The organism is Paraburkholderia silvatlantica, from assembly GCF_003096715.1.
Classification (GTDB): domain Bacteria; phylum Pseudomonadota; class Gammaproteobacteria; order Burkholderiales; family Burkholderiaceae; genus Paraburkholderia; species Paraburkholderia silvatlantica.
Genome location: NZ_QEOL01000018.1, coordinates 1 through 56,599, shown reverse-complemented (window position 1 = coordinate 56,599; position 56,599 = coordinate 1). Strand labels below are relative to the sequence as shown.

Here is a 56,599-nt window from a genome sequence, read left to right as displayed (position 1 = left end):
CATCGTGCCGTCGATCGAGATGGTGATCTACGCGGCGATCGGCGGGCGCATGTCGCTCGTGGGCGCGGTGTACGGCGCGATTCTCGTCAATCTCGGCAAGAGCTGGTTCTCGGAGAGCTTTCCGAATCTCTGGCTCTACCTGATGGCGGCGATGTTCATCGGCGTGGTGATGGCGTTTCCGAACGGGCTCGCGGGCCTCTACGAAGAGCATGTGCGGCCGCGCGTGCGGCGCTGGCTCGGCGCGGCGAACAAGGGGGCATGAGGCATGAGCAACACCGACTTTCTGCTGGCGATCGAAGATCTCACCGTGTCATTCGACGGCTTCAAGGCGATCGATTCGCTCAATCTCTATCTCGAACGCGGCGAACTGCGCGTCGTGATCGGACCGAACGGCGCGGGCAAGACGACGCTGCTCGATCTCATTTGCGGCAAGACGAAGGAAACGGCGGGCAGCATCAAGTTCCGCAACGAGGAAATCACGAAGCTCGCGGAATTCCGGCGCGTGCGCAAGGGCATCGGCCGCAAGTTCCAGACACCCTCGATCTACGAAAACCTGAGTGTCGCGCAGAACCTCGAAGTGTCGTTTCCGCGCGGACGCAGCGTGTTTGGCGCGCTCGCGTATCGCGAGGACGACGAAGTGGCCGACCGCGTGCGCGCCGTCGCCGACGAAATCGGCCTTGCTGCATCGCTCGATCTGGAAGCCGGTTTGCTTTCGCACGGCCAGAAGCAATGGCTCGAAATCGGCATGCTGCTCATGCAGGATCCCGAACTATTGATGCTCGACGAGCCGATTGCGGGAATGAGCGTGCGCGAGCGCGAACTGACCGCCGAGCTGCTCGACCGCATCTGCCGCAATCGCTCGATGATCGTGATCGAGCATGACATGGCGTTCGTCGAGCGTATCGCCCACAAGGTCACGGTGATGCACCAGGGCAAGATTCTCGCGGAAGGCCCGATGGCACAGGTGCAGGCCGATCCGCGCGTGATCGACGTTTATCTCGGCCACTGAGCCGGCCACTGAACGATAGAACGACTGAACGGAGGACACATCATGCTGGAAGTCGACGATCTCGTCGTGAGCTATGGCCAGAGCGAAGTGCTGCACGGCATCGGCTTTTCGGTGGCCAACGGCGAAAGCGTGGCGGTGATGGGCCGCAACGGCATGGGCAAGACCACGCTCTTCAAGGCGCTCATCGGCATGCTGCCTGCCAATCGCGGCACGGTGCGCGTGGGCGGCGCCGACGTTTCGAAGGACGAGAGCTACCGGCGCGTCGCGAAGGGCATCGGCTACGTGCCGCAAGGGCGGCAGATTTTCGCTTCGCTGAGCGTCGAAGAAAACATTCAGACGGGACTCGAAAACGCGCAGAGCCAACGCATACCCGACGACATTTACGCGCTGTTTCCCGTGCTGTTCGACATGCGGCGTCGCAAGGGCGGCAATCTCTCGGGCGGCCAGCAGCAGCAACTCGCCATCGCGCGCGCGCTCGCGACCGACCCGAAAGTGCTGTTGCTCGACGAACCGACCGAGGGCATCCAGCCGTCCGTGATCAAGGACATCGCAAAGGCGCTCAACCAGATTCGTCAGACACGCAATATTGCCATTGTCGTGTCGGAGCAGGTGCTGAGCTTCGCGCTCGACGTCGCGGACCGGCTCTTCGTGATCGAGGGCGGGCGCTTCGTGCATCAAAGCACGCGCGACGCCGGCGACACCGACCGCATTCGCGAATACCTCTCCGTGTGAACGCCGAGCCTCATTACCTGACAACCTTCGAACCAAGGAGCGAATGCAATGCCCGAAACTCTCATCAAGGTCGACCTGAACCAGTCCGCCTACGAAAACGAGCAGGTCCACAACCGCTGGCATCCGGACATTCCCATAGCCTGCTGGGTCGATCCCGGCGACGACTTCGTGCTCGAAACCTACGACTGGACCGGTGGCTTCATCAAGAACGACGACAGCGCCGACGACGTGCGCGACATCGACCTCTCGATCGTGCATTTTCTCTCGGGCCCCGTGGGCGTGCGCGGCGCGGAGCCGGGCGACCTGCTCGTGGTCGATCTGCTCGATATCGGCGCGAAGCCGGACAGCCAGTGGGGCTTCAACGGCTTCTTCGCGAAGTCGAACGGCGGCGGGTTTCTCACCGATCATTTCCCCGACGCGCAAAAGTCGATCTGGGACTTCCATGGCGTGTATACGAGTTCGCGCCATATTCCGGGCGTGAATTTCGCGGGGCTGATTCATCCGGGCCTGATCGGCTGCCTGCCTGATCCGAAGCTGCTCGAAACGTGGAACGCGCGCGAAACCGGTTTGATCGCGAGCGCGCCCGAGCGCGTGCCGCCGCTGGCGAATCCGCCGTTCGCGGCCACGGCGCACATGGGCAAGCTCGAAGGCGACGCGCGCGACAAGGCCGCCGCCGAAGGCGCGCGCACCGTGCCGCCGCGCGAGCACGGCGGCAATTGCGACATCAAGGACCTGTCGCGCGGGTCGAAGGTGTTTTTCCCCGTCTACGTGGATGGAGCGGGTCTCTCCGTCGGCGACCTGCACTTCAGCCAGGGCGACGGCGAGATCACGTTTTGCGGCGCCATCGAAATGGCTGGCTGGGTGCATATGCGCGTGAATCTCATCAAGGGCGGCATGGCGAAATACGGCATTCGCAATCCTGTGTTCCAGCCGAGCCCGATCACGCCGACGTACAACGACTATCTGATCTTCGAAGGCATTTCCGTCGACGAGCAGGGCGGCCAGCATTATCTCGACGTGACCGTTGCGTACCGCCAGGCGTGCCTGAACGCCATCGAGTATTTGAAGAAGTTCGGCTATTCGGGCGCGCAGGCGTATTCGCTGCTCGGTTGCGCGCCGGTGCAAGGGCATATCAGCGGTGTCGTCGATATTCCGAACGCATGCGCGACGTTGTGGCTGCCCACGCAGATTTTCGACTTCGACATTCGGCCGAATGCCGATGGCCCGATCCAGCACATCAAGGGCGGCGTCGATCTGCCGTGCTCGCCCGATCTCGCAAAAGCGTAATCGATCGTCACACGAGGAACCTGTCATGCCGATTTACGACTTCGAATGCGCGAGCTGCGGCCCGTTCGCCGTCATGCGCCGCATTGCCGACCGCGAAAAGCCGTGCCGCTGCCCCGATTGCGGCGGAGAAGGATCGCGCGTGATCAGCGCGCCGTCGCTCGCGTTGATGGCGGGCACGCGTCGTCATGCGCACGCGGCGAACGAGCGCGCAGCACATGCGCCGCGTCAGTCCGGCGACGGGCCGCCGCTGCGCCATCGCGCCGGTTGTAGCTGCTGCTCGGGCGGCGGCTCGAAGCTCGTGGGCGCGCCGTCCGGCGGCCTCAAGCGGCCGGCGGGGCGGCCGTGGATGATCAGTCATTGATCTGACTATTCAGGAGAACACACACTATGAGACATGGTGATATTTCGAGCAGCCGCGACTGTGTGGGGGTCGCGGTCGTCAACTACAAGATGCCGCGTCTGCACACGAAGGCCGAGGTGCTCGCAAACGCGCGGAAAATTGCCGAGATGGTGGTCGGCATGAAGCAGGGATTGCCGGGCATGGATCTCGTGGTCTTCCCCGAGTATTCGACGCACGGGATCATGTACGACCGGCAGGAAATGTTCGATACGGCGTCCACGGTGCCCGGCGAGGAAACCGACATCTTCGCCGCCGCGTGCCGCAAGGCTAACGTGTGGGGCGTCTTTTCGCTGACCGGCGAGCGCCACGAGGCGCATCCGCACAAGGTGCCGTACAACACGCTCGTGCTGATCGACAATCGCGGCGAGATCGTGCAGAAGTATCGCAAGATCATGCCGTGGACGCCGATCGAAGGCTGGTATCCCGGCGATCGCACCTACGTGACGGACGGGCCGAAGGGCCTCAAGATCAGCCTCATTATCTGCGACGACGGCAACTATCCGGAGATCTGGCGCGACTGCGCCATGGGCGGCGCGGAACTGATCGTGCGCTGCCAGGGCTACATGTACCCGGCCAAGGAGCAGCAGGTGATGGTCGCGAAAGCCATGGCGTGGATGAACAACACGTATGTGGCCGTGGCGAATGCCACGGGCTGGGACGGCGTGTATTCGTATTTCGGCCATTCGGCGATCGTCGGCTTCGATGGGCGTACGCTCGGCGAATGTGGCGAGGAGGAGATGGGCGTGCAGTACGCCGAACTTTCCCTGAGCATGATTCGCGATGCCCGACGCAACATGCAGTCGCAGAATCATCTATACAAGCTGCTGCATCGCGGCTACACGGGTACGATCCATTCCGGCGACGGCGCAAACGGGGTCGCTGCGTGTCCGTTCGGGTTCTACCGAAACTGGGTAACGAATCCCGAAGGCACGCGGCAAGCGGTGGAAGCGCTTACGCGGACAACGCCGGGCACCGCCGAGTGTCCGATAGAAGGCATTCCCAACGGTGAGCACGACGAACGTCACTGAATGAAGCGTCTCAACTCCACCGTCGACGGGCGCCCGAAAATTTCCTCGGGCGGTCCGCTTTCCCATACGCGGCCTTCGTGCATGAACACCACGGTGTCGCTGACCGCGCGAGCGAAGCGCATTTCGTGGGTGACCATGATGAGCGTCATATCCTCGCGCGCCAGGCTTTCCACAACGCCCAACACCTCGCCGACCAGTTCGGGGTCGAGTGCGGACGTGATTTCGTCGCACAGCAGCACGCTCGGTTTCATGGCGAGCGCCCGCGCAATGGCGACGCGCTGCTGCTGTCCGCCCGAGAGTTGATCGGGATAGGCATCGAATTTACCGCCCAGACCAACGCGTTCGAGCATCTGCTGTGCGGTGGCGCGCGCCTCCTTACGCGACGTCTTCTTGACGACCGTTTGCGCAAGCATCACGTTTTCACTGGCGGTGAGATGCGGAAACAGGTTGTATTGCTGAAAGACCATCCCGACCTTCAGCCGCAGCGCGCGCAGGTCCGCGTGCCGTGCATCGACGTGTGCGCCGTCGATTTCGATCGATCCTGCGTCGATGCTTTCGAGTCCGTTCAGCGCCCGCAGCAACGTGCTCTTGCCGGACCCGCTGCGCCCGATGATGCTGACGACCTGGCCGCGTTCGACGGCGAGGTCGATTCCCTTCAGTACATGGTGGGCGCCGAACTGTTTTTCGACGCCTTCGGTCTTAACGAGCGGCATGCCATTTCCTTTGCAGCACCCGCGCGTATCGCGTAAGCGGATAGCACAGGGCGAAGTAGATTAGCGCGACGAGCCCATAGACGAGAAACGGGCGAAACGTCGCGTTCGAGATTTGCGTGCCCGCCTTCGTGAGTTCGGCGAAGCCGATGATCGAGACGAGCGCCGTGTCCTTGATGGCCTGCACGCCGAAACCCACGGTCGGACCGATGGCGATGCGCGCGGCCTGCGGCAGGATCACGTGGCGCAACTGCTCGAAATAGTTCATGGCGAGACTGGCCGACGCTTCCCACTGGCCCTTCGGCACCGCCTCCACACAACCGCGCCAGATCTCGGCGAGATAGGCGCTAGTGAAGAAGGTGAGGCCGAGCGTGGCCGCCATCCACGCCGAGACATCGATGCCCAGCAGCGGCAACCCGAAGTAGACGATAAACAGCTGCAGCAGCAGCGGTGTGCCCTGGAACACCTCGATGTAAATACGCACGAGCGAGCGCAGCACGCGCGACTTCGACACGCGCGCCACGAGCAGCAGCAAACCCACCACTGCGCCGGTAATGAACGAAACCAGTGAGAGCAGCACAGTCCAGCGCGCGGCCAGGAGCAAACCCTCGACGATCTGCGCGAACGTGAATTCGATCATCGCGCGCCTCGCAGGTTGCGCGTGAAGAGTCGCCGGCCGGCTGCGGTGAGGGCGGCGCGCAGGATGAGCGCCATTGCAAGATAGATCCCGGCGATGAGGAAATACGTTTCGAAAGCGCGGAAGTTGCGCGACTGCACATAGCTTGCGGCATACGTGAGATCCGCAACGGAGATCTGCGAGACGACGGCCGAGCCAAGCATCGTGATGACGATCTGGCTCGCCAACGCGGGAAACACCTTCGCGAACGCTTGCGGAAGCAGCACGTGCACGAAGGTTTCGCGGCGCGACATCGCGAGTGCTGCAGCGGCCTCGTGATGTCCGCGCGGTACCGCTTCAATGCCCGCACGCAGGATCTCGACGGAATACGCGCCGAGGTTCAGCGTCATGGCGAGCACGGCCGCCGTGTATTCCCCGATGTGCACGCCAAGTGCCGGCAGCCCGAAGAACACGAAGAAAAGCTGCACGAGAAACGGCGTATTGCGAATGGCCTCCACATAGGCGTGCACGGCTGCGCGCAGCGCCGCGCGGCGGCTCAGGTGCGCGGCGGCGCCCGCGACGCCGAGGCTGATGCCGAACAGCGTCGAGGCCGCCGTGAGCGCGAGCGTGACGGACGCACCGCTCGCGAACATGCCGGCATAGGCGGCGAGGTCGCCGAACTGAAGCTGATAGCTCATGAAGGAAAGGGTTGTGCAGAGGTGAATGCGCCAGCCGCGCACGGCGGCGGCGGGCGTGTCAAAGATTGGCGGGTAATGGCTGACCAAACCACTTCTTCGACATCGCCTGGAGCGAGCCGTCCTTCTTCGCCTGTTCGATGGCCGTGTTGACCTTCGCGAGCAGTTGCGGCTCGTTCTTGTTGAGGCCCACGAAGCACGGCGAGTCCTTGATGACGAACTTCATCTGCGGTTCGCGCGGCGGATGCTTCGCGAGGATGGCCGCGGCGACGATGTTGCCCGCCGCAATCAACTGCACCTGGCCGGAGAGAAAGGCCTGGATGGTGGCGTTGTTGTCGTCGAAGCGGCGAATGGTGGCGTTGGGCGCCATGCTGGTGAGCGCCACTTCTTCGAGCGCGCCGCGCGTCGCGCCGACGGTCTTGCCGGCGAGGTCCGCCGGTCCGCCGACCTTGATATCGGCCGGCCCGAAAACGCCCTGGAAGTAGGGGGCATAGGCCTGCGAAAAATCGATGACCTTCTCGCGCTCCGGCGTTTTGCCGAGCGAGGAGATCACGAGGTCGACCTTGTCGGTCTGCAGGTAGGGAATCCGGTTTCCGCTGTTGACTGGCACGAGCTGCAGCTTGACCTTCATCGATTTCGCGAGCAGTGCCGCCATGTCGATGTCGTAGCCTTGCGGCTGCATATCGGGGCCGACGGCGCCAAACGGCGGATAGTCCTCGGGCACGGCCACGCGCAGCGTGCCGCGCTTGGTGATGGCGTCGAGTGCATCGGCGTTGGCGGCCTGTGCAGCGAAGACGGTCAGTGCGGGCACGGCCAGCAGCGCGGCGAGCCAGCGGCGCCGTTGAAGTGAATTGGGCTTGTGTTCCATGCTGGGATTTCCGAAGAGATTTGCCGCCCGCAATGGATATCGCGCGGGCGTGCCGTGGTCCATGCAAGGATCGCGCCAGTGCCGGTGCGCCAGGCCTGTGAGCCCGCAGCGCATGAAACGACTGAGCCGGCGGTCGCCTGATACCGGATGGATTTCACCAGAACGGTGCGTGCGTATCGCAAGCTCAGCCCGGCGGGGTACCGCCGAGATCGAGAATATTGACAAAGTCTTCAGTCACACGAGGCAGCGTCCGACCGTGCTTCTTGACGAGCGCAATCGGGCGCACGAACGCCGGATCATCGATCGGCCGTGTGACGAGACCACGCTCCGCGTGCACTTCGCGCGCGGATTCCGGAAGAACGGAGATCCCGAGGCCGCCGCGCACCATCGCAACGGCGGTCATCATGTACATCGGCTCGCACGCGATATCGGGCGTGCAACGCGAGTTCGACAGCGCGGCGTCCACCACCGCGCGCACACTGGTTCCCGGCGCGGTCAGCACGAGCGGCATCGACGCGAAGTCGCCGACCGTCACCGTGCGCTTGCGGGCAAGCGGGTGGGACTTCGGACAGACGATCACGAGCCGGTCCTCGCCCGTCTGCAGGACGTCGAGTGTCGCATCGACGCTGTGGCCGCCCGTCAGGCCAATATCCACCTCTTCATTGCGCACGAGTGCGTTGACGGCGCTCGCCACGACGTCGCGAACCTGAAACCGCGCCTGCGGCACGCGCTTGCGAAACGCCTGGATCAGTTCGGGCAGCGCGCTGGCGGCGAAGGTCGGCAGACAGGCAAGCCGCACCGTGCCGCTCGAACCTTCGCCGAGCGCGCGCGCATCTCTGAGGGCCTGCTCCATGTCGCTTAGCGATCGCGTCAAGATAGGCAGCAATTCGCGGCCCGTTTGGGTCAGCGCAACGCTGCGGCTGTTGCGATCGAATAAACGCGCGCCCACCGTTTCCTCGAGGCGCCGAATCTGCACGGTCAGCGCGGGCTGCGATAAATGCAGGCGGGCCGCCGCGCGCGTGAAGTTGCCCGCGTGCGCCACGGTCACGAAAGCACGAATGTCGCGGAGATTGAGATCCATAACGAACTGTGATAGCTGCGATCAATTCATTTCAATTGCGTTATTACAGCGCCGAACTTACGCTGCTCCGTACTAAAAGACAAGACAGGAGACACAACATGCTGCCTTTGCTGGGGCTCGTGACGATCGTGGTGTTGCTGGCCGCGATTCTTTCAAAACGCATGTCGCCGCTCGTCGCGCTCATCATCGTGCCGATCGTCGCATCGCTGATCGGCGGATTCGGCTTGCAGACGAGCCAGTTTGTCATCGACGGATTGAAGAGCCTCGCGCCCGTCGTCGGCATGTTCGTGTTCGCGATTCTGTATTTCGGCACGATCACGGACGCGGGCACGCTCGATCCGATCATCGACCGCATCCTGCGCACGGTCGGCACCAAACCGACGCGTATCGTGGTGGGTACGACGCTGCTCGCGCTGCTCATTCACCTCGACGGCTCGGGCGCCGTGTGCTTTCTCGTCACCATCCCCGCCATGTTGCCGCTGTACGAGCGCCTGAACATGGACAAGCGCGTGCTCGCGGCGGCCGTTTCGATGGCGGCCGGCATCAACTTCCTGCCGTGGACGGGGCCGATGATCCGCGCGTCGGCGTCGCTGCATCTGCCGGTTTCGGCGCTTTTCAATCCGCTGATTCCGGTCCAGGCGATCGGTCTCGTGTTCGTGTTCAGCATGGCGTGGTGGCTCGGCTGGCGCGAGGAAAAGCGCCTCGGCTATGCTTCCGCCAGCGGCTCGGTTCCCCTGCCCAAACGCGAACTCACGCCTGAGGAACAGGCGCTGCGCCGTCCGCAAAACTTCTGGTTCAACATCGTGCTGACGGTCGTCGTGCTCGGCACGATGGTCGTGATGGGCGAGAAGATTCCGCCCGCGATCATGTTCATGGTGGGCTTGTGCATCGCGCTGATGGTGAACTACCCGAACGTCGACATGCAGCGCAAGCGCATCGACGCCCACGCGCGCGCCGCGCTGATGATGGCAGGCATTCTGCTCGCGGCGGGCGTGTTCACCGGCATCATGCAGGGCAGCGGCATGCTCAAGGCGATGGCGCAGGCGGCGGTCGGCGTCGTGCCGCCTGCGTTTGCAGGGCGGATTCCGGTCGCGCTCGGCGTACTGTCGATGCCGCTCTCGATGCTCTTCGACCCCGATTCGTTTTATTTCGGTGTGCTGCCGGTGATCGCCGAAGTGGCGTCGCAGCTCGGCGTGCCGGCGGTGCACATCGGGCAGGCCGCGCTGCTCGGCCAGATGACCACCGGTTTCCCCGTGAGCCCGCTCACGCCCGCGACATTTCTCGTCGTCGGCCTGTGCGGCATCGATCTCGCGGATCATCAGAAGTTCACGTTTCCGCTGTTGTTCGGCGCGTCGATCGTCATGACGATCGCGTGCGTCGTGCTGGGCGTGTTTGCGCTGTAATCAGGAGTTATCGACGTCATGAACCGGACCGGATCACCAAAACGCGTACGCATAGGCGCGGGCGCGGGCTACTCGGGCGACCGCATCGAGCCCGCTGTCGAACTCGCGGAACTTGGCGCGCTGGACTACCTCGTATTCGAATGCCTCGCGGAACGCACGGTCGCGATCGCACAGCAGACGCGCCGTCACGATCCCGAACTCGGCTACGATCCGCTGCTCGAAGCGCGCATGCGCGCCGTATTGCCGGTCGCCGTGAGGAACCGCGTGCGTATCATTTCGAACATGGGTGCAGCCAATCCGCGCGCGGCGGCGATCAGGACAGCGCGGCTTGCGCAGGAGCTTGGCCTGAGCGGACTGAAGATTGCCGCCGTCACCGGCGACGACGTGCTCGATGTCGTCCTGCAATCCCAACTGCGCTTCGAAGAGTCCGGCGACGATGTCGGCGACTACACGGACCGCATCGTCTCGGCCAATGCGTATCTCGGCGCGACGCCTATCGTCGAAGCGCTCGCGGCGGGCGCCGATATCGTGCTGACGGGGCGCGTCGCGGACCCGTCGTTGTTCACGGCGCCGCTCATTCACGCGTTCGGCTGGCGCATGGACGACTGGAACACGCTCGGGCAAGCGACAGTCGTCGGGCATTTGCTCGAATGTGCGGGCCAGGTGACCGGCGGCTACTTCGCCGACCCCGGCATCAAGGACGTACCGCATCTCGCGCGGCTGGGTTTTCCGATTGGCGAAGTGAGTGCCGATGGCAGCGTCGTCGTGACGAAGGTGCCGCATGCGGGCGGGCGAGTCACCGAAGCGACATGCAAGGAGCAACTGCTCTACGAGATTCACGATCCGCAGCGCTACCTTCAGCCCGATGTCGTCGCGGACTTTTCCCAGGTCCGTGTCGTAGAGGAAGCACCCGACCGCGTGCGCATAACGGGCGGACGCGGTGTTGCTCGCACCGGCACGCTGAAGGTGTCGGTCGCCTATCTCGACGGCTATATCGGAGAGGGGCAGATTTCCTATGGCGGGCCTGGCGCGGTCGAGCGTGCGCGGCTTGCGCTCGACATCGTGCGCGAGCGCCTCGCGATCACGGGTGTCGACACGAGCGAGCTGCGCTTCGACCTGATCGGTGTGAATGCGCTCTATGGCGACGCCCTTGCGGCCCATCACGGCGAGCCGTACGAAGTGCGCGTTCGCGTGGCGGGGCGCGCGGCGAACGCACGGGAGGCGGCACGCATCGGCAACGAGGTCGAAACGCTCTACACCAACGGACCTGCGGGCGGCGGGGGCGTCACCAAAACGACTCGCGAGGTGCTTGCCGTGCAGTCTGTGTTGCTGCCACGCGAACAGGTGAATCCAGTTTTTCAATTTGTCGAGGCAAACGATGAAACTGCGTGAACTGGCTCATGGCCGCACTGGCGACAAAGGCAATACGCTGAATATTTCGGTGATCTGCTTTGACGCGAGGCACTACGCCCATCTGCGCAACGTCCTGACGCCGGAGCGCATCAAGGCTCATCTCGCCGACGTGGTCAAAGGCGAGGTCGTACGCTACGAACTGCCGCTGCTGGGCGCGTTCAATTTCGTGCTCGGCAACGCGCTCGGTGGAGGCGTCACGCGGTCGCTGGCGCTGGACGCGCACGGCAAGTCGATGAGCATGGCGCTTCTCGATCTCGAAGTGGATGACCTTGCCGAATGACCGCAGTGCGGCGCGCGTCCTGAAAGGCGTGACGCTTCGCCGCGTGAAACACGGTTGAGCTTTAAGGGTTCTCCCCAATGCAGACCCATGTCCAAAAATTTGTATGATGACCACATGACATGGCAAATCTGATGATATGTTCGAGAAAATTCCCAACCGGGCGTTGAGCGACACCGTCGCGCAGCAACTGCTCGCGCAGATCGACAAGGGCACGTTCGCACGCGGCGGCAAGCTCCCGACCGAAGCCGTACTGGCTCAGGAGTTCGGCGTCAGCCGCACGGTGATCCGCGAGGCCATTTCGCGCCTGAAGAACGAAGGCGTGGTCGAGCCGCGCCAGGGCAGCGGCGTGTACGTCAGCGCGCACGGCGCGATCCGGCCGCTGCGCATCGACTACGCGGAAGCGATGGAAGGCGGCTCGGTGCTGCAGATTCTCGCAGTGCGCCGGGCGATCGAAGCCGAAGTCGCGGCGGAAGCCGCCATGCGCCGCACCGATGCCGACATGATGGCCATCGACGCCGCGCTCGGAAAGATCGACGAAGCCGTCGCCGAAGACCGCGACGGCGTCGCCGAAGACGTCGCGTTTCATCGCGCGATTGCCACTGTGACCGGCAATCCGTACTTCCTGAAGACGCTGACGTTTCTCAATCAATACCTGGAAGCGGGCACCGTGGTCACGCGCCGCAACGAGGCGCTGCGCGAAGACTTCTCACGTCAGGTGCGCGACGAACACGCGGCGATCGCCGCGGCGATCCGCGCCGGCGACCCCATGGCGGCGCGCAACGCCGCGCAAACCCACATGTACAACGCGGCGCGCCGTTTGGCCGAAGCCGGTATCCGCTGAATTTGCAGACGCATTCGCTCGCGTCATGCACGGCGCTGTCTGAAGCACTGTTCGTAGAGGAAAGGGTATGTCGCGAAATGTCGGAGTGATCGGTCTGGGCGCGATGGGCATGGGTGTCGCGCGTTCGCTGCTGCGCGGCGGTTTCAACGTCCACGCGTGCGACGTGCGCCGCGAAGTGCTCGACTCGTTCGTCGCCGTCGGCGGCACGGCCTGCGCGAATCCCGCCGAGCTTGGCGCGCAGTGCGATGTGGTCGTCACGCTCGTCGTCAATGCAGCGCAGACGGAAACGGTGCTGTTCGGCGAGCAGGGCGCGCTCAGGTCGATGAAGCCGGGCGGCGTGGTGATTGCGTGCGCAACGGTTGCGCCCGACTTTGCGATCGGCCTCGGCCGCCGCGTCGAAGCGTGCGGCCTGCACATGCTCGATGCACCCGTGTCGGGCGGCGCGGCGCGCGCCGCATCGGGCGACATGACCATGATGACGTCCGGGCCCGCCGCCGCGTATGCCGCATGTGAAGACGTGCTCGCCGCGATGGCGGGCAAGGTGCACCGGCTCGGAGAGCAGCATGGCGCGGGCTCGAAGGTGAAGATCATCAACCAGTTGCTCGCGGGCGTGCACATCGCCGCCGCCGCCGAGGCGATGGCGCTCGGTCTTCGCGAAGGCGTCGATCCCGATGCCCTCTACGAGGTGATTACGCACAGCGCCGGCAACTCGTGGATGTTCGAGAACCGCGTGCCGCATATTCTCGACGGCGACTATACGCCGCTGTCGGCCGTCGACATCTTCGTCAAGGACCTCGGCCTCGTGCTCGATACCGCGCGGCGCTCGAAGTTTCCGCTGCCGCTGTCGGCGGCTGCGCATCAGATGTTCATGATGGCCTCGACGGCGGGTCACGGCGGCGAGGACGATTCCGCCGTCATCAAGATTTTCCCGGGCATCGATGTGCCTGCGAAACGCTAAGCGGGAAGGGCGCAACGACATGACGAACACGACCGCCATCGCGGGCAAGCCGCTGCTCGGCTGCATTGCCGACGATTTCACGGGCGCGACCGATCTCGCGAACATGCTGGTGCGCGGCGGCATGCGCACCGTCCAGACGATCGGCGTGCCGCGCGCCGACGCTCGAATCGAAGCCGACGCGCTCGTGGTTGCGCTGAAGTCGCGCACGATCGACGCCGCCGGCGCCGTGGCGCAGTCGCTGGCTGCGCTCGAATGGCTGCGCGCGCAAGGCTGCCACCAGTTCTTCTTCAAATACTGCTCGACTTTCGATTCGACCGATCAAGGCAACATCGGGCCCGTTGCCGACGCGCTGCTGGACGCGCTATCGCCCACCGGAGGCGGTGCGCCGTTCACGATCGCATGTCCCGCGTTTCCCGAGAACGGCCGCACGGTTTATCGCGGGCATCTGTTCGTCGGCGACGTGCTGCTGAACGAGTCGGGCATGGAGCATCATCCGCTCACGCCGATGACGGACGCAAACCTCGTGCGCGTGCTGCAACGGCAAACGCACTCGAAAGTCGGCCTCGTGCGCTACGACACCGTGGCGCAAAGCGCGCAAGCCGTGCGCGCCTCGATCGATGCGCTGCGTGCCGACGGCGTGCGCATGGCGATTGCCGATGCTGTCTCGGATGCCGATCTCTACACGCTTGGGCAAGCGTGCGCGGACCTGCCGCTGATCACGGGCGGCTCGGGCGTCGCGCTCGGTCTGCCCGCGAATTTCCGCCGCGCCGGTCGGCTCGCCGATGCCGCCGATGCAGGCGAGTTGCCGCGTGTCGACGGCGCGTCGGCGGTGCTGGCGGGCAGTGCGTCGAAGGCGACGAATGCGCAGGTTGCCGCATGGCGCGAAACGCGTCCGGCGTACCGCATCGATCCGCTTGCGGCGGCGCGCGGCGAGCCGGTCGTCGAACAGGCGCTGAACTTCGCGCGCGAGCACATGCAGACAGCGCAGCCGCAGCCCGTGCTGATCTACGCAACGGCCTCGCCCGACGAGGTGAAGGCGACGCAACGCGAACTCGGCATCGCACAAGCCGGCGAGCTGGTCGAACGCACGCTCGCAGCGATTGCGCGCGGTCTGCGCGATCTCGGCGTGCGCAAGTTCGTGGTCGCCGGCGGCGAGACCTCGGGCGCCGTGGTGCAGGCGCTTGGCGTCGACATGCTGCGCATCGGCAGGCAGATCGATCCGGGCGTGCCCGCAACCGCCACGATCGGTGCCGAGCCGCTTGCGCTCGCGCTCAAGTCCGGCAACTTCGGCGCAGTCGACTTCTTCACGAAGGCGCTGTATCAGCTCAACGGAGACGCGCAATGACGGCGGCCATTCACACGAGCGGCGAAGCAAAAGTCCGCGAAGAAATCTGCGCGACGGGTGCGAGCCTGTACGCGCGCGGTTACACCGTCGGCAGCGCGGGCAACATCAGCGCGCGGCTCGACGACGGCTGGCTCATCACGCCGACGGATGCCTGCCTCGGCCGCCTCGATCCCGCGGAGATCGCGAAGGTCGATCTCGAGGGCAACGCGGTTTCGGGCGGCAAGCCGTCGAAAACGCTGGCGCTGCATCGCGGCGTGTACGAGCGCAACCGCGAAGCGCGCGGCATCGTGCATACGCATTCGACCCACCTCGTCGCGCTGACGCTCGCGGGCGTCTGGAGCGACGCCGACGTGCTGCCGCCCATCACGCCGTACTACGTCATGAAGGTCGGCCACATTCCGCTGGTTCGCTACCGGCGTCCCGGCGATCCGCAAGTCGCGCAACAGATTGCCTCGCTCGCCGGCAGCGTGCGCGGTGTGCTGCTGGAGCGCCTCGGGCCGGTCGTATGGGAGCGTTCCGTTTCGCAGGCTGCGTACGTGATCGAAGAACTGGAAGAGACGGCGCGCTTGTGGCTGATGACGAATCCGCGTCCCGCGCCGCTCGACGACACCGCGCTCGAGGAACTGCGCAAGGCGTTCGGCGCACGCTGGTAGCCCGTTCGAGCCTGTCGAGTTTTCCGCGCACCCGCGCGGCCCCTGGCGTATCACCCGCCTCAGGCAAAAAGCCGGAGGCCCGTCCGGCACGAAGCGGGCGGCCTGCAACCGGCGCCACCCCGAAGGAGACAACGCATGACAAGCTATCAGGCGGCATCCGTTCGCCCTGCATCCACCGCCGCCGCTGCCGGGCAACCCGGCACGGCCGAGATCGAGCGCACCTACGGCAAGGTGTTCTGGCGCATCGTGCCGTTTCTGATGCTGTGTTATGTGGTCGCGTATCTGGACCGCGTCAACGTGGGCTTTGCGAAGCTGCAAATGTCGCAGGACCTCGCGTTCAGCGAGACCGTGTTCGGCCTCGGTGCGGGCGTGTTCTTCGTCGGCTACTTTCTCTTCGAACTGCCCAGCAACATCCTGATGCACCGGCTCGGGGCGCGCATCTGGATTGCACGCATCATGATCACGTGGGGCCTGCTCTCCGCCGTGTTCGTGTTCGTTCGGACTCCCCTGCAGTTCTATGCGCTGCGTTTCCTGCTCGGTCTCGCCGAAGCAGGGTTCTATCCGGGCGTCATCCTGTATCTCACGTACTGGTTCCCATCGCATCGCCGCGCGAAGATCATCGCAGTGTTCATGTCGGCAATTCCGGTTTCCGGCATTTTCGGCAATCCGTTGTCGGGCTGGATCATGCAGACTTTCGATTCCCGTCACGGCTTCGCCGGCTGGCAATGGATGTTCGTGATCGAAGCGGTGCCCGCCATCGCCATCGGCATCGCGACGATCCTGTACCTCGACAACGGCATCGCCGGCGCGAAATGGTTGACGCCGCGCGAAAAGAAACTGCTCGCCGACGAGATCGCGGCGCAGCCGCAGGAAGCCGCGAAGTCGCATTCGCTGGGCGCCGTGTTCCGCGATCCGCGCACGTGGTGGATGTCGCTGATCTATTTCGCGTTCGTCACCGGCCAATACGGACTCACGTTCTGGATGCCGACGCTCGTGAAATCGACCGGCGTGACGGGTGCGTTCGAAATCGGCCTGCTGAGCGCGATCCCGTTTCTCGTCGCCATCGTCGTGATGAACGTGATGGGCCACAGCGCGGACAAGCGCCGCGAGCGCCGCTGGCATCTGATCGGACCGGCGCTGGCGGGCGCGGTCGGCTTCACGGTCGCGGCTTCGTTCGCGAACAACACGGCGGTGTCGATTGCGTTCCTGTCGATCGCCGCTGCGGGCGTGCTGACCTGTGCGCCGCTTTTCTGGTCGCTGCCCACGGCGTTCATGTCCGGCGCGACGGCGGCCGTGGGCATCGCGATCATCAATTCGATCGGCAATCTGGCGGGCTTCGCCAGCCCGTACATGATCGGTTATCTTAAGGATCTCACGCACAGCACGCAGTCCGGCATGTACGTGCTTGCCGCGATGCTCGCGATCGGCGCGCTCGCCGTCTGGCTGACGCCCGCGCGGCTCGTGAACCGCTAAACGTATTCAAGGAGTCGCTTCGATGCCACGCTTCGCCGCCAATCTTTCGATGATGTATAACGAATACGCGTTTCTCGACCGTTTCGCCGCCGCCGCGCGCGACGGTTTCGAGGCCGTGGAGTTTCTGTTCCCCTATGAATTTTCGGCGGCCGACATCAAGCGGCGTCTTGACGAGAACGGGCTCACTCAGGCGCTGTTCAATGCGCCGCCTGGCGACTGGGCGGCGGGCGAGCGCGGCATCGCGTCGTTGCCGGGCCGCGAGGACGAGTTTCGGCGCAGTATCCAGACAGCACTCGATTACGCGCGGGTACTCGGCAACGACAAGTTGCACGTGATGGCCGGATTGATCAAACCGGAGCAATCGCGCGCCGCGCATCGCGAGGTGTATCTGAAGAACCTCGCCTATGCGGCGCAGGCCGCCCAGGCTCACGGCATCACCGTCGTCATCGAGCCGATCAACACGCGCGATATGCCCGGTTTCTTTCTGAACCGGCAAGACGACGCGCAGGCCATCTGCGCGGAAGTCGGCGCGCCGAACCTGAAGGTGCAGTTCGATCTGTACCACTGCCAGATCGTCGAAGGCGATCTCGCCGTCAAGCTCAAGCGCGACATGCAGGGCATCGGGCATATCCAGATTGCGGGCGTGCCCGAGCGGCACGAGCCGGACATCGGCGAAGTGAACTACCCGTATCTTTTCTCGCTGATCGACGCACTCGGCTACGACGGCTGGATCGGTTGCGAATACCGGCCGCGCGCAGGCACTTCCGATGGGCTTGGATGGATCAGGCCGTACGTAAAGGCGCGTAGCTGAGCGCACTCGACACACACTGAGGAACAACAGCGACATGAAAGTACTGATCACAGGCGGTGCGGGATTTCTCGGCCAGCGTCTCGCGCGCGAACTGCTCGCACGCGGCGCACTGTTGGGCGCGCATGGAATGCGCGAGCCGATCACCGAACTGGTGTTGCTCGACGTCGTCGCGGCGCCGGGACCGGCTGACGATCGCGTGCGTGTCGAAGTCGGCGACATTGCCGAGCGCAGCGTGCTCGAACGTCTGATCGACGACAGGACGTCGGCGATTTTCCATCTCGCGGCGATTGTCAGCGGCCAGGCGGAAGCGGACTTCGATCTCGGCATGCGCATCAATCTCGACGCGTCGCGGCTGCTGCTCGACGTGTGCCGTGAGCGCGGGCATCGGCCACGCGTCGTGTTCACGAGTTCGGTTGCGGTCTATGGCGGCGATCTGCCCGATGTCGTGCTCGATGAAACCGCATTGAATCCGCAGTCCTCGTATGGTGCGCAAAAGGCCGTAGCCGAATTGCTGCTCAACGACTTCTCGCGACGCGGTTTCGTCGATGGGCGCGTCCTGCGCCTGCCGACCATCAGCGTGCGGCCGGGCAAGCCGAATGCGGCGGCGTCCTCGTTTGCGAGTGGCATCATTCGCGAGCCGCTGAACGGTGAGCCGGCCGTGTGCCCAGTGAGCGGTTCGACGCGGCTGTGGCTGCTGTCGCCGCGCAAGGCGATCGAATGTCTCGTCGCCGGATGTGAGATCGATGGCGCGGCGCTCGGCAACCGGCGCACGGTCAATCTGCCGGGCGTGTCGGTGACGGTCGACGAAATGATCGCCGCGCTGCGCGAAGTGGCGGGCGATGCCGTCGCGGCACGGATCGAATGGAAGGCGGACGAGCGTGTGGAGAAGATCGTCGGCAGCTGGCCCGCGCAGTGGGACGTTGCGCGCGCGGCCCAGCTTGGCCTGCAAGGCGACGCGTCGTTCAAGGATATCGTGCGCGCATTCGTCGACGATGAACTCGGCGGGAAGATTCCACAGCATTGATTGCCTGCACGCGAACGGGTTCGCCCACGTCGGCCGATTGCGCAAGAAACAACGGAGAGAACAGGCTGCGCCTCGTCATTTTTCTGTAATGATTGAGTAACGGCCCTGTTGGATCGCACTGCCTAGACTGCTATCACGCCCGGCTGGTATAAGGGCGCAAACGAGCACAGAATCAGTGGAACGCGCATGCGAGTGCAGGGATCGACGCCATGAAAATCCTCGTCATCGAAGACGAAGCCAAGACCGGTGAGTACATCCAGAACGGCTTGACGGAAGCCGGCTATGTGGTGGACGTGGCCACGAACGGCATCGACGGGCTGCATCTCGCGCAGGAGATGGGTTACGACCTGATCCTGCTCGACGTGATGATGCCGGAGATGGATGGCTGGACCGTCATGAAGAAGCTCGGTGCGCGCATCAAAACCCCGGTGTTATTTCTCAGCGCGCGCGGCACGCTCGAGGACCGGCTGAAGGGCCTCGATCTCGGCGCCGACGATTACCTCGTCAAGCCTTTTTCGTTTGCCGAGTTGCTGGCGCGCATTCGCATCATATTGCGGCGCGGCCAGCCTCAAAAGCAGGAGGAGCAGGTCTTCGAAGTCGGGGATCTGCGCGTCGATGTGCCGAAGCGGCGAGTTGACCGGGGCGGCGTGCGTCTTACGCTCACCAACAAGGAATTCAACCTGCTGGCGTTCTTTCTGGAGCATCAAGGTCAGGTGTTGTCGCGCGCCTTGATCGCATCGCGCGTCTGGGACATGAACTTCGACAGCGATAGCAACGTGGTCGATGTTGCGGTGCGCCGGCTGCGGCAGAAGATCGACGACCCGTTCCCGGTTCGCCTGATTCATACGATTCACGGTGTGGGATATCGTTTCGAGTACGAAGCATGAAGCGGCTTTCCCTCACCACGCGCCTTGCGTTGTTATACGCGCTCATCGTATTTACCGCGATGGCGTTGCTCGGCACCTTGCTGTATCGCGGCCTGGAGCGGCAACTGATGGTGCGCGACGACGCGGCGCTGGTGACGCGGGTGGACCAGCTTCGCACGCTGATGAACGATGTCGACGTGCGCGAGCTGATACGCGACAAGCCTCATCTTTTCGCGAACATGCTCGGCAATACGGAATCGTTGCTGATCGTGGGCTTTCCGGGTGAAGCGCCGCTCATTACGGTGAATCCCGGCCACAAGGCGGTGCCGGACATGAAGCCTGTGCCGGTGGACGCGCCGCTCACGCTCGGCGCCGTCCAGCATACGGTGGCGGCCGACGGAACGCCGTTCATCTACGTCGCCGCTGCGGCGCACGACGTCGCCGGAAAGCGGGATCTGCAGATCATCTCCGGCCGCTTGCTGACCGAGCGCACGCAATTGCTGCGGACATACCGCAACCGGATATTGTTGTTCGCCTCCGCTGGCGCAACCATCGTTGCGCTGCTCGCTTTCGTCCTCGCGCGCCGCAACATGCAGCCGTTGCGCGTTCTCGCGGCGCAAACCGGGGCGATCGGAATCAGCACGCTTTCGACACGCATCGAGCAGCGCGCCGCGCCGCCCGAGCTGGACGCACTGATCGCGGCGTTCAACGGCATGCTCGATCGGCTCGAGCGCGGCTTCACCCAGTTGAAACAGGTATCGGCGGACATGGCGCATGACCTGCGCACGCCCATCGGCAATCTGCTGGGGCAGACCGAAGTCGGCTTGAGCCAGACGCGCGACGCCGCGTATTACCAGCGGCTTCTCGGCTCGAATTACGAGGAGCTGCAACGCCTGTCGAAGATGATCGACAACATGCTTTTTCTCGCGCGCACCGAACAGGCCGATAACGCCATCGAGCGCAAGGACTTGCCGCTTGCCGTGGAGTTCGGGCGCATGCAGGAGTACTTCGAAGGTCTCGCGGAGGACCGCAACGTGAGCCTCGAGTGGCGCGGCGAAGGCCACGTATGCGCGGATCCGGATCTGTTGCGCCGTGCGCTGGGCAATCTGCTTGCGAATGCCTTGCGGTACGCGGAACCGGGTACCGCAATCTCGACCGTAGCGCAGCAAGGACCGGACGCCACGACGCTCCATGTCGAGAATCGCGGGCCGACGATCGAGCCGCATCATCTCGAACGGATCTTCGACCGCTTCTATCGGGCCGATCCGTCACGGCACCGGTCGTCGGAGTCCAGCGGGCTAGGGCTTTCGATCGTGCGCAGCATCATGTTGCTGCACGGAGGCACGTGGCACGCATCCAGCAGCAACGGCGTGACGCGCTTTACGCTCGTGTTCCCGCGGCAGCGTGAGCGGCGCAGCCATTAGGCGCCCAGCAACGGCGGCGCGACAAACCGCGCTATGATGGGCTGCCTTGAATTGGGAATGCGGGACGCAACCCGTCGGTGCGCGCATGGGTTGTTCGTACGAGTGGAATTCAGCGGTTATTCCAGTCATGAAGCGTAGAAGACGCGATGAAACAACGTACATGGCGCAGACTCGCTGCCGTTTGTTCATTCCTGGCTTTCATGCCGCTTGCGGGTTGCGTGGCCCGCGGCGCGCCGTCCTGGTCGCTCTTCGGGGCGTACTTCCCGTACTGGCTCGTGAGCGCCGTGATCGGCATCGCAGGGGCGATCGTCGCACATCGCGTGTTCGTCGGGACCGGCTGGGTTCGCCAGGTGCCTTACCAGCTTTCGGTCTGTACCGCGATCGGGATCGTCGTCGGCGTGCTCGTCTGGCTATGGGGAACGGGGCAGCTCTGATATGAAAATGGCCGGGCAGAATCCTCGACATGCATGGAAGGGCCGCGCGATCGCCGCCGCGATCGTCCTGCTCAGCGCCGCGGCGCTTTGGTACGCGTTCGACCGGTCGTCGCGCTATCCGTCCACCGACGACGCGTCCATCGACGCGGACGTCGTCCACGTCGCTTCTCCCGTGGGCGGCCGCATCGTACGCGTTCCCGTGGAGGAGAACCAGCACGTCTCCAGAGGCGACGTGCTGTTCGAAATCGATCCGGTGCCGTACCGGCTCGCGCTCGCACAGGCGCAGGCCGAGGTCGAGCTGGCGCGCGCCGCACTCGCCACGCGCCGACGCACGCTGATCGGCGAGACGTCGAACGCGACGATCGCTGCCGACCAGACCCGTCGCGCGACGCACAACTACGACCTCGCGACGCGCAGCGTCGATCGGCTGCGGCCGCTCGCAGCGCAAGGCTTTGTGTCCGCGCAGCAGCTCGATCAGGCGGTCGTGGCGCAGCGCGACGCGGGCGTCTCGCTCGCGCAGGCGAAGGTGCAGCAGCGCTCATCTGCGCAGACGATAGGCGACGACGCCGACGCCATCGCGGCACTGCAAGCGCGCGAGGCCGCGCTGGCCATCGCCCAGCACGCGCTCGACGATACGGTCGTGCGTGCGCCGTTCGACGGCTACGTGACGGGCCTGACGATCCTCGCGGGCGAGACGGTCGCGCCGAACCAGTCCATCTTTACACTGGTTCACTCAGGCGAATGGTTTGCCGTGGCGAACTTCCGCGAGACGGCGCTCAGCGCCATCGAGGTGGGCGACTGCGCCACCGTATACTCGATGATCGACCGCAGACAGCCGATGAGCGGCAAGGTGATCGGCATCGGCGCCGGGATCATGGACGCGGACCGCGTGAACCTGCCGCGCAGCCTGCCTTACGTGCAGCAGTCGGTGAACTGGGTGCGCGTGGCGCAACGCTTCCCGGTTCGCGTGCGCATCGAGGCGCCGGTCAACAGACTGGTGCGCATCGGCGCCAGCGCGATCGTCGAGGTCCGGCATGGCCAGTCTTGCCGGTGATATCAGGCGGCCCGGTCCCCGGGAAATCGCAAAGCTGCTCGCGCCGTTTCCGGGGCGCGCCGCGATCGTCACACGCATTGCGCTGATCTGCGCGCTTACGGTGCTCGCGACGGCCGGCTACGCTACGCCGGGAGCCGCGACTTCCGTGTATATCGTGTTCTTCCTGAACCGGCCCGACCGCACGGCGAGCGTGGTCATGTCGATCGCCTTGATGCTGCTCGTGACCGTGATCATCGCGATCGTGATGATTTTCGCGATCTTCACGATCGACCAGCCGCCGCTGCGGGTGGCGAGCATGGCGCTCCTGTCGTTCGGACTGCTATTCGCCACGTCGGCAAGCAAGCTTCGGCCGATCGGCGCGATCCTGGCAATGATCGTCGGCTTCGGGCTCGACGAACTTGGCCTCGCGCCGCTTGGCGAAGCGGCAACGCGCGGCCTGCTGTACGCATGGCTGATGATCGCGATTCCGATTGGCGTGGCGGTCGTCGTGAACCTGGTGATGGCGCCGTCGCCGCGCCGGCTCGCCACCGCGCAGCTTGCGCGGCGCCTGAGGCTCGCTGCGCGCCGCCTCACGGGCACGGCGACCGGCGAGGAGCGCGCCGCGTTCGAAGCGTGCATGCGGGAGGGCGACCATCAGATCCTCACGTGGCTCAAGCTTGCGAAGCTCGAAGGCACGTTGACGCCAACCGACGGCGCGGCGCTGCGCCAGGCGGCGGCGTCCACCACGGCGATTCTGGTCGCGACGGATTTCGCCGCGAGCGAGCAGGACGCGCGCCTGCCCGACGCGTGCGCGGCACGGATTGCCGACACGATGGCGCAGATGGCGGAGATGCTGGAAGAGGGCGGCTATCCCGTGGATGTGACGCTCGAGGCGCCGGACATACCCGAGGAAGCCCCGCTTGCGGAGCTCGTGCTCGCCGCCCTGCGCGCCGCGCTGGAGGGCTTTGCGGTGCCGCCTGCGCAGGCCGCCGCCGTGCCGCTTCCTGCGCCTGAAAAAACCGCCGGGCCTGCCGAACGCAGCGGCTTTTTCGACGCCGACGCCTTTTCGAATCCCGATCACGTCCGATACGCGCTGAAGACCACGGCGGCGGCGATGTTCTGCTACGTGCTGTATCAGCAGCTCGACTGGCAGGGCATACATACGTGCTTCATCACCTGTTATATGGTGTCGCTCAGCACCACGGCCGAAACCGTCGAGAAGTTGACCCTGCGGATCGCGGGCTGCCTCGTCGGCGCTTTGCTCGGCACGGCGGCGATCGTGTTTGTGACGCCTCGCTTGACCTCGGTGGGTGAACTGATGGCGCTGGTGTTCGCGGGCGCCTGGCTGGCCGCGTGGGTGGCGATGGCGTCCGCGCGGATCGCCTACGCGGGCATGCAGATCGCGTTCGCCTTTTTCCTCTGCGTGATCCAGGGCCCAGCGCCTGCGTTCGACCTCACGCTCGCACGCGACCGCGTGATCGGCATTCTGATCGGCAACGTCGTGGTCTATCTGGTCTTCACACGCGTCTGGCCCGTGAGCATCGCCAGCCGGATCGACGCGACGTTCAAGGCGCTCGTTGCACAGTGGAGCCGGATTGCGCGAGCAGCGGACGCCCGCACGCGCGGCGCGCTCGCGGCAGGCGCGCTCGCCCAATACGGCGGACTGCGCCAGGATATCGGCCTGATTCACTACGAGCCATCGTGGGTGCGTCCCGAGCCGGAATGGGTTGCGAGCCGCCGGCGCGCGCTTGCGGAACTCGAGGCGCTGGAGGCGCCGCTAGTCCTCGCGGCAGGGCGCGCGGGCGCGGCGCGGCTGGGTGAAATCGCCCAGCGCCTCGCCGCCGGCGACGACGCGCACATGCAAGCCGCACCGCTTGCCGCAGACACGCAGACGCGAGGCGCCGAGGCCGCGGAGGACCGCACGGCCGACCCAGCACTCGATGCGCTCCAGAGCGTCATCGCCAGGCGGCTCGGACACATCGCCGAGATCACGCGCCCAGCTTCGGCCACGGAGACGACGACCCATGCGCGCCCCTGAACCGACGCCCCGGTTCATCGTTTTGGCCGCCGCGCTGGCTGCCGCATTGGCAATAATCTCGGGATTCGAGGGATGTGCAACGTCGTCGATCGATCTCGCGCCTGCCGCGCCGGACCGTCCCTGGCAGCCGCCGACGGATGCCGGCGGCAACATCGTGCCCGGCCCGCCGCCCAGCGCCAGCGAGGCGACGCGGGCGGGCTTCACGTTGCCGCGCAGCGCCGCACTCGCTTCGATCGAACCCGCGGCGGCGCTCGATGCGAACCACGCGTACACGCTGCCCGAGCTGATCGATCTCGCGGAGTCGACGAACCCGCTCACGCGAATCGCCTGGAACGACGCGCGCAATGCGGCGCTCGCAGCAGGCATCGCGAAGACCGCCTACTTGCCGCAACTCACCGCCACCGCCATGGGCGGATACGAAGCGGCGAGCGGCGCGGCATCGACGCCGCTGCTCGGCAACACATCGACCAGCTCGAACATTCACGGCACGGTTTCGGTGCTATCGCTGCAATGGCTGCTATTCGATTTCGGCGGCCGCCGCGCGCGCCTCGACGCTGCCAGAGAGCTTTCCGTGGCGGCGAACATCGCGTTCACGTCTGTTCATCAGCACGTGATCCACGACGTGAGCGTTGCGTACTACACGTACGAAGCCGCAAGCGCGAGGGAGCATACAGCGCAACAGGCGCTCGACAACGCGGACGGCATTCTCGGCGCCGCACGCGCACGACGAAAGCAGGGCGTGGGCACAGTCGTCGAGGTCGCACAGGCCACGCAGAACCGCGCCCAGGCCAATCTCCTGAAAGTGCAGGCGGACGGCGCGTTGAGCGACAGCTATCTGGGCCTCGTCTCTGCGCTCGGCATTTCGCCGTTATCGAAACCGGTGATCGCCCCGTTGCCGGCGCGTACGCTCACGCCGGCGCTGCACCAGAGCGTCGATGAAATCGTGACCGATGCGCTTGCGCGGCGGCCGGACGTGCAGGGTGCCTATGCGCTGGAACAGGCCAACCAGGCGAAGATCCGCGCGGCCGAATCCGCCTTCATGCCGAAGATATTTCTCTCTGCGACGGCCGCGTACGGCACCGGCACGACGTCGATCACGGCAATTCCCCCAGTCGGCGATCAGGCGGCGACAGTGAACCTGAACGGCAGCCGCCGCAGCGGCAGCATATTCCTCGGCGTGACGATTCCCCTGTACGACGGCGGCTTGCGTTCCGCTGTGCTGATGCAGGCGCGCAATGATGCGGACAGTGCATCCGCGCAATTGACCCATACGAGGCAACAAGCCATCCGGCAGATCGTTGCCGCGCAGAACGGGCTTTCCACGAGCCTCGCCTCGAACGACGCCGCAAAGGCGCTGGTCGAGGCCGCGCAGACGACTTACGACGCGGCGTTCGCCGCTTACCGGCACGGCGTCGGCACCATCACCGACGCACTCCTCACGCAGAATCAGCTGCTCGCCGCTCAGAACGCGTATGCCGACAGCTACAGCGCCGCGCTGTCCGCCGCAGCGACGCTCGCCCTGGCAACGGGTGAGATCGGCTCGGCGTCCATGGAAGGCGAGCCGTCTCAAAAGGATCACTAAACACACTACACCGGCGATTCAGCTGCCAAAATACGGCGTGCAAAAGCTGGCCGGACCAACACAGGCGGGCGGTGCGGGCGTATGCATACGCGAACCCGCGGCCGAGGTGCCCGCCATCGATACGCCACCCATGTCCCGTTGTGCCGAATCTTGCGCGTCTTGTGCCGCTGCGACCTTCGCTTCCGCAGCCTGAATATCAGCGGGATAGTTTATGTCGTTGCCACGGGCCGGGCTGTATCCGGCCTGCTCGACACGCACGAGATCCGCACGCACTTCGGCGCGGGTCACGGGTTGACTGGACTGCGCGAAGCTATATGCCGGGACGGCAACGGCAGAAGCCGCGACGAGAATGCTGAGAAGAAGCCTGGACATGATCGATACTCCTATATATCAGTAATGCGGATGAGTCGGGAGGGAAAGTCGCAGCATCGACTGTGCATGGACGCGAAGACAGGTTCAGGAACGGGCGACTTGAAACATGGCTAAGCGAGGCAAGGCGTTACTGCGTGGTTGCAGTGTAGGTAGGCGCTCCGGTCGCCAAGGTTACCCAGTCATTACAAGAAAATAACGAATCTTCCGTCCCTTTGATTTGATGCCCCGGCGCGGGCACGTCATTTATTCGTAATGACTGGGTAACCCTCTCGTTCGAGGCAGCTTTTTAGACTGGCCGTGTTGTCAATCGACAGCGTCATTCCAAGGAGCTTCCATGTCTTTCCCTTCTTTCCGTTTTGCCGTTGCGCATGCAGCAGCGGCGCTTTGCCTGGTTGCCGGCGCCGCTACGACAGCGCAGGCTGCGCCCATCAAGAACGTCGTCCTCGTGCATGGCGCCTTTGTGGGGGGCGCCGGATGGCGTCCGGTCTACGATATCCTCACGAAGGACGGCTACAACGTCACGCTAGTGCAAGAACCGCTGACGTCATTCAAGGAAGACGTGACAGCTACGAAGCGCGTCATCGATAGCCTGGATGGTCCATGCGTGCTCGTCGGCCATAGCTACGGCGGCGCAATCATCACGGAGGCGGGCAACGACGAACACGTGAAGTCGCTCGTCTACATTGCTGCTCATGCGCTCGATGTAGGCGAAACCGAAGTCTCGAATGGCAAGCGTTATCCAAACGCGACGCCCCATGGGGACATCGTGAAGACAGCCGACGACTATCTGTATTTGAATCCCGCCGACTATCCGCGCGATTTTGCCGCCGACCTTCCGATTGCGCAGGCCGAATTCGAGGCCCATGAACAAATGCCGACGGCGGCAAGTGTATTCGCGTCGGAGATTCCGGATCCGGCATGGAAAATCAAGCCCACGTTTTATCTGGTCGCGAAGGCGGACAAGATCATCAACCCGGACCTCGAACGCATGTACGCGAAGCGGGCTCACGCCCAGACGGTGGAAATCGATGGCGCCAGCCATTCGGTCTACGAGTCGCATCCGAAGGAAGTGGCCGCGCTGATCGAGCAGGCGGCTCAGCAACAGGGGCAGTGATTCGACTCCTGCGCGGCGGCCGGAGACCGGACATCGCAAAGCCAGATGCTGTGCCGATGCGAGGATTGCCGAGTCCACCGGATTCACCGATTTCGAGAATGTCCGGCTTGACCCTATCCGGTTGATAGACTGCCACGGGGAGCCGCACCCGTTCCATTTCCAGCGCCGGCTCCTGGGCGACCGGGTTGCACTGGATGCCTTTGAGCTTCGCGGTGAACTTCGCGCCGGCTAGCCATCCGCGAGGATGTCGGCGAAGCGTCGGCAAGGGTACGTGCAGGGCGTGGACCTGGCTGAGTCGATCCCGGTCTGACACGCTGCCGAGCCGCCGCCGTCGAATCGACGACGCAGCGGCTCGCATCGTCTCTTTAGAACAGGTGTTTGATGCCGGCCGACACCGCCACCTGATTCGACGTGGTCGAAGGCGACAGATAGCCGATCGACGCGACCGCCTCACGGCCCCACGAGTCGATGCCGCTTGCATGCTGGTACGCGGCCGTTGCGTAGAGTTCGGTGGCTTTCGAGAGTGAGTAACCGGCGCCCAGGTTCCACTGTTCATAACGCGCGCCGCCGCTGCCGTTCAGGTTGCCGCCATTCGTGTAATCGAACGACGTACCCACGCGCAGAAATGGTGTGACCTGATAGCGCACGCTCGCACCAACCGTATTGAACGACGCCGTGCCGTGGTAGTTCCGCGTGTTGAGCGAGGGCGTAGCGCCGAGATCGCCATATTGCGTGTTGGACCAGGCAACGCCCAGGATAGCCGAGCCGATCGTCCACGTCGAGGCCACCGCGATCGTCTGCTGCGTGCGGGCGGAAGCAAACCCCGAGATGGACGGATTCGATGCCGGCGACGTGGCGGAACCGGCCGAGCCGAGATTGTTGCCCGTGGCGCTGGCGTTCGCATTCGTGCCATAGAGCGAATTGTTTGGGTTGCGCGCATTGATGATCGACGCCGCGATGGCCAGGTTCGCCCCGGTATAGCTGAAGCCCGCCGACCAGTACTGGTTCTGCGTGAAGTTTCCGGCGATGCCGCCAAGGCTGTACAGCGCGCCGAACCGGAAGCCCGAGAAGGAATCCGAACTGTACTTGATCGAGTTGTTGATGCGGTGCGTGAAGTTCAGGTTGTCGTAGTCGGCCGGATGGATCGCGAGGTTGCCGAAGTACCATGCATAGAGCAGCGGCGAAACATAATCGACCGCGGCATCGGATTGACGCCCGATCGATGCGGTGCCGTAAGTTGGCGCCGCGATCCCGATCCAGGCCTGGCGGCCGAACAGAGTGCCGCCCTGGCCCATCGTGCCGTTGGCGACGCTGAAGCCATTTTCGAGCGTGAACAGCGTCCTGACGCCGCTGCCCAGATCTTCGGCGCCTTTGAGGCCCCAGCGGCTCGAACTCGGGCCCGAGGTGCCGCTGTCGAACTGGGCGACCTGGCCGCCGCCTGCGGGCTTGCCGCCGGCGCCCGTTGCCGACGTTTGAACGTTGTTCGCGTAGGTCACGTTGCCCGTGACGATACCGTAGAGCGTTACGCTGCTTTGAGCGTGAGCGGCGACCGGTGACAGTGCGATGGTAGTCAGGGCGAGAAGTGTCTTTTTCATGTTAAAAATCGGAATCGAGCCGTGATCGACTTCTGGAAAGGCGTGATGAAAAATTCGCTTGATCCGCGAATCCATTTCGTTACGAAAATAAAGTTATCGGAGTGAGAATGAATTGAGTAGAGTTGTTCGGGTTAATTTCATTCAAATAATTCACTTACCGGCAACTATTTTCCGGAGTCGCAGAGGCTCCGGTCAAGGCGAAAACATCGTCAATATCGAACGATTTCTTATACTAATATTTATTTTGTACTGCGATGCGAATGTCGATTCTATAAAAGCCGTTGCCGATGCCGCTTGTATCTGCGGAATCGTTGGCGATGCGGTCCGGGCAGGCGCGATGCTCGCCCGGACCGCGTTTCGTATGCATTCGTGTCACGGGTGCTGCACATCCGACGCTGCCGCGCAAGCGTTTGATGAATGGCGCAGGGATGCGCCTATACAACAAAACGCAGGGGCGAAGCGCGAGCAGACCTGCGCGCCGCTGTCAATCACGCTCCCGAACCATAGCCCGGCGGCGCCCGGAATCCGCCAGACGCTTCTTCCAGCAAGCGCGCAAACGCGACCGGCGTGTGATCTTCCAGCCACGGTCCGAGCACCCGGGCGCCGAGCGGCAGTTCTTCGCGGTCTAGACTCAGTGGGAAGCTCGTTGCGGGCAGACCGGGCAACTCCGGCAAGCCTGCACAGTAGAAGAAGTCGCTGAATCGCTGCGTACGCACGCTGTCCGCGAAAGTCGTCGCAAACGCGCGGTCGTCCTTGGGCTCGCTGTGACCGTAGGGAAAGCATGTGTGGGGGCGACGGGCATAACGGCTACGCCGAACGCCTTGAAAAGCGCTTCTCACGGCAAGCGCAGCACGAAGCAGCGGTCGTTGGCGGCAAGCCAGCCGCGGTGCGAGACTGACGCGCGCTCGCGCGCGGTCTATTGCGCGCAACGTTGGCGTAATCGAGATTCGCGGCGAGAGCGGCTAACGCGGGAAGTAATCGGGCAGGCGGTAACCCTTATAGGTGTCGTTGCGCAGGATCGCGGCGCGGAATTCATTCGAGCGATAGGCCGCGACAATGTCGGCGGTCTCCTGCGAGTTGCGGTTCGCCGACTTGACGACCACCTGATTCACGTAGGGCGAAAGCATCTGTTCGAGCGCGAGCGCTTCGGTGAGGTGGTGCCCGCTCGAAATGGCGAAGTTGCCCTGGATCGCGGCGAAATCGACGTCCTCGAGGGCGCGCGGCGCCTGCGCGGTTTCGAGCGGGACGATGCGAATGCCGGCGGGATTGGCGACCACGTCACGCTCGGAGACATCGACGGGATTGGGGTTCCCGCGAATGCGGATCCAGCCGATGGCCTGGAGAATCTTGAGCGCGCGTTCGAGGTTGACCGGGTCGTTCGGCACGGCGACCGTCGCACCGGGCTTCACTGCGGCGAGAGAATGATGGCGGATGGAGTAAAGGCCCATGGGCGGCGTGGGCACCTGCACGACGCCAACCAGGTCGGTCTTGTTGCGGTCGTTGTAGGCTTTCAGGTAGACGGCGTGCTGCATGACATCGGCGGCGATTTCGCCGTGCCATACGGCCTGATTCGCTTCGAGCCCGGTGCTGAAGTTGACGTACTGGACGGTGTAACCCTTGCGCTTGAGCTGCGGCTCGACGCCCTCGCGGAATTCATCGGCGTAAGGGCCGGGCACGAAGCCGACGCGCAAGACGTGCGCGTTGGCTTCGGCAGCCAGGACGGGCTGCGATTGCAGCGCAAACAGCGTGAAAGCGGAAAGCAATGTTTGGATGACTAATCGATGGCGCATGGCGGATTGCCTGATGTTTTGAAGGGTTTTGAAGGAGGCGTTGATCATCGGACGTGGGGCCGCCTCAGGCCGATTATGGTTGTCGCTTCATGGAGCAGCCAATATCGATTGAAGATTTGCATATCGGTTACTCGCATAGACCACGAGACAAGCCGGAAAGCCGAACGGTTATCTGCGGCGGGAATTAGGAGCGCAGGATTTGATGGTTTCCACGCTGCCGCACGGCTTATAAGATCGACGTCGTCCCTGTTTTTCCGTCGATTTCACGTCGAACCCGTCGAGCATGAACGCACGCCGCAACTTCATCCGAATTTCCGCCGCAGCCGCCGCGATCGCCGCCATACCTGTGCTTGCCGCATCTCCCGCGCGCGCGGCAAGCACCGCGCGCACGCTGCGCATCGGCAATCAGAAGGGCTATCTGAGTCTGCTCAAAGGGCGGGGGACGCTTGAAAAGCGGCTCGCTCCGCTCGGTGTTTCGGTCACGTGGACGGAGTTCGATGCAGGCCCCGTGCAACTGGAAGCGCTGAATGTGGGCTCGATCGACTTTGGTGACGTGGGCGAAGCGCCGCCCATCTTCGCGCAGGCGGCCGGCGCGCCGCTCGCCTATGTCGCGGCCACGGTGCCTCGTCCGCAGTCAGAAGCGGTGCTCGTGCCTCACGCTTCGGCCATCCGCGGCGTCGTGGATCTCAAGGGCAAGACGGTCGCGCTCAATCGCGGCAGCAATGTCCACTATTTCCTCGTGAAGCTGCTGCAAGCGCACAACGTTCAGTATGGCGACGTGAAAGTCGTCTTCCTCGCGCCCGCCGACGCACGCGCGGCCTTCGAGCGCGGCTCCATCGACGCGTGGGTGATCTGGGACCCCTTTTTCGCCGCAGCGCAAAAAAAGCTCGACGCCCGCATCCTTGCCGACGCAACCGGCGTGGTCGGCAACCGGGCCTACTATTTCTCGTCGCTCAATTACGCGAAGCAAAACCCCGATGTCATCAAGATCCTGATCGACGAATTGAGCCGGATCGATCAATGGGGGCAGGCGAATCGCGCGGCGCTCGCCACTCAGCTCGCGCAACTGTGGGGCTTGCCCAACGACGTGGTGAGCGAGGCGATCACACGCGTGCAATTCGGCACGGGCCCCATCACGAAGGCCATTCTTGCCGAGCAGCAGCAGATCGCCAATACGTTCTTCGACCTCAAACTGATTCCGAAGCGCGTGAACGTGCTCGAAGCGGCGGCGCCGGGAATCGTATAGTCCATCCATTGCTGTTCGATCCGTTTGAGCCAAAGGCGCCTATGCACATGAGCAAACCTTCCCGACAGTTGCGCCTCGGCGCATTCCTGATGCAAACCGGCCACCATATCGCGGGCTGGCGCCATCCCGACGCGCAGGCCGACGCGAGCCGCAACTTTCGCCATTATGTCGAGCTTGCGCGTCTGGCCGAGGCCGCGAAATTCGACGCGATCTTTTTCGCCGATTCTTCGGGCGTGCGCAGCACGCATCTCGGGTCGCTCGCCCGCACGGCGCGCAGCGAGTTTTTCGAGCCGCTCACGCTGCTTTCGGCGCTCGCGGCCGTGACCGAGCGTATCGGGCTGATCGCGACCGTTTCCACCTCGTTTCACGAGCCCTTCAACGTGGCGCGCAAATTCGCATCGCTCGACCAGATTTCGGGCGGGCGCGCGGGCTGGAATCTCGTCACGTCGAGCAGCACCTCCGAAGCGCACAACTTCAATCTCGACGAATTGCCCGATCACGCGAGCCGTTATCAGCGCGCGGCGGAATTCCACGACGTCGTGCTCGGCCTTTGGGATTCCTGGGACGACGACGCTTTTCCGCGCGACAAGGCGAGCGGCATCTACCTCGATACGGAGAAGCTGCACGTGCTCGAGCATCGCGGCGACTTCTTCAAGGTGCGCGGGCCGCTCAACGTGTCACGCTCGCCGCAGGGCCGCCCTGTCGTGGTGCAGGCGGGCGCCTCCGAGTCGGGCCGCGAGCTTGCGGCGCGAACGGCCGAAGTGATCTTCGTCGCGCATCAGACCTTCGATGAAGCGAAAGCCTTCTACGCCGATATCAAGGGCCGCCTGCCGCGCTACGGGCGCGAGGCCGACGACGTGAAAATCATGCCCGGCATCTTTCCCGTGGTCGGGAGCACTCAGGCGGAGGCTGAAGAAAAGTTCGAACAACTCCAGGCGCTCGTCGACCCCGTGGTGGGGGTGGCGCTGCTTTCCAGCGTGATCGGCGGCGTGGATCTTTCCGCGTACGACGTGGACGGCCCGATCCCCGATCTGCCCGAAACCAACGGCCCGAAAAGCCGTCAGCATCTGCTCGTCGACCTCGCACGCCGCGACAAGCTCACGATCCGCCAGCTGTATTTGCGCATTGCCGGGGCGCGCGGCCATCAACAGGTGGTCGGCACGCCGCAAAGCATTGCCGATCAGTTGCAGCAATGGTTCGAGGAGGGCGGCGCCGACGGCTTCAACATCATGGCGCCTTACTTCCCCGGCGGCCTCACCGACTTTGTCGATCTCGTGCTGCCCGAATTGCGGCGGCGCGGGCTTTTCCGCACCGAATACGAAGGCCGCACGTTGCGCGATCACTTCGGGCTCAAGCGCCCCGCGCGCGGCAGCTATCCCTGAGCCTGACCCAACCGGAATTCGCCCTATGTCTCAACGCACCCCTGACAACACCACCCACGCCGATATCGACTCTGAACACCACGCCGCCTGGGGCGCGCCGCCGAGCGAGCGCTATGAAGCGCTCGCGCGCGACTGGCGGCCGCTCTTTGCGCGCATCCGCGCGAGCGCCGTCGAACGCGATATCGCTCACCGACTGCCGCACGAGGAGATCAAGTGGTTACGCGAGGCGGGCTTCACGCGCCTGCGTTTGCCGCGCGGGCAGGGTGGCGTGGCCGCGACGCTCCCCGAACTGTTCGGATTGCTGATCGAACTGGGTGCCGCCGATACGAACGTGGTGAACGCGGTGCGTGCACATCTCGGCTTTGTGGAAGACGTGCTCACCGCACACGAAGCCGAATGGCAGGCGCACTGGCTGGGCAAGCTGTCTGCGGGCGACCTGATCGGCGCCGGTCTTTCCGAAGCGGGCAGCGCGAAGGTCGGCACCTTCGCCACGACAATCACGCGCACGCCGCAAGGCATTCGCCTCAACGGGCGCAAGTTCTACACCACGGGCTCGCTGTTCGCCGACTGGGTGGCTGTCGCCGCGCAAGACGGCGAAAACACCGTTTATCTTCAGGTGCCGCGCACAACGCCAGGCGTCGAGGTGATCGACGACTGGGACGGCTTCGGCCAGGCGCTCACGGCCAGCGGCACGGCGACCTTCGTGGATGTCGCCATCGAGCCCGATTGGATTCGCCCTTCCGACACGCGTTTTCCGTACGCCGTGGCGTTCTATCAGCTCGTGCATCTGGCGTCGCTGGCCGGCATCGGCCGCGCGCTCGCCGACGATGTCGCGCGCCGCGTGCGCCGCCGCGACCGCGTCTACAGTAACGGCAATGCGGAGCGCGTTGCCGACGACCCGCAGATTCTCCAGGTGGTCGGCCGCCTGCACAGCGCCGCCTATGCGGCGCGCGCGGTAGTGTTGCAGGCCGCGAAGGCGATCCAGCGCAGCTACGAGGCGCACCAGGACGCCGCCGCGAGCGAATCGCGCCGTCAGGAGGCGCGCAGTCAGGCAGTTGTCCAGGCGCATGCCGACGCACACGTTGAAGTGGACCAGTCCGTCTCGGTCATTACGCGGCTTGTGCTGGATGCGAGCACGGATCTCTTCGACGCGCTCGGCGCATCGGCCACGCTGCGTACCGAAGGGCTCGACCGCTACTGGCGCAATGCGCGTACCATTTCTTCGCATAACCCGCGCGTGTATCGCGAGCGGCAAGTCGGCGCGTTCGCCGTGAACGGCACCGTGCCGCCGAGTTTTTATCGCGTGGGCAAAGGTTGATTGCAGCAGCAGTGTCTGCCAGCGCGGATCTTCGAGCGGCCACGACCTTGCGGTAATCGAGAATCGCCCACGTGTCGGCGCCTGCTCAGGCTTTCACACGCCCAGCGCGCGACGCGCGGCCATTGTGCGCAGCAAGCTGTTGGACGGCGCGTGAATGCGCGCGCACTGCACATTGCGGTGATGGCGTTCGAGCGGATTGTGCCGCGCGATGCCATGGTTGCCCGCGAGCTCCAACGCGATATCCACGGCCGCGATGGCGTTGTCCACGACGGTATGCTTGACCATGGCGGAAAGTTCGGCGCTCGCGGTGCCCGCGTCGATCGCATCGGCATGCGTGCGCAACAGCCAGTCGTTGGCCGTCAGCAGCATTTCGATGCGTCCCACGCTTTCCTGCACGATGGGCACGCTGGCGAGCGACGCCCCGCCGAGCGCGCCCGGCTTGCGCTCGTTGAGGAAGGCGAGCAGCCAGTCGCGTGCGGCGCGCGCCGCACCGTCGTACACCGTGCCGACCAGACTGAAGTACCACGCCGTCGCGTGCGGATCGCGCTGCACGCCGAGATGCGCGGGCTTTAGCCCGACGACATCGTCGATGGGAACCGCCACGTCCGTGAACACCACGTCGTGACTCGCCGTGGCCCGCATGCCTAGCGGGTCCCAGGTCTCCACGATGCGCACGCCAGCCGCCTCGCGAGGCACGATAAAGTGGCCGAGGCGCGGTTCCGGCTCGTCGGTGCGGGCCAGCACGTTGATCCACGTAAGCAACGGCGCGCCCGTCACATAGAGTTTGTGCCCCGTGATGCGCCACACGTCGCCATCGCGGCGTGCGAGCGTCTCGGGCAGGCCGCCATGCGAGGGCGAGCCGAGCGCGGGCTCGACCTGGGCCGCGTTGACGAGCGCCCGGCCTTCCACGCTGGCACGCGTGAGACGCCGCGCGAGCGCCGCGGGCCAGTTGCCCGTGTGTTCCTTGTGTTCGCGCGCGTCGCGCACAATCATGGCGTGCTGGCTGTAGTGCATCGAGAGAATGAGCGCGACGGATGGATCGCCATAGGCGATCTCCGCGACAATGGCGCGCGACAGCGCGAGCCCCGCGCCGTAGCCACCATCGCTGCGCGCAATATTCGCGCGCAGCAAACCGGCCTCACGCAACGCGCGGAATTGCTCGAGCGGCGCGGTGGCGTTGCGGTCATGCTCGTCGGCCACGGCGGCGAAGGCGCGGCCGAGCAGCGCGGCGCGTTCGACCAGCGCGGCAGCCTGATCGTCGCCGCGCGCGAGCGCGGCGTCCGGAGTGAATGCGTTCACAGTGCGCTCCCTTGGCATTGGCCGGTTAGCGTTCGCCGCCCGGCGCGCGTGCGTCCCGCGGGGCGCCATGGCGCACGAGGCGTCCGAAGAACGGATGGCCGGGGTCGTTGAAGCCCGGTGTCGACGGGTGGCCGCTCGCAACCAGCGAATCGACGAATGCTTCGTCATCCGAATCGAGCCGGTACTGGAGCGCGGGCAGGTAGTCGCGCCATTGCGCCTCGGTGCGCGGGCCCGCGATGGCCGAGGTGATATAGCGGCTGTTGAGCACCCACGCCAGCGCGAACTGCGCGGCCGTGAGACTGCGCGCGCGTGCGTGCGCCTCGACGCGCCGCGCGAGTTCGATCGTCTCCGGCCGCCATTCGGTTTCGCTCAGGCGGCGGTCCTGGCGTCCAGCGCGCGTATCGGCGCCGGGTTGTGCGCCGGGCTCGTACTTCGCGGTCAGCACGCCGCGCGCGAGCGGGCTGTACGAGATCACGCCGAGCCCATAGTGCCAGGCGGCGCTCAACTGCTCCGCTTCGACCTGGCGATTGGCGAGGTTGTAGAGCGGCTGGCTTGCAACGGGGCGCGGCACGCCCAGCAAATCGGCCACGCGGCTGAACTCGGCAATGCGCCATGCGCGATGATTCGATAAACCATAGTGGCGCAGCTTGCCGGCCGCGATCAGATCGCCCAGCGCGCGCACGGTTTCCTCGACCGGCGTGTGATGGTCCTCGCGATGGAGATACACGAGGTCCAGATAATCGGTGTTCAGGCGCGCCAGACTCGCTTCGACGGCGCGGATCACGTGCTTGCGCGCGGCGCCCGCCGCGTTGATATCGCGGCCGCCGCCCGGCGTGAAGTCGAAGGGGTTGCCGAACTTCGTGGCGAGCACCCAGCGGTCGCGCTGCCGGGCAATATGGCGGCCGACCACGCGCTCCGATTCGCCCTGGTGATAGACGTCGGCGGTATCGATCGAATTCACGCCTTGTTCCTGCGCCGCGCCGATGATGCGCTCGGCGGTAGCCTCGTCGGTTTGTCCGCCGAACATCATCGTGCCGAGCGTGAGCGTGGAGATTTTCAGGCCGCTATGGCCAAGTTGCCGGTATTCCATGAATTTTCCTTGAGTCGTTCAAGCAACGTGACGTGTGCACGCTTAGTGCGAAAGCCAGACATCGGCGAAACTCGCGGCCGTGCCGTCGGGTGAAATGGTGTGGTCGTGCACGCGTTTCGCGGCGAGCGTGACCCATTGCGGCGAGACGAGATTCAGGTCGGGCAGGTCGCGCTCCAGAATGCGCTGGATTTGTGCGAACTGCTGCTTGCGCTTCGTATCGTCGCTTTCTCGCGCAGCTTGCGCAAAGAGGCTGTCGATTTGCGGGTTGCTGTAGTGCGAGCCGTTGGTGAAGGGCACGCCAGGGCGGAAGTTGTCGGTCGTGTACAGACGCGCCACGCCCACTACCGGATCGAACAGATTGCTCATGCCGTTCGCCGTGAAATCGAACTGCCGGTCGGTGTAGACACGTTTCAGATAAGCGGCGAGATCCTGATTGCGGATCGTCACGGCGATTCCCACGCGCGCGAGCGCCGACTTGATGTACTCGCCCGTGCGTGCGGGCAGGTCGCCGATAGGCAGCGGGTCGAGCGTGAGCGCGAAGCGCGTGCCGTCCGCCTTGCGCGGATAACCGGCCTCGTCGAGCAGGCGGTTCGCGCGCGCGATGTCGAACGGATAGGGCGAGGGCGTCGCGTCGTAGTAGGGGTTCGACGGCATCAGCGGACTCGCGGTCGGCGTGGCATAACCGTAGTAGATGATCTTGCGGATCACCTCGCGGTCGATGGCCGAGGCAATCGCCTGGCGCACCTTCAACTGCTTGAGCACGGGATTGTCAAGATTGAACTCGATGCGCTGCACGCCCGCCTGGAATTCGTAGCCGCGCGTTTCGATGCCGAGTTTCGGATTGGCCTTCAGGCGATCGAGGTCGGCGAGCGGCACGGGCGTATCGCCGCCGATATCGACCGAACCGTCCTCGAATGCCACCGCGCGGGCAGCCGGGTCGGCGATGATCTTGACGATGATGCGGTCCAGATACGGCTTGCCGGCGTTCCAGTAGTCGTCGTTGCGCGCATATTCGATGTAGCTGCCGCGCACCCATTTGACGAAGCGGAACGGTCCGGTGCCGATGGGCGCGTTGTTGGCCGGATTGGCGAGGACGTCCTTGCCCTCGTAGAGGTGCCTGGGCAGGATCGGCGTTTCCGAAGCCGAGAACGCGCGGATCAGCCACGGCGCGGGCTCGCTGAGCGTGAGGACGACCGTATAGGGATCGGGCGTGGCGATGGCGCTCACGTTTGCGAACGTCGTGCGCGCGCGCGGATGCACCTTGCGCAGGGCTTCGATGGACCACGCCGCGTCCGCCGACGTGAACGGCGCGCCGTCATGCCATTTCACGCCGTGCCGCAGATGAAACACATAACGGCGGCCGCCATCCTCGATTTCCCATGAGGTGGCGAGCAGCGGCTTGGGCTTCAGGTCGAAGTCGTAATCGAGCAGCCCTTCGATCACTTTCGGGCTGACCTTGAGGACATTCACGGCGGTCGTCGCGACATCCACAAGCGACGTCGGCTCAGGCGTCACCACGAAATTGAGCGTGCCGCCGCGCGTTTGCGCATGCGCGGCCACGTGCGCGAGTACGCTCGCCGCGACCATGAGCATCAGGAAGACACGGCGGCGCGCCGTGAGCAGGAGGGCAGGAATCATCGGTTCGGCTAAGGCGGTCAGCGGAAAAAGGCGCGCCGGCAGGCGGCGCTTCATGAGTGTTGTCGATGGATCGAATTAGGCGGCGATTGCGGCGGCGCGCTGCGCGTGACGCGCGAGCGCCGCTTCGAGCGGTGCGGGCTCGACCCATCGTGCGAAGTCGAAATCGGTCGGGATGAATCCGTGCTCGAAAAGGAAGTGCTTGAAGTGCTCCAGCGCGTCGAGCGCAGCGGCATCGAGGCCGATTCCCAGTTGCCGGTGCAGCCCGGCCGGATAGGCGCGCGTGACCCAGTGCTCGGCGCTGCGCACTTCGCGCCCGACATAGCGCGTGACCTCGCCGGGGTGCGCGCCCGCCCACGCGGCGACGTCGAGTGTGCGCGCGAGCACGCGTTCGACGAGGTCGGGCCGTTCGCGCAGCAATTGCGCATCGACCGTGAGCGGCCGTGGCGTGCCGTTGTTCGCGTGCGCGCGGCGGTCGGGATGCGCGCTGATGTCGATCAGCACGCGCGCGCCGAGGACGTTGGCGATGTCCAGACCCGTCGCGCCCTTGACGAACACCACGTCGGCTTCGCCGCGCAGGAGCGCCGCCGCCTCGCGCGAAAATTCGTGGGCGCGTTGCGTATCGAGCCACTCGGCGAGCGGCGCGGCGTCGTGGGCCTTCGCATGGGCGAGGCCACGGGGCGCGTGCGGCAAATCGACAAGCTGGACGTCGGCTGGCGAGGCGCCGATGGCTTCGAGCAGCGTGTGGAAACCGCGCAGCGCGGTGGCGCGATGAAAATCGACTACTTCGGCGGCCGTATTGATCGGCAATCCGAGGCGACGCCCGGCTAGCGAAGCACGCGTTGCCTTAAGGTGCGGATCGAGCGTGATGAGAGCCTGGAACTCGTCGACCCAGCTTATGCCGATGAGCCGCGTGTCGCTGCCTTGCGCGCGCGCCCACAGCGCCGGTATGTTGCCGCCCTGCCGAAACGACCACGGCTGCGTGTGCGTGAAATGCGAGCGACGGATCGCAGGGTCGTCGGCGTCCTGCAACGCCTTCACTTCGATGCCGTCGGCGGCAAATTCTTCTTGCAGCAAGCCTTGCTGCGCGGCAATGCCGAATGGCGTCGGCGCGGGGCAACGGGTGTACCAGAGAAGCGTCATGATGATTCCTGGGTCGCGAGTGGGCGCTGCGCGCACGACGTCCGGCGCGGGCAGCATGGAGCAGACGATTATCGGCAAGCGCTTGCCGCAGGGTCAAAGAACGAAAAGTGAAATCGGTCCATGCGTAGGCGTGGTTTGCTTGTGCGGCAATGTCGTGCTGCTAGACTGTACGTAATGCAGACCAACGCAGACAGGCGAATGACAAAATGCGAAATCCGTGGTTAGGCGCGGGCCTCACGACCATCATCGGCGCGACCGAGGCCGAGGCGCGGCGGCCACACGGTGCGCGAGTTGATCCGGTCACTCGCGTGCGGGGGGGCGGGCATCGCCTGATCGTCTGGATACCTGAGCAAGTCGCAGACGATATCGAGCACTGGTTCAAGGGCGAGGCCGCGAATCTGTAACTGCTGCAACCTGCGCTTAGCGGCGCAGACCGGCTTCGTGCAGCAAAGGCAGCACACGCTCGCCGAAGAAGTCGAGGTCGGGCTGGAAATCGAAGAAACTCAACTGCACGCCGTCGATACCCGCCTCGTGCAACTCGACGATCTTCCCGGCCACCTCTTCGGGCGAGCCCACGATCGTGATGTTGCCGCCCACCGCGCGCGAGGCCGCCTTCGCACGATCCTCGAAACCGCCGCGCCACGCATGCGCGTCGCTGTCGAAGCGATGAAAGCTCCCTTCGTCGGCGTGCGCGACGATGGCGTCGTGATAGGCGTGCGCCTCGGCGGACGTTTCGCGGCAGATCACCATCGGATTGATCAGCGTGCGCACCTCGCGCCCATACGCGCGCGCGGCGGCCTTCACGCGCGCGGTGTGCGCGGGCAACGCCTCCAGCGCGCGATCGATCTGCGGGCCCGCCGGGCTCGTGATGAACACCACGTCGGAGTAGCGGGCCGCAAAATCGATGCCCGCGTCGGACCCCGTCGCATTGATGAGCAGCGGGCGTCCGTAGCGCGGCTTGGGCGTGACGAACGCGCCTTGCAGTCGCCAGCTTGAAAGTTCCGGTTCGAAACTGAAGTTATCCGGTTGCGCCCACAACTGTTGAACGGCGTCGAGGAATTCGGCCGCCATGTCATAACGCCGGTCGTGCTCGATACGATTCCAGCCGAACATCTCGTGCTCGACCGCGCGGTGCCCCGTGACCACGTTGATGCCCCAGCGGCCGCGCGAGATGTGGTCCAGCGTGGCCGTGAACTTCGCGAAGTGCAGCGGGTGCCATGGCCCGTAGAGCACATGGGTCGTGGCGGCGAGAATGATGCGCTCGGTGCGTGCGGTGAGCGCGGCCAGCGTCATGAAGGAGTCGAGCGCCTGGCCGTCGAATACGCCGCCATAACCGCCTTTCGGCAGCCATTGCGACAGGGCGAAGACGAGATCGAAGCCGAGCGCTTCGCACTTCTGCACGAGCGCGGCATTGTAGTCGAACGACCAGTCCGTGCTGCGTGGCAGCGTGGAGGCGCTCCAGCCGCCCGCCTGTATCGGCAGGAACAGGCCCAGCATGAGCGGCTGCGCGAAGGCGCGCGCCGCCGGGCTGTCGGCAAAGGCGGCGGGAGAGGCCACGGGAACGAAGGGCGTCGATGTGCGGGAAGAAACGGCAGACGATGCGTGCGGCTGCGCCACGGGAGCCACGGAAGTTTCGCTCAAGACGGACACCTTGGAGGTTCGTTGCGGCGCGGGGCGCCTTGCGGGTGGATCGATGGATTAAACACGCCGCGCGCGCGAATAACAAAGAAGCTTTTCTGCTTTCCAATTGAGGCGCCGCGTTGCCGCTTTTACCGTTGGGCGCGCCGGGTCATATGGTTAGCAGCATCGCTTGGTTAGCGCGTGAGAGGGCCGTTGCTACGATTGCAGATCTGTCGCCACAGCTCGAATTTACCGGCTCTGGCAGATCGCCACGCCCGGCCTCATCGAAATCGGAACGCATCAGCATGTCACGTTTGACCCGTCGAGCATTTCTTGTTGCAAGCGGCGCGGCCGCCGCCACGGCGGGGCTTCCCGCGCTTGCCCGCGCCCAGGGTGCCGTCGCGCGCAAGCGCGGCGGCACGCTGAACGTATTGATCAATCCCGAGCCGCCGGTGCTGGTGTCGATCTTCCAGACCACGGGACCGGCGCTCGCCGCGAGCTCGAAGGTGCTGGAAGGGCTGCTCGCCTATGACTTCGACCTGCGCCCGCAGCCGCAACTCGCGACCGCGTGGACCGTGAGTCCCGATGGTTTGCGCTACACGTTCAAGCTGCGGCCGAACGTGCGCTGGCACGACGGCCAGCTGTTCACGTCCGCCGACGTGGCGTTCTCGGTGGAACTGCTCAGGGCGATTCACCCGCGCGGGCGCAGCACCTTTGCGAACGTGACGAAGGTACAGACGCCCGACGCGAATACGGCCATCATCGAATTGTCGAAGCCCGCGCCATTTCTCATCAAGGCGCTTTCGGCTGGCGAGTCGCCGATCGTGCCGAAGCATCTGTACGCCACGGGCGATCCGCTCACCAACCCGCACAACAACGCACCGGTCGGCACCGGGCCGTTTCGCTTCAAGTCGTGGACGCGCGGCGCGAGCATCGTCTACGAACGCAATCCCGACTACTGGGACACGGGCAAGCCGTATATCGACGCGCTCGTCTACAAGGTCATTCCCGATCCGGCCGCGCGCTCGGCGGCGTTCGAAACCGGCGCGCTCGATCTGGGCGGCGAGAACCCGGTGCCGCTCACCGACCTGCCGCGCCTCACGCAACTGCCGCAGCTTACGACGGAAACGCGCGGCTACCGCTTTCTCGAACCGCTCGCGGAGATCGACTTCAATCTCGATCATCCGGTGCTCAAGGACCAGCGCGTGCGCCAGGCCATTGCGCACGCGATCAACCCGCAGGTCGTGCAAAAGACGGTGGCCTATGGTTACGCCGACGTCTCGCCCACGCCCATCACGCCCGCTTCGCCGTATCACGACGCACAGCTCGCGCCTTACGCGTTCGATCCGCAGGCGGCGGAGGCGCTGCTCGACGCAGCAGGCAAGCCGCGCGGCGCGGACGGCGTGCGCTTCAAGCTGACCCACGATTACCTGCCGTACGGCGACTTGTACCAGCGCCAGGCGGGCTATGTGAAGTCGGCGCTTGCGCGCGTGGGTATCGACGTCACGGTCCGCTCGCAGGATTTGCCGTCGTTCCTCAAGCGCGTCTATGCCGACCGCCAGTTCGATTTCACGAGTATCGGCGTGAACACGCTGTTCGATCCGGCCGTAGGCGTGCAGCGTCTTTATTGGTCGAAGAATATCCGCCCCGGCGTGCCGTTCTCGAACGCGCCGCATTACAGCAGCCCGGAAGCGGACCGTCTGCTCGAAGCCGCCTCGGTCGAGATCGACGAAAACCGCCGCGTGGTCCTCTACAAGCAGTTCCAGCAGACCGTTTATCGCGATCTGCCGATCCTCAACCTCGTCGCGCCGCGCATGGTCACGCTCGCGAACCGCCGCGTGCACGATCACACGGTGAGCGCGCAGGGCCTGGAGGGCAACTTCGCCGATGTCTGGCTGAGTGCCTGAAATGCGTGCCGAACTGCGTGCTGAAATGCGCATCAACGAGTAACGGAGCCCGACGATGAGCCGAAGCGCCCGCTGGCAAACGATCCTGCGCCGCACCGCCTGGCAGGCGCTGCCCACGGTGCTCGGCATCGTGATTCTCAACTTCTTCCTGCTCAAGCTGATGCCGGGCGACGCCGCCGACGTGATCGCCGGTGAAGCCGGCTCCGCGACGACGGAAACGATGACCCTGCTGCGCGCGAAGTTCGGGCTCGATCAGCCCGTGCTCGTGCAGCTATGGACGTATCTGAAGCATCTCGCGCATTTCAGCCTCGGCTATTCGCCGCGCTACGACATGCCCGTGATGCAACTGATCCTCTCGCGGCTGCCCAACACCTTGCTGCTGATGGGCGTGGCGCTTTCGCTCGCGCTCGTCGCGGGCGTCGTGTTGGGCGCCGTGATGGCGCACTGGGCGGGCAAGTGGCCGGACCGCGTGCTCTCGGTGTTCGCGCTGCTGTTCTATTCGACGCCGGGCTTCTGGATCGGCCTGCTCGCCATCATTCTGTTCGCGGTGCGGCTGGGCTGGCTGCCGAGCGGCGGCAACGTCACGATCGGCGCCAACCTGCACGGCTTTGCTTATGCCGCCGATATCGCGAGGCATGTGCTGCTGCCGGCGGCGACGCTCGCCACCTTCTTCGTGGCGATCTACGCGCGCATCACGCGCGCGGCGATGATCGAAGTGCAGCGTCAGGATTTCGTGCGCACGGCGCAGGCCAAGGGGCTGAGTCCGTGGCGCGTGACGGTGCGGCACGTGTTGCGCAACGCGCTGATGCCGCTCACCACGCTCGTGGGGTTGCATTTCGGCACGCTGCTGGGCGGCGCGGCTGTGACGGAGACGGTATTCAGTTGGCCGGGACTCGGCCGCCTTGCGCTCGATGCGGTGCTGGCGCGCGACTTCAGCGTGCTGCTGGGCGTGCTGCTGCTGTCGTCGCTGCTCGTTATCGCCGCGAACGTTCTTGTCGATCTGCTACAGGCGTGGCTCGATCCGCGCGTAGGTTGAATCGGTTGCATCACCGGAGCGGAGCCTCGCCGACTCATTCACGGAGGAATCTCAATGAGTTTCGAATCGCCGGATCTGCCGGTTCAGGCGCAGCATGCGGCCGCGAGCCAGGGTTCGTCATGGCGCCGTCAACTGGCGTTCGCGCTGCTTGGCCGCCACGGCGGCGATGCCGATGGTGCAGCCGCGCGGCGCGGCGGTCGCGCTTTCTGGCGCGCGCTGTTGCGCAATCCTTCAGCGTGTGCCGGTCTCGTGCTGCTCGCCGCGTTCGTGCTGCTTGCGGTGCTCGCACCGCGACTTTATCCGGGCGACCCGCTCGACATGGTGGGCGGCCCGTTCGAGTGGCCGGGCAGCGACCCGCAATTCCGGCTTGGCACCGACTCGCTCGGGCGCGATGTGGCAGCGGGCGTGGCGCATGGCGCGCGCGTGTCGCTGCTGATCGGTGCGGCCTCGGCCGGCATCGGGCTCGTGATCGGCACGCTCGTGGGGGCCATTGGCGGCTATTTCGGAGGCCTGATCGATGACGCACTGGTGCGCGTGACCGAACTGTTCCAGACCGTACCGTCCTTTTTGCTGGTGATCGTGCTCGTGGCGATCGGGCGGCCCAACGTGGTGGTGATCGCGCTCGCCATCGGCGTTGCCTCGTGGCCCACGGTCGCACGCATCGTGCGCGCGGAGTTCCGCACGTTGCGGCGCTCGGACTTCGTGCTCGCGGCGCGCAGCCAGGGGTTCAGCAACACGCGCATCATTTTTGGCGAGATCCTGCCCAATGCGTTGCCACCCGTGATCGTCACGGCCTCGGTGATGGTGGCGAGCGCCATCCTGATCGAGTCGTCGCTGTCGTTTCTCGGCATGGGCGACCCGAACGTCGTGAGCTGGGGCGCGATGATCGGCTCCGGCCGCGATTCGCTGCGCACGGCGTGGTATCTCACGGCGATTCCAGGTGCTGCCATCGTGCTCGCGGTGCTCGCCCTCAACCTGCTCGGCGACGGTCTGAACGAGGCCCTCAATCCGCGTCAACGGCAACGATCGTAAAGGTGTCACGTGAGCCAACTGCTTGAAGTGCGCGATCTGCGCGTGAATTTCGGGGCGCACGAAGCGGTGCGCGGCGTGAGCTTCGACATCGCGGCGGGCGAGACGCTCGCGCTGGTGGGCGAGTCGGGCAGCGGCAAATCCGCCACGGCGCTGTCGCTCATGCAACTCGTTGCGGAGCCCGGACGCGTGACGGGGAGCGTGCGCTTCGAGGGGCGCGAACTGCTGGGCTTGCCGCCCAAGGCGGTGCGCGAGTTGCGCGGCCGCCAGATCTCGATGATCTTTCAGGAGCCGATGACCTCGCTCAATCCGGTGCTCCCGGTTGGCGCGCAGATCGTGGAGACGCTGCGCCAGCACGAGACGCTGTCGCGCCAGGCCGCACGCGCGCGCGCCGTCGAACTGCTCGACCTGGTACGCATTCCCGAACCACAGCGCCGCTTCGACGACTATCCGCACGAGCTTTCGGGCGGTCAGCGCCAGCGCGTGATGATCGCGATGGCGGTGGCCTGCCGCCCCCGCTTGCTGATTGCCGACGAACCCACCACCGCGCTCGATGTGACGATCCAGGCGCGCATTCTCGAACTGCTAGACGCGCTGCGCCGCGAGCTTTCGATGTCGCTGTTGCTCATCACGCACGACCTCGGCGTCGTGGCCGACCATGCGGACCGCGTGGCGGTGATGCTGGCCGGGCGCAAGGTGGAGGAGGCGGCAGCGCCGGAGCTGTTCGCGTATCCGCGTCACGCCTATACACGAGGACTCCTGAGCGCTTCGCTCAATCTGGCCGACGATCTGCACTACCGTTCGTGGACCTTGCCGGAAATCCGCCACACGGTAACCTCGGACCGGCGCGGTGAGGAAGGCGGCTTCGTGGTGGTGCCGCGCACGGTGCCCGAACGCGCGGTGTCGTTCAATCCGGTGGTGGACGCCGCGCCGCTGCTCGCTGTGCGCGATCTGCGCGTGACGTATCCGCAGCGCCACGGCGCGCCCGCGCATCACGCCGTGGACGGCGTGTCGTTCGATATTGGGCGCGGCGAGACGGTGGGGCTCGTGGGCGAGTCGGGTTGCGGCAAGTCCACGCTTTCGCGCGCGATCATGCGCCTCACGCCGGTGGCCAGCGGCTCGATCGCGCTCGAGGGAACCGATCTCGTCGCGCTCAGCGAGCGCGCGTTGCGGCCTTTGCGTCGCAAGGCGCAAATGGTCTTTCAGGATCCTTATGCATCGCTCAATCCGCGCCGCACGGTGGGCGACATTCTCGAAACCGTGCTGGCCGTAAACGGCGTGGGAGACGCGACAGCGCGCCGTACTCGCGTGCGCTCGACGTTGGAACGCGTGGGGCTTCCCGCAGCGGCGCTTGGCCGTTTCCCGCATGAATTCTCGGGCGGGCAGCGTCAGCGTATTGGCATTGCGCGCGCGCTGGTGCTCGAACCAGCGCTGCTGATCTGCGACGAGCCGGTATCGGCGCTGGACGTTTCGATCCAGGCGCAAATCCTCAATCTGCTCGTCGAACTCAAGCGCGAGCTTGGGCTCTCCATGCTTTTTATTTCGCACGATCTTTCGGTCGTGCGCTACGTCGCCGACCGCGTACATGTGATGCAGCAGGGCAAGATCATCGAAAGCGGCGACCACGAGGACATCTGGCGCGCGCCCCGGCATCCGTATACGCGCACGCTGCTCGCCGCTATTCCAGGGCGCGAGCTGACTGCCGAAGCGGCTTGAACGCACTTTGCAATGGCCCGCTCGCGATATTGATGAGCGTGTTACAGAATCCACGGTCCTTCTTGGCCCCCGGTGAGCGGACCTCAGCGGATTTTGCCGAACCGGAGTATGTTGTGACTTTCGTTTACCGGTGGCCGAAGCGATGAACCGTAACCGACAGTTGAATCTCGGCGCATTCATGCGCCCTGTCAGCCTGCACACGGGGGCGTGGCGTTTCCCCGGTGCGTACCCCGACGCGAATTTCAACTTCGAGCAATTGAAGCGCTTTGCGCAGACGCTCGAGCGTGCGCGTTTCGACGCGTTCTTCATGGCCGATCACCTGGCGGTCTTGAACATGCCGGTCAACGCGCTCAAGCGCAGCCACACCGCCACCTCGTTCGAACCGTTCACCTTGCTGTCGGCGCTTGCCGCCGTGACGGAGAAGATCGGGCTCGTCGCTACGGTTTCGACGACGTTCGACACGCCGTACCATGTCGCGCGCCGCTTTGCGTCGCTGGATCATCTGAGCGGCGGCCGCGCCGGGTGGAACCTCGTGACGACTTCCAATCCGGACGCAGCACTCAATTTCGGCCTCGAGGAACACGTGGAGCACGACGAACGTTATCGCCGCGCACGCGAATTCTTCGACGTCGTGACGGGCCTCTGGGACAGCTGGGCCGACGACGCTTTCGTGCGCGACGTGGAGAGCGGCGAGTATTTCGATCCGGCGAAACTCCATGTGCTCGCGCACAAGGGTGACTACTATTCCGTACGCGGGCCGCTCAATATCGCGCGCCCGCCGCAGGGCTGGCCGGTGGTGGTGCAGGCCGGATCGTCGGAGGCCGGGCGGCAACTCGCGGCCGAAACGGCCGAGGCGGTCTTCACCGCGCAGCCGAATCTCGAAGCCGGCAAGCGTTTCTATGCCGACGTGAAGGCGCGCATGGAAAAGCTGGACCGCGATCCCGATCACCTGAAGATCCTGCCCGGCGCGTTCGTCGTGGTGGGCGACTCGCTGGAAGAGGCGCGCGAAAAGCGCGAGCATCTCGACAGCTTCGTGCACTACGATAGCGGCATTGCCTCGCTATCGATCGCGCTCGGTCACGACGTTTCCGGTTTCGACCCCGACGGCCCGCTGCCCGCGATTCCGGAAAGCAATGCAAGCCGTACCGCGCGGCAGCACGTGGTGAACTGGGCGCGCGACGAGGGCTTGACGATTCGCCAGCTCGCGCAGCGCGTGGGCGGTTACTCAGGCCTGCAAATGGTCGGCACGCCCCATTCGATCGCGGACGAGATGGAGCAGTGGCTGATGGAGGCGGGCAGCGACGGCTTCAACGTGATGTTCCCGTATCTGCCCGCGGGCCTCGACGACTTCGTGGAGAAGGTCGTGCCCGAGTTGCGGCGGCGCGGCATTTTCCGTCGCGAGTACCAGGGCAGTACGCTACGCGAGCATCTTGGCTTGCCGAGGCCCGAGAACCGGTTTTTTCCGGTCAGCCAAAATGCCGTTTAGCAGCGGCGCGAATATCGTTGGATCGATTCATTCGTGGTGGCAGTGGCCGTCGCGCACGGCAATTCCCGTGTGCCCATGATTCAATCATGGAACGTCGATCCACGATGACTCGAGACCTGCTGCTGAAACCTGGCTTTACCGATCCCACGCGCCTGGCGAGCGTTTCATTGGTCCGGACGGCGCGCCGATAGAAGGACTGCTTGCGTCCGGGCCCGAGGTCGCGGAACAGCGTGGTGCCGCTGCCTGTGGTCGTCTGGCCGAAGCCGTCCCAGTCGTCGTCGCGAAGCACGCCGGGCTGGCCGGTCGCCACGGCCACGATCACGTCGCTGCCGTCTTCTTCGCGCTGCGCGAACACGTCGATCCGGTCCGCTTGGAGGCTGCCGGTGCCCAGGTAGCGCGCGAGAATATTCATTACGCTGCTTTCGATCTGACTGATTCTTGGTTCCGTTTCGCGGCGGTGCTTTCTATGCTGGCTGGTTCGATGAGTGGGCAGCGTGGTGCACGCGGCCCCTCACGCCACACGCCAAAAAAAGGAAAGCACATGCAGAACCAGAAGACGAAGACGCCGCTGCGGCGGCATATCGGCCAGTCGCTGCGCGCCTGGCGCAAGCCGGCCGCGCTGTGGCTGCTCGGCCTGGTCGCGATAATCGCCGCGCCGGCATGGGCGGCCGCCGCCGCACCCGCTGAACTCAAGATCGACTACGCGTACTACTCGCCGGAAAGCCTGGTGATCAAACGCAATGGCTGGCTCGAGCAGGAGTTCGCGCCGGATCATACGCAGGTGCGCTGGGTGCTGAGCCTCGGCAGCAACCGCGCACTGGAGTATCTGAATAGCGGCGCCATCGATATCGGCTCGACTGCGGGCCTCGCGGCCGTGCTCGGCAAGGCGAACGGCAATCCGATCAAGACCGTGTACATCTTCTCGCGCCCGGAGTGGACGGCGCTGGTCGTGCGCAAGGATTCGCCGCTGAAGTCGCTCGCCGACCTCAAGGGCAAGAAGATTGCCGCCACGAAGGGCACCGACCCCTACCTCTTCACGCTTCGCGCACTGCATACCGTGGGCCTGACGAAGGATGACGTCGAGATCGTCAATCTCCAGCATCCGGATGGCCGCACGGCGCTGATCAACGGTCAGGTCGATGCCTGGGCTGGGCTCGATCCTCACATGGCAGCCGCGGAAGTCGACAACGGCGCGCGTCTGCTGTTCCGCAACGTCAACTTCAACACGTGGGGCTTCCTGAACGTGCGCGAAGCGTTCCTGAAGCAGTACCCGGACACCGTCACGCGCGTGCTGAAGGTCTATGAACGTGCGCGGGAATGGGTTGGCGCGCACCCCGACGAGGCGGCCCAAATCGTTTCCGAAGACTCGAAGGTGTCGCTCGCGGTCGCGAAGCTGCAACTGAGCCGCAACGACTTCAGCCACCCGCAGCCCGGTGCGGAACAGATCAAGGCGCTGGAAGCCGCCGCGCCGATCCTTGTCCAGGAGCAACTGGTCAAGCCGGGCACCGATCTGAACCAGGTGATCGAGTCGCTGATCGACGCGCAGGCGGCACAGCCGGCGCTGTCATCGGCGCAACACCAATAACGAGGCAGGCTGACATGGCTGTGGAAGAAGCGGCTGCACGCTCGCTGGCGCAGTCCAGCGAGATTACGGCGCGGCGAAGGACCGAGGCTCCCGCGTGTGGCGACACGCAACCCGCCAGTGCGCCGGTGCGGGAAGCGGACGCTTCGCAAGAGCGGGCGCCGCGCGCCTGGCGCATGGCGGGCGTGCTGCTGCCGGTCGCCTTCCTGCTTGCCGTGGAAGTTCTCGTGCGTGCCCAGGTGCTGCCGGACAATCTCGTGCCCGCGCCTTCGGAGATCGCGCAGGCGCTCTGGCAACTCGGCGGTACAACCCTGCTCAAGCACATCGTGCAGAGCACCGCGCGCGTGGCAGCCGGGTTTGCATGTGGCGCGCTGCTCGCGGTGGTGGTTGGCGCGGCCATGGGTTTGAGCCGCCGGCTCGACGCACTGCTCGATCCGAGTTTTCAGGCGCTGCGCGCGATTCCTTCGCTTGCGTGGGTGCCCGTGCTGCTGCTGTGGATGGGAATCGACGAAGCGCCAAAAATCACACTCGTCGCGATTGGCGCGTTCTTTCCGGTGCATCTTAGCGTGCTATCTGGAGTCCGAAACGTCGATCGCAAGCTCGTTGAACTGGGCGCTGTATATCGGCTGTCTTCGTGGCGCTTGTTTGTTCGCATTTTGCTTCCGGCTGCGTTGCCGCATATTTTCACGGGTTTGCGCACGGGGTTGGCGGTCTCGTGGATGTTTGTCGTCGCGGCCGAGCTGATTGCCGCCACGCGCGGGCTCGGTTATCTGCTCAGCGACGGCCGCGAGACGGGCCGTCCCGATATCGTGTTTGGCGCCATCATCCTGCTCGGATTGCTCGGCAAGTTCACCGACAGCGCAATGAAGGCGCTCGAGGCACACGTGCTGGCTTGGCGAGATACGAGTGTCGAGGGAGTGCGCACATGATGGCCACTTCGCCGACCAGCACGCCACGCGAGCCACACGCACCCCTCGTCGATATCGACATCCGCCACAAGCACTATGGCGAGCGGCCGATTCTTGACAGCCTGCGGCTCACGCTCGCGCCCGGCGAGATCGTGGCGCTGCTCGGCCCGAGCGGCTGCGGCAAAAGTACGTTGCTGCGCATTGCGGCGGGGCTGGATCGCGACTACGCCGGCACCGTCTCGTACAACGGCGAAGTACAGCGCGGGCCGTCGCCGCTCGCGGGCGTGATCTTTCAGGAGCCGCGCCTGCTGCCATGGCTGCGCGTGGCCGATAACGTGTGCTTTCCGCAGCGTGCTCGCGGCGACACGCGTAACCACGCGAGGTCGCTGCTCGAAGAGGTCGGCTTGCGTGCCGAAGACGGCGCGCTTTGGCCCAAGCATCTGTCGGGTGGCATGGCGCAGCGCGTGGCGATTGCGCGCGGGTTGTTCACGCAGCCGCAACTGCTGTTGCTCGACGAACCGTTCAGCGCCGTCGACGCGATGACGCGCATGCGCCTTCAGGACCTGCTGCTCGCCATCGTGGACGCTCACCGGACGGCCGCGCTCGTCGTCACGCACGATATCGATGAGGCTGTGCATCTGGCCGACCGGATCGTCTTGCTGGAGCCTGCCGGCGGCGCGCGAGCACGACCTGCCAACCGCATTTTCGAAGTGGGCGGCGCACGTCCGCGCCGGCGCGAGGACGCGGGGCGATCGGTGTTGCGCAGGATTCTGCTGGAGGGGCTGGAAACTTTGGCGCGGTGAAGAACCAGTGCCGCCGCTCACACGCACGCGCGCATCTGACTCGATATCGCTGCAATGAAAAATCCGGATCTCGAACTTCCAGGCACCTTCGTGGCAGTGGCCGATGCGCGCAGCTTCGCCAGCTCAGGCGTACGCACGGGCCGCAGTCAGGCGGCGGTCAGCCAGCAGATGCATCGGCTCGAGACACTCGTGGGCGTGCCGCTCTTTCGCAAGAACGGACGCAACAAGCTCCTCACGCCTGGCGCGCTCCAATTGCTCAGTCCTGCTCGCGAACTGTTGCGCATCAGTGACGATGCAGTTCAATCCGTTGTCAACGGCGCGAAGGCCGGCGTGCTGCGCATCGGCTCGCCGCAAAACGTCTCGAACACGTTCTTGCCGCCGGTTCTCGCGCGCATCGCTCGGTAGGCGCCCGGCTTGCGGCTCATCATCAACACGCGCTTCGACACCGACGCGGCCGAAGCGCTGTTTCGCGCGCTGGGCTTCACGGTGACGCCGCGGGGCTACCACACGCTCGGCTCGATCAATCATGCGATCTTGTTCGGCGGCCACCATCTCGAGCTGACCGGCCTGCCCGCCGACGGCTCGGCTACGCGCCCGGAGATTGCGGCCAGCCCACTCGGCGCGGACGGGCTCGTCTATCGTACCGACGATCCGCAGCGCACGTTCGAAGATCTGCGTGCCGCTGGTTTCGAGGCGACGCCGCAGCAGCATTTCTCGCTGCCGGTGGAAGGCTTTGGCGACGCGCGCTTCGTGACCGTGCGCCTCGCCGCGAGTCAGTTGCCGGGTGGCCGCGTGTATTTTTGCCAGCACCTGACGCCCGAATGCGTGTTCCGTGAGACTTGGCGTGATCATGTGAACGGGAGCTACGCGCTAGCGGCGCTCCATCTCGTTGATGTGGAAAGGGAAGGCTACGGGCGGCTTGGCGAGTCTGCGCCCGGCTCCGACCTCGTCTCTCACAGCCGGGCGACGTTCGACGCGCATTTCGGCGCGCTGGCCGCGCACGTCCCATCTGGCGCGGTGCGTTACGGCGCGATCACGATCCGCACGCCGTACTGGCGCGCAGTCGCCTTGTCGCCGCGGCAGTTCCTGCGGCATGCTGAAAAGCGCCTGAATCAGCATGTCCCGTAGCAACTTCTCTGGAGCGATCCCATGTGTCAAATTCAGCGCTCAGAAAGCAAGTTGTGCAGACCGTCCCTAAAAGCGATGTCGCAAGCCTATCGCCGCGACGAGTTGGTTTGCGCCTGATGCACGGGAGAAGTTTGAGATCTGCGCGCCTTGTATGCCGGTGCCTTGGAGCTGGTTCGCACGTTGATAGATCGTCTCGACGTAGACGTCCGTGCTCGGTGACAGGAAATACGTGGAAACGATACCGGCCTGGTGCCATTTTGGATATCGCACGCCGGTCGGTGTAGCGAAGCGGCCGAGCGTGAACGTGTAGCCCGCCGAGACGTTCCAGTTCAGCGTCACATAGTAGCGGACATTGACCTCTACGTTGTCGAAGCGCACGTCGTCACCCGTCAGCCTGATTGCGGTATCGGCCACGTTGTTGATCGAAGTGGCGTTGTCAAGACGTGTTTCGCTAATGACGAGGCCCGCGCCGCCACGACCGAAATGGTAAAGCCCCCCAGCTGCCCAGGTGCGCTGCCGCTCGGCATTGAAGGGCGCGCCAGCCGGCACGGCACCATTCGTGTTGGCTGTGGGAAGATTCGAGGCGTGGTCGAGCTGAAAGTAGCCCGCGCCAGTGTCGAGGTTGCCGTACTGATACGAGAATCCGAAGCTGTACGCCCGATTGTTTGCGAACTCGCCACCTGCATTCGAGAAGCCATACAATGCGCCAAGTTTTACGCCGCCCAGTAAAGGCGTGACGTATTTGACCGAATTGTTGATCCGGGTGTAGTTGTCGAGATTATCGTTGTCATAGACGTGGGCGAAGCCAGCGCCGCCATAGGACGTTCCACCGAGTGAAAACGGCTCAACAAATTGAACGACCTCATCGAACTGGCGTCCCATGGTGAGGGAGCCCGCACGCTGCGAAGTAAGCCCCATCCACGCCTGGAACCCGAATAGCCGTCCTTGCTGTGCAGCGTTGCCGTTCATCACCGAAAAGCCGTTGGTGAGCGTGAAGATCGCAGTGAGATCGCTGCTAAGCGGCTCGGTGCCGGACAAGATCCAGCGGCTGATGTTGATATCGCCATTCTTCGCTTGCCACGCGCTTTGATGCCCGTTCGCGTTGCCCGAGTCACTCACATACGCGATACCGGCGTCGACGGACCCTGACAGGCGAACCGACTGGGCATGGATGGCGGGACTTGCGAATGCAATCGCGACACCGATCAGGCGAATTTCTAAATTCAGTTGCTTGATGTGCATATAATTTTTACTTATTTATAAGTTATACTTAATAAGTGATTTGAAAATTAAATTTCTTGCATTTATTTAACGGTTCTTATTTTAGTTTCTGATTGGATAGAGAAATTTACTTTCCTCTTTTCCGTCTTCGATGCTGAAAGTCTGGTTATGTCTCGCGTCCTGGTAGAGATGCGGCTCCGAATCGGTATATTTGATTGGGAGCGAAGGCGGAAAAATGGCGATTACTGGAAGAGACCGTTGCGAGTTGCTCAACAATGACGGCAGCAGATAGCGACAGGCTTTTCAATGAGCCTTGATCGATTCATGATTTTCATATCGCCATATTTTGTTTGACAAAGCACCGGCCCGCGTCACTCTCAACAACGGTGCGGGCGTCGCTGTCCCAGGCGTCAGGCGCTCCACTGGTAGAAGCTGCGCTTCGTCGCGCTGAAGACATCGGTTTGACTTGAATGCGAATAGATCACCTGTGCGTTGACCTGACTCCACTTCGGGTCGGCACCATAGGTCGCGGTGTCGGTCACATGGCCGTTCGTCTGGACGTAGACGATGCCGGGCTCGAGCGCCGGGGTTAGCGCGTAGTGGACCTTCGGTTTGAAGTTGCCGAAACGGACCATGTCGTTCGCCGATCCGAACGACTTCGTGCCCTGGTACTGGAATGTTCAGCGTTCCAGAGTGGGATCTTCGTAGCTTTTAGGATCCCAAAGTGCAAAATTTAGTTGCCCGCGCTTGAAGCGCAATTGCTAGTCCGAAGTTCTTGGCTGAGGTGGGGGATAAAGCCCTGGATCGGGCAAACCGCACAGTGATCCAGCTTCGGCGCGTATCGGTTTGGCGTCAGATCGCAGCTTTGCCGACGAACAAGAAGTGGAGGCTCTCACTGGGTGATGGCCGGCGTGCGCGCAGCCGCTCAGCCGCCTGAAAACACCGCAGGCGGCCTTCAATGACCGCCTCGATGACCTTGACCCGCTCGAGTTCGCGCATGCTTGCCGTGATCCGCTCACGTCCGTTCATGGTTCGCTCCTGGTCGACGCCTCACGCGAGCGTGCGCGTCAACCAGGGCAGGAATCGGACATTTGAACTTGGTCAAAAGCGGACATTTGAACTTAGCCACTACAAGTCAATGTCGTAGCCATTTCAAGATGTCGCGTTCGCAGCTAAATAGATGGAATGGTCGCCTCCCGCCTTAACGGGCTATCCGACGCCACAGACTCGCATCCAGATCATGCGACATTGCTGGTTCGGCAGTCCAGCCGCCAAGGAGAACCAGATGGAACCCACGACCATTGCCATCGACCTGGCCAAGCGCGTTTTCCAGATTCATTACGTCGAGCCCGAGACCGGCGCGATTCACAGCAAGGCGCTCAAACGCGCCCAGCTCGTACCGTTCTTTGCCAACCGGCCTGCGAGCCGTGTCGTCATGGAAGCCTGCGGCAGCGCCCATCACTGGGCCCGTGTCCTGGCGCGGCTTGGCCACGACGTGCGGCTCATCGCAGCCCAGTTCGTGCGGCCGTTCGTGAAGTCGAACAAGAACGATGCCGCCGACGCCGCGGCGATCTGGGAAGCGGCCCAGCGTCCGGGCATGCGCTTCGTGGCCGTCAAGACCGAAGACCAGCAGGCCATGCTGGCGCTGCACCGGATACGTCAGCAACTGGTCCGGATTCGCGTCATGCAGGTCAACCAGCTTCGTGGACTGCTCTACGAATTCGGGGTCGTGTTGCCGCAAGGCCGCCGGGCATCGATCGAAGCCGCCAAAGTCGCGCTGACGTCACTGGCCGACCAGTTGCCAGCCATGCTCACAGACAGTCTGCAGGATCAGTTCTCGCGACTTCGCTCACTCGACGAACAGATCGCACAGATCGAACAGCGCATTCTCGAGTGGCGCCGTAACGATGACGCATGTAGACGCATCTCGGAGATTCCGGGCGTGGGCGTGCTCACGGCGACCGCCGCGGTATCGGTCATCGGACAGGCAAAGACATTTCGCTCCGGACGGGAATTCGCCGCCTATCTGGGTCTCGTGCCACGACAGAACGGCTCTGGAGGCAAGATCAAGCTCGGTGGGATCAGCAAGGCAGTATGACTCCCGTGAGGTAGAGGCTGGCCTGCCGCGCGGCATCAAACGCGGGTTAGCATGTCTGCCAGAGCCGCACGGTGCGG

55 protein-coding genes and 2 pseudogenes (1 of these 57 cut by a window edge) are annotated in these 56,599 nt (G+C 64.4%); 39 read left to right on the top strand and 18 right to left on the bottom strand.

Annotated elements, in window-relative coordinates:
• The 6 genes in view from urtC to C7411_RS22705 are tightly spaced (at most 48 nt apart) and all read left to right on the top strand, a layout consistent with a single transcriptional unit that may run on beyond the window.
• On the top strand, positions 1–262 hold the 3' end of the coding sequence (gene urtC / locus C7411_RS22730; protein WP_110386305.1) for an urea ABC transporter permease subunit UrtC. The gene continues 908 nt to the left of window position 1, outside the view; the window shows 262 of its 1,170 coding nt (coding positions 909–1,170); its start codon lies beyond the left edge, outside the window; its stop codon occupies positions 260–262.
• A 3-nt stretch (positions 263–265) separates the two neighbouring features.
• Positions 266–1,009: an urea ABC transporter ATP-binding protein UrtD gene (gene urtD / locus C7411_RS22725; protein WP_110386304.1), complete on the top strand. Its 744-nt coding sequence runs from the start codon at positions 266–268 to the stop codon at positions 1,007–1,009.
• Between the two features lie 42 nt (positions 1,010–1,051).
• The gene (gene urtE / locus C7411_RS22720; RefSeq protein ID WP_110386303.1) at positions 1,052–1,741 is read left to right on the top strand and encodes an urea ABC transporter ATP-binding subunit UrtE; all 690 of its coding nucleotides are present in this window, start codon (positions 1,052–1,054) and stop codon (positions 1,739–1,741) included.
• A 48-nt stretch (positions 1,742–1,789) separates the two neighbouring features.
• Positions 1,790–3,028 carry a formamidase gene (gene fmdA, locus C7411_RS22715; RefSeq protein WP_110386302.1) on the top strand — a complete coding sequence of 413 codons (1,239 nt, stop codon included), beginning with the start codon at positions 1,790–1,792 and terminating at the stop codon, positions 3,026–3,028.
• Positions 3,029–3,053: 25 nt separating this feature from the next.
• Positions 3,054–3,389, top strand: a complete 336-nt coding sequence (locus tag C7411_RS22710) for an FmdB family zinc ribbon protein (RefSeq protein ID WP_110386301.1) — start codon at positions 3,054–3,056, stop codon at positions 3,387–3,389.
• Between the two features lie 26 nt (positions 3,390–3,415).
• Positions 3,416–4,456 carry an aliphatic amidase gene (locus C7411_RS22705; protein WP_110386300.1) on the top strand — a complete coding sequence of 347 codons (1,041 nt, stop codon included), beginning with the start codon at positions 3,416–3,418 and terminating at the stop codon, positions 4,454–4,456.
• Here C7411_RS22705 and C7411_RS22700 read toward each other — a convergent pair.
• The 5 genes from C7411_RS22700 to C7411_RS22680 form a co-directional block, all read right to left on the bottom strand.
• Positions 4,450–5,169: an amino acid ABC transporter ATP-binding protein gene (locus C7411_RS22700; protein ID WP_110386299.1), complete on the bottom strand. Its 720-nt coding sequence runs from the start codon at positions 5,167–5,169 to the stop codon at positions 4,450–4,452. The genes C7411_RS22705 and C7411_RS22700 overlap by 7 nt on opposite strands.
• Positions 5,156–5,806 (bottom strand): amino acid ABC transporter permease, encoded by a 651-nt coding sequence (locus C7411_RS22695; RefSeq protein WP_110386298.1) that lies wholly within the window; start codon positions 5,804–5,806, stop codon positions 5,156–5,158. Before C7411_RS22695 ends, C7411_RS22700 begins: the two co-directional genes overlap by 14 nt.
• Positions 5,803–6,480: an amino acid ABC transporter permease gene (locus C7411_RS22690; protein WP_110386391.1), complete on the bottom strand. Its 678-nt coding sequence runs from the start codon at positions 6,478–6,480 to the stop codon at positions 5,803–5,805. Before C7411_RS22690 ends, C7411_RS22695 begins: the two co-directional genes overlap by 4 nt.
• Before the next feature lie 58 nt (positions 6,481–6,538).
• Entirely contained in the window at positions 6,539–7,345 is an 807-nt protein-coding gene (locus C7411_RS22685; protein ID WP_110386297.1) for a transporter substrate-binding domain-containing protein, read from the bottom strand.
• A 184-nt stretch (positions 7,346–7,529) separates the two neighbouring features.
• A complete protein-coding gene (locus C7411_RS22680) occupies positions 7,530–8,426 on the bottom strand; it encodes a LysR family transcriptional regulator (RefSeq protein WP_110386296.1) in 897 nt (298 codons plus the stop codon).
• Positions 8,427–8,524: 98 nt separating this feature from the next.
• Between C7411_RS22680 and C7411_RS22675 the strand changes: the two genes are divergently transcribed.
• The 16 genes from C7411_RS22675 to C7411_RS22600 all read left to right on the top strand — a co-directional run bounded on the left by C7411_RS22675 (position 8,525) and on the right by C7411_RS22600 (position 26,004).
• Positions 8,525–9,829 carry a CitMHS family transporter gene (locus C7411_RS22675; protein WP_110386295.1) on the top strand — a complete coding sequence of 435 codons (1,305 nt, stop codon included), beginning with the start codon at positions 8,525–8,527 and terminating at the stop codon, positions 9,827–9,829.
• A gap of 18 nt (positions 9,830–9,847) precedes the next feature.
• A complete protein-coding gene (locus tag C7411_RS22670) occupies positions 9,848–11,221 on the top strand; it encodes an acyclic terpene utilization AtuA family protein (protein ID WP_110386294.1) in 1,374 nt (457 codons plus the stop codon).
• A complete protein-coding gene (locus tag C7411_RS22665) occupies positions 11,208–11,522 on the top strand; it encodes an AtuA-related protein (RefSeq protein WP_110386293.1) in 315 nt (104 codons plus the stop codon). Before C7411_RS22670 ends, C7411_RS22665 begins: the two co-directional genes overlap by 14 nt.
• Before the next feature lie 136 nt (positions 11,523–11,658).
• A complete protein-coding gene (locus C7411_RS22660; protein WP_110386292.1) occupies positions 11,659–12,363 on the top strand; it encodes a FadR/GntR family transcriptional regulator in 705 nt (234 codons plus the stop codon).
• A gap of 67 nt (positions 12,364–12,430) precedes the next feature.
• Positions 12,431–13,321 (top strand): L-threonate dehydrogenase, encoded by an 891-nt coding sequence (gene ltnD, locus C7411_RS22655; protein WP_110386291.1) that lies wholly within the window; start codon positions 12,431–12,433, stop codon positions 13,319–13,321.
• Positions 13,322–13,340: 19 nt separating this feature from the next.
• Positions 13,341–14,666 carry a 3-oxo-tetronate kinase gene (gene otnK, locus C7411_RS22650; protein WP_110386290.1) on the top strand — a complete coding sequence of 442 codons (1,326 nt, stop codon included), beginning with the start codon at positions 13,341–13,343 and terminating at the stop codon, positions 14,664–14,666.
• Positions 14,663–15,319 (top strand): 3-oxo-tetronate 4-phosphate decarboxylase, encoded by a 657-nt coding sequence (otnC, locus tag C7411_RS22645; RefSeq protein WP_110386289.1) that lies wholly within the window; start codon positions 14,663–14,665, stop codon positions 15,317–15,319. Before otnK ends, otnC begins: the two co-directional genes overlap by 4 nt.
• A gap of 135 nt (positions 15,320–15,454) precedes the next feature.
• Positions 15,455–16,792 carry an MFS transporter gene (locus C7411_RS22640; protein WP_110386288.1) on the top strand — a complete coding sequence of 446 codons (1,338 nt, stop codon included), beginning with the start codon at positions 15,455–15,457 and terminating at the stop codon, positions 16,790–16,792.
• A gap of 22 nt (positions 16,793–16,814) precedes the next feature.
• Complete coding sequence (gene otnI, locus C7411_RS22635) at positions 16,815–17,603, top strand: 2-oxo-tetronate isomerase (RefSeq protein WP_110386287.1); 789 nt, start codon at positions 16,815–16,817, stop codon at positions 17,601–17,603.
• 34 nt (positions 17,604–17,637) lie between these two features.
• Positions 17,638–18,627 carry a D-erythronate dehydrogenase gene (denD, locus tag C7411_RS22630; protein WP_110386286.1) on the top strand — a complete coding sequence of 330 codons (990 nt, stop codon included), beginning with the start codon at positions 17,638–17,640 and terminating at the stop codon, positions 18,625–18,627.
• A 209-nt stretch (positions 18,628–18,836) separates the two neighbouring features.
• Positions 18,837–19,514 carry a heavy metal response regulator transcription factor gene (locus tag C7411_RS22625; RefSeq protein ID WP_110386285.1) on the top strand — a complete coding sequence of 226 codons (678 nt, stop codon included), beginning with the start codon at positions 18,837–18,839 and terminating at the stop codon, positions 19,512–19,514.
• A complete protein-coding gene (locus C7411_RS22620) occupies positions 19,511–20,917 on the top strand; it encodes a heavy metal sensor histidine kinase (RefSeq protein WP_110386284.1) in 1,407 nt (468 codons plus the stop codon). The genes C7411_RS22625 and C7411_RS22620 overlap by 4 nt, the downstream gene beginning before the upstream one ends.
• Positions 20,918–21,063: 146 nt before the next feature.
• The gene (locus tag C7411_RS22615) at positions 21,064–21,351 is read left to right on the top strand and encodes a hypothetical protein (RefSeq protein WP_110386283.1); all 288 of its coding nucleotides are present in this window, start codon (positions 21,064–21,066) and stop codon (positions 21,349–21,351) included.
• A 1-nt stretch (position 21,352) separates the two neighbouring features.
• Positions 21,353–22,405: a multidrug transporter subunit MdtN gene (gene mdtN / locus C7411_RS22610; RefSeq protein ID WP_110386282.1), complete on the top strand. Its 1,053-nt coding sequence runs from the start codon at positions 21,353–21,355 to the stop codon at positions 22,403–22,405.
• Positions 22,386–24,422, top strand: a complete 2,037-nt coding sequence (locus C7411_RS22605) for an FUSC family protein (protein ID WP_110386281.1) — start codon at positions 22,386–22,388, stop codon at positions 24,420–24,422. Before mdtN ends, C7411_RS22605 begins: the two co-directional genes overlap by 20 nt.
• On the top strand, positions 24,409–26,004 hold the full coding sequence (locus C7411_RS22600; RefSeq protein ID WP_110386280.1) for a TolC family protein: 1,596 nt from the start codon (positions 24,409–24,411) through the stop codon (positions 26,002–26,004). Before C7411_RS22605 ends, C7411_RS22600 begins: the two co-directional genes overlap by 14 nt.
• A gap of 18 nt (positions 26,005–26,022) precedes the next feature.
• Here C7411_RS22600 and C7411_RS22595 read toward each other — a convergent pair whose 3' ends face one another.
• Entirely contained in the window at positions 26,023–26,376 is a 354-nt protein-coding gene (locus C7411_RS22595) for a DUF4148 domain-containing protein (RefSeq protein ID WP_110386279.1), read from the bottom strand.
• Positions 26,377–26,710: 334 nt separating this feature from the next.
• Between C7411_RS22595 and C7411_RS22590 the strand changes: the two genes are divergently transcribed.
• Together C7411_RS22590 and C7411_RS39000 are read left to right on the top strand one after the other, a co-directional pair.
• Entirely contained in the window at positions 26,711–27,490 is a 780-nt protein-coding gene (locus C7411_RS22590) for an alpha/beta hydrolase (protein WP_110386278.1), read from the top strand.
• 64 nt (positions 27,491–27,554) lie between these two features.
• Positions 27,555–27,722, top strand: coding sequence for a DUF7686 domain-containing protein (locus tag C7411_RS39000; protein ID WP_423802846.1), 168 nt, complete (start codon positions 27,555–27,557; stop codon positions 27,720–27,722).
• 133 nt (positions 27,723–27,855) lie between these two features.
• Here C7411_RS39000 and C7411_RS22585 read toward each other — a convergent pair whose 3' ends face one another.
• The 3 genes from C7411_RS22585 to C7411_RS22575 all read right to left on the bottom strand — a co-directional run bounded on the left by C7411_RS22585 (position 27,856) and on the right by C7411_RS22575 (position 30,875).
• On the bottom strand, positions 27,856–29,085 hold the full coding sequence (locus tag C7411_RS22585) for a porin (protein WP_110386390.1): 1,230 nt from the start codon (positions 29,083–29,085) through the stop codon (positions 27,856–27,858).
• Between the two features lie 488 nt (positions 29,086–29,573).
• Positions 29,574–29,801, bottom strand: a complete 228-nt coding sequence (locus C7411_RS22580) for a hypothetical protein (protein ID WP_110386277.1) — start codon at positions 29,799–29,801, stop codon at positions 29,574–29,576.
• A 246-nt stretch (positions 29,802–30,047) separates the two neighbouring features.
• Positions 30,048–30,875 carry a MetQ/NlpA family ABC transporter substrate-binding protein gene (locus C7411_RS22575; protein WP_110386276.1) on the bottom strand — a complete coding sequence of 276 codons (828 nt, stop codon included), beginning with the start codon at positions 30,873–30,875 and terminating at the stop codon, positions 30,048–30,050.
• A 283-nt stretch (positions 30,876–31,158) separates the two neighbouring features.
• On the opposite strand from C7411_RS22575, the gene C7411_RS22570 reads away from it, so the two are divergent.
• The 3 genes from C7411_RS22570 to C7411_RS22560 are packed head-to-tail and all read left to right on the top strand — an operon-like array spanning position 31,159 to position 34,821.
• Positions 31,159–32,121 carry a sulfonate ABC transporter substrate-binding protein gene (locus C7411_RS22570; protein ID WP_110386275.1) on the top strand — a complete coding sequence of 321 codons (963 nt, stop codon included), beginning with the start codon at positions 31,159–31,161 and terminating at the stop codon, positions 32,119–32,121.
• Between the two features lie 47 nt (positions 32,122–32,168).
• Positions 32,169–33,503, top strand: coding sequence for an LLM class flavin-dependent oxidoreductase (locus C7411_RS22565; RefSeq protein WP_110386274.1), 1,335 nt, complete (start codon positions 32,169–32,171; stop codon positions 33,501–33,503).
• A gap of 25 nt (positions 33,504–33,528) precedes the next feature.
• Positions 33,529–34,821, top strand: a complete 1,293-nt coding sequence (locus tag C7411_RS22560; protein ID WP_110386273.1) for an acyl-CoA dehydrogenase family protein — start codon at positions 33,529–33,531, stop codon at positions 34,819–34,821.
• Between the two features lie 93 nt (positions 34,822–34,914).
• Here the strand turns inward: C7411_RS22560 and C7411_RS22555 are convergent, their stop codons facing one another.
• The 4 genes from C7411_RS22555 to C7411_RS22540 form a co-directional block, all read right to left on the bottom strand.
• Positions 34,915–36,120, bottom strand: coding sequence for an acyl-CoA dehydrogenase family protein (locus C7411_RS22555; protein WP_243413292.1), 1,206 nt, complete (start codon positions 36,118–36,120; stop codon positions 34,915–34,917).
• 25 nt (positions 36,121–36,145) lie between these two features.
• Complete coding sequence (locus C7411_RS22550; protein ID WP_110386271.1) at positions 36,146–37,210, bottom strand: aldo/keto reductase; 1,065 nt, start codon at positions 37,208–37,210, stop codon at positions 36,146–36,148.
• Between the two features lie 42 nt (positions 37,211–37,252).
• On the bottom strand, positions 37,253–38,848 hold the full coding sequence (locus C7411_RS22545; RefSeq protein ID WP_110386389.1) for an ABC transporter substrate-binding protein: 1,596 nt from the start codon (positions 38,846–38,848) through the stop codon (positions 37,253–37,255).
• A 75-nt stretch (positions 38,849–38,923) separates the two neighbouring features.
• On the bottom strand, positions 38,924–39,988 hold the full coding sequence (locus C7411_RS22540) for an ABC transporter substrate-binding protein (protein WP_110386270.1): 1,065 nt from the start codon (positions 39,986–39,988) through the stop codon (positions 38,924–38,926).
• A gap of 206 nt (positions 39,989–40,194) precedes the next feature.
• On the opposite strand from C7411_RS22540, the gene C7411_RS22535 reads away from it, so the two are divergent.
• Positions 40,195–40,392 carry a hypothetical protein gene (locus C7411_RS22535; protein WP_110386269.1) on the top strand — a complete coding sequence of 66 codons (198 nt, stop codon included), beginning with the start codon at positions 40,195–40,197 and terminating at the stop codon, positions 40,390–40,392.
• Between the two features lie 16 nt (positions 40,393–40,408).
• Here C7411_RS22535 and C7411_RS22530 read toward each other — a convergent pair whose 3' ends face one another.
• Positions 40,409–41,605 (bottom strand): LLM class flavin-dependent oxidoreductase, encoded by a 1,197-nt coding sequence (locus C7411_RS22530; protein ID WP_243413299.1) that lies wholly within the window; start codon positions 41,603–41,605, stop codon positions 40,409–40,411.
• Between the two features lie 308 nt (positions 41,606–41,913).
• Between C7411_RS22530 and C7411_RS22525 the strand changes: the two genes are divergently transcribed.
• The 5 genes from C7411_RS22525 to C7411_RS22505 all read left to right on the top strand — a co-directional run bounded on the left by C7411_RS22525 (position 41,914) and on the right by C7411_RS22505 (position 48,782).
• Positions 41,914–43,515 carry an ABC transporter substrate-binding protein gene (locus tag C7411_RS22525; RefSeq protein ID WP_110386267.1) on the top strand — a complete coding sequence of 534 codons (1,602 nt, stop codon included), beginning with the start codon at positions 41,914–41,916 and terminating at the stop codon, positions 43,513–43,515.
• Between the two features lie 55 nt (positions 43,516–43,570).
• Positions 43,571–44,551, top strand: a complete 981-nt coding sequence (locus tag C7411_RS22520) for an ABC transporter permease (RefSeq protein WP_110386266.1) — start codon at positions 43,571–43,573, stop codon at positions 44,549–44,551.
• Between the two features lie 54 nt (positions 44,552–44,605).
• Positions 44,606–45,583, top strand: coding sequence for an ABC transporter permease (locus C7411_RS22515; protein ID WP_110386265.1), 978 nt, complete (start codon positions 44,606–44,608; stop codon positions 45,581–45,583).
• A 9-nt stretch (positions 45,584–45,592) separates the two neighbouring features.
• Positions 45,593–47,296, top strand: a complete 1,704-nt coding sequence (locus C7411_RS22510; protein WP_110386264.1) for an ABC transporter ATP-binding protein — start codon at positions 45,593–45,595, stop codon at positions 47,294–47,296.
• A 142-nt stretch (positions 47,297–47,438) separates the two neighbouring features.
• A complete protein-coding gene (locus C7411_RS22505; RefSeq protein ID WP_110386388.1) occupies positions 47,439–48,782 on the top strand; it encodes an LLM class flavin-dependent oxidoreductase in 1,344 nt (447 codons plus the stop codon).
• Between the two features lie 217 nt (positions 48,783–48,999).
• On the opposite strand, the pseudogene C7411_RS22500 reads toward C7411_RS22505, so the two are convergent.
• Positions 49,000–49,170, bottom strand: a pseudogene (locus C7411_RS22500) (acyl-CoA dehydrogenase family protein); the annotation flags it as partial.
• A 153-nt stretch (positions 49,171–49,323) separates the two neighbouring features.
• On the opposite strand from C7411_RS22500, the gene C7411_RS22495 reads away from it, so the two are divergent.
• From C7411_RS22495 to C7411_RS22475, 5 genes are read left to right on the top strand one after another with little or no spacing between them, the layout of a single operon-like run.
• Entirely contained in the window at positions 49,324–50,367 is a 1,044-nt protein-coding gene (locus tag C7411_RS22495; RefSeq protein ID WP_110386263.1) for an aliphatic sulfonate ABC transporter substrate-binding protein, read from the top strand.
• A 14-nt stretch (positions 50,368–50,381) separates the two neighbouring features.
• Positions 50,382–51,293: an ABC transporter permease gene (locus C7411_RS22490; protein ID WP_110386262.1), complete on the top strand. Its 912-nt coding sequence runs from the start codon at positions 50,382–50,384 to the stop codon at positions 51,291–51,293.
• Complete coding sequence (locus tag C7411_RS22485) at positions 51,293–52,075, top strand: ABC transporter ATP-binding protein (RefSeq protein WP_110386387.1); 783 nt, start codon at positions 51,293–51,295, stop codon at positions 52,073–52,075. The genes C7411_RS22490 and C7411_RS22485 overlap by 1 nt, the downstream gene beginning before the upstream one ends.
• 54 nt (positions 52,076–52,129) lie before the next feature.
• Positions 52,130–52,480, top strand: a complete 351-nt coding sequence (locus tag C7411_RS22480; protein ID WP_110386261.1) for a LysR family transcriptional regulator — start codon at positions 52,130–52,132, stop codon at positions 52,478–52,480.
• Between the two features lie 9 nt (positions 52,481–52,489).
• The gene (locus C7411_RS22475; RefSeq protein ID WP_110386260.1) at positions 52,490–53,203 is read left to right on the top strand and encodes a VOC family protein; all 714 of its coding nucleotides are present in this window, start codon (positions 52,490–52,492) and stop codon (positions 53,201–53,203) included.
• A gap of 66 nt (positions 53,204–53,269) precedes the next feature.
• On the opposite strand, the gene C7411_RS22470 is transcribed toward C7411_RS22475, so the two are convergent.
• The 3 genes from C7411_RS22470 to C7411_RS37605 form a co-directional block, all read right to left on the bottom strand.
• A complete protein-coding gene (locus C7411_RS22470; protein ID WP_110386259.1) occupies positions 53,270–54,445 on the bottom strand; it encodes a porin in 1,176 nt (391 codons plus the stop codon).
• Between the two features lie 389 nt (positions 54,446–54,834).
• Entirely contained in the window at positions 54,835–55,059 is a 225-nt protein-coding gene (locus C7411_RS22465) for a hypothetical protein (RefSeq protein WP_110386258.1), read from the bottom strand.
• A gap of 217 nt (positions 55,060–55,276) precedes the next feature.
• On the bottom strand, positions 55,277–55,453 hold the full coding sequence (locus C7411_RS37605; protein ID WP_165822864.1) for a hypothetical protein: 177 nt from the start codon (positions 55,451–55,453) through the stop codon (positions 55,277–55,279).
• A gap of 256 nt (positions 55,454–55,709) precedes the next feature.
• Between C7411_RS37605 and C7411_RS22460 the strand changes: the two are divergent.
• Positions 55,710–56,513 (top strand): annotated as a pseudogene (locus C7411_RS22460) (IS110 family RNA-guided transposase); the annotation flags it as partial.
• Positions 56,514–56,599: the final 86 nt, after the last annotated feature.

Coding starts and splice junctions, on each gene's coding strand:
- denD (WP_110386286.1), top strand. CDS start 17,638: ATGAAAGTACTGATCACAGGCGGTGCGGGATTTCTCGGCCAGCGTCTC.
- C7411_RS22545 (WP_110386389.1), bottom strand. CDS start 38,848: ATGATTCCTGCCCTCCTGCTCACGGCGCGCCGCCGTGTCTTCCTGATG.
- C7411_RS22540 (WP_110386270.1), bottom strand. CDS start 39,988: ATGACGCTTCTCTGGTACACCCGTTGCCCCGCGCCGACGCCATTCGGC.
- C7411_RS22515 (WP_110386265.1), top strand. CDS start 44,606: ATGAGTTTCGAATCGCCGGATCTGCCGGTTCAGGCGCAGCATGCGGCC.
- C7411_RS22625 (WP_110386285.1), top strand. CDS start 18,837: ATGAAAATCCTCGTCATCGAAGACGAAGCCAAGACCGGTGAGTACATC.
- C7411_RS22570 (WP_110386275.1), top strand. CDS start 31,159: ATGAACGCACGCCGCAACTTCATCCGAATTTCCGCCGCAGCCGCCGCG.
- C7411_RS22640 (WP_110386288.1), top strand. CDS start 15,455: ATGACAAGCTATCAGGCGGCATCCGTTCGCCCTGCATCCACCGCCGCC.
- C7411_RS22680 (WP_110386296.1), bottom strand. CDS start 8,426: ATGGATCTCAATCTCCGCGACATTCGTGCTTTCGTGACCGTGGCGCAC.
- C7411_RS22705 (WP_110386300.1), top strand. CDS start 3,416: ATGAGACATGGTGATATTTCGAGCAGCCGCGACTGTGTGGGGGTCGCG.
- C7411_RS22465 (WP_110386258.1), bottom strand. CDS start 55,059: ATGGTCCGTTTCGGCAACTTCAAACCGAAGGTCCACTACGCGCTAACC.
- C7411_RS37605 (WP_165822864.1), bottom strand. CDS start 55,453: ATGAACGGACGTGAGCGGATCACGGCAAGCATGCGCGAACTCGAGCGG.
- mdtN (WP_110386282.1), top strand. CDS start 21,353: ATGAAAATGGCCGGGCAGAATCCTCGACATGCATGGAAGGGCCGCGCG.
- C7411_RS22575 (WP_110386276.1), bottom strand. CDS start 30,875: ATGCGCCATCGATTAGTCATCCAAACATTGCTTTCCGCTTTCACGCTG.
- C7411_RS22675 (WP_110386295.1), top strand. CDS start 8,525: ATGCTGCCTTTGCTGGGGCTCGTGACGATCGTGGTGTTGCTGGCCGCG.
- C7411_RS22710 (WP_110386301.1), top strand. CDS start 3,054: ATGCCGATTTACGACTTCGAATGCGCGAGCTGCGGCCCGTTCGCCGTC.
- C7411_RS22590 (WP_110386278.1), top strand. CDS start 26,711: ATGTCTTTCCCTTCTTTCCGTTTTGCCGTTGCGCATGCAGCAGCGGCG.
- urtD (WP_110386304.1), top strand. CDS start 266: ATGAGCAACACCGACTTTCTGCTGGCGATCGAAGATCTCACCGTGTCA.
- C7411_RS22695 (WP_110386298.1), bottom strand. CDS start 5,806: ATGATCGAATTCACGTTCGCGCAGATCGTCGAGGGTTTGCTCCTGGCC.
- C7411_RS22620 (WP_110386284.1), top strand. CDS start 19,511: ATGAAGCGGCTTTCCCTCACCACGCGCCTTGCGTTGTTATACGCGCTC.
- C7411_RS22560 (WP_110386273.1), top strand. CDS start 33,529: ATGTCTCAACGCACCCCTGACAACACCACCCACGCCGATATCGACTCT.
- C7411_RS22480 (WP_110386261.1), top strand. CDS start 52,130: ATGAAAAATCCGGATCTCGAACTTCCAGGCACCTTCGTGGCAGTGGCC.
- C7411_RS22600 (WP_110386280.1), top strand. CDS start 24,409: ATGCGCGCCCCTGAACCGACGCCCCGGTTCATCGTTTTGGCCGCCGCG.
- C7411_RS22470 (WP_110386259.1), bottom strand. CDS start 54,445: ATGCACATCAAGCAACTGAATTTAGAAATTCGCCTGATCGGTGTCGCG.
- C7411_RS22660 (WP_110386292.1), top strand. CDS start 11,659: ATGTTCGAGAAAATTCCCAACCGGGCGTTGAGCGACACCGTCGCGCAG.
- C7411_RS22665 (WP_110386293.1), top strand. CDS start 11,208: ATGAAACTGCGTGAACTGGCTCATGGCCGCACTGGCGACAAAGGCAAT.
- C7411_RS22535 (WP_110386269.1), top strand. CDS start 40,195: ATGCGAAATCCGTGGTTAGGCGCGGGCCTCACGACCATCATCGGCGCG.
- C7411_RS22495 (WP_110386263.1), top strand. CDS start 49,324: ATGCAGAACCAGAAGACGAAGACGCCGCTGCGGCGGCATATCGGCCAG.
- otnI (WP_110386287.1), top strand. CDS start 16,815: ATGCCACGCTTCGCCGCCAATCTTTCGATGATGTATAACGAATACGCG.
- urtE (WP_110386303.1), top strand. CDS start 1,052: ATGCTGGAAGTCGACGATCTCGTCGTGAGCTATGGCCAGAGCGAAGTG.
- fmdA (WP_110386302.1), top strand. CDS start 1,790: ATGCCCGAAACTCTCATCAAGGTCGACCTGAACCAGTCCGCCTACGAA.
- C7411_RS22490 (WP_110386262.1), top strand. CDS start 50,382: ATGGCTGTGGAAGAAGCGGCTGCACGCTCGCTGGCGCAGTCCAGCGAG.
- C7411_RS22485 (WP_110386387.1), top strand. CDS start 51,293: ATGGCCACTTCGCCGACCAGCACGCCACGCGAGCCACACGCACCCCTC.
- C7411_RS22585 (WP_110386390.1), bottom strand. CDS start 29,085: ATGAAAAAGACACTTCTCGCCCTGACTACCATCGCACTGTCACCGGTC.
- ltnD (WP_110386291.1), top strand. CDS start 12,431: ATGTCGCGAAATGTCGGAGTGATCGGTCTGGGCGCGATGGGCATGGGT.
- C7411_RS22605 (WP_110386281.1), top strand. CDS start 22,386: ATGGCCAGTCTTGCCGGTGATATCAGGCGGCCCGGTCCCCGGGAAATC.
- C7411_RS22700 (WP_110386299.1), bottom strand. CDS start 5,169: ATGCCGCTCGTTAAGACCGAAGGCGTCGAAAAACAGTTCGGCGCCCAC.
- C7411_RS22505 (WP_110386388.1), top strand. CDS start 47,439: ATGAACCGTAACCGACAGTTGAATCTCGGCGCATTCATGCGCCCTGTC.
- otnK (WP_110386290.1), top strand. CDS start 13,341: ATGACGAACACGACCGCCATCGCGGGCAAGCCGCTGCTCGGCTGCATT.
- C7411_RS22595 (WP_110386279.1), bottom strand. CDS start 26,376: ATGTCCAGGCTTCTTCTCAGCATTCTCGTCGCGGCTTCTGCCGTTGCC.
- C7411_RS22520 (WP_110386266.1), top strand. CDS start 43,571: ATGAGCCGAAGCGCCCGCTGGCAAACGATCCTGCGCCGCACCGCCTGG.
- C7411_RS22670 (WP_110386294.1), top strand. CDS start 9,848: ATGAACCGGACCGGATCACCAAAACGCGTACGCATAGGCGCGGGCGCG.
- C7411_RS22525 (WP_110386267.1), top strand. CDS start 41,914: ATGTCACGTTTGACCCGTCGAGCATTTCTTGTTGCAAGCGGCGCGGCC.
- C7411_RS22690 (WP_110386391.1), bottom strand. CDS start 6,480: ATGAGCTATCAGCTTCAGTTCGGCGACCTCGCCGCCTATGCCGGCATG.
- otnC (WP_110386289.1), top strand. CDS start 14,663: ATGACGGCGGCCATTCACACGAGCGGCGAAGCAAAAGTCCGCGAAGAA.
- C7411_RS22685 (WP_110386297.1), bottom strand. CDS start 7,345: ATGGAACACAAGCCCAATTCACTTCAACGGCGCCGCTGGCTCGCCGCG.
- C7411_RS22565 (WP_110386274.1), top strand. CDS start 32,169: ATGAGCAAACCTTCCCGACAGTTGCGCCTCGGCGCATTCCTGATGCAA.
- C7411_RS22615 (WP_110386283.1), top strand. CDS start 21,064: ATGAAACAACGTACATGGCGCAGACTCGCTGCCGTTTGTTCATTCCTG.
- C7411_RS22550 (WP_110386271.1), bottom strand. CDS start 37,210: ATGGAATACCGGCAACTTGGCCATAGCGGCCTGAAAATCTCCACGCTC.